Annotated in this window: 64 protein-coding genes, 1 tRNA gene, 1 pseudogene and 1 CRISPR repeat array (2 of these 67 cut by a window edge); of the genes and pseudogenes, 21 read left to right on the top strand and 45 right to left on the bottom strand. The window is 31.5% G+C overall.

From position 1 onward, the window contains the following. Both SULAZ_RS01825 and SULAZ_RS01820 read right to left on the bottom strand, forming a co-directional pair. Positions 1–807, bottom strand: partial view of a Fic family protein gene (locus tag SULAZ_RS01825; RefSeq protein ID WP_012673948.1) — the 5' portion only. Its footprint begins 84 nt before the window's first position; only the first 807 of its 891 coding nucleotides appear in the window; it begins with the start codon at positions 805–807; its stop codon lies beyond the left edge, outside the window. Between the two features lie 119 nt (positions 808–926). Beyond that, positions 927–2075 carry a TolC family protein gene (locus SULAZ_RS01820; RefSeq protein WP_012675062.1) on the bottom strand — a complete coding sequence of 383 codons (1149 nt, stop codon included), beginning with the start codon at positions 2073–2075 and terminating at the stop codon, positions 927–929. Positions 2076–2149: 74 nt separating this feature from the next. Between SULAZ_RS01820 and kdsA the strand changes: the two genes are divergently transcribed. The 5 genes from kdsA (at position 2150) to SULAZ_RS01795 (ending at position 6753) form a co-directional block, all read left to right on the top strand. Then, on the top strand, positions 2150–2968 hold the full coding sequence (gene kdsA / locus SULAZ_RS01815; protein ID WP_277654706.1) for a 3-deoxy-8-phosphooctulonate synthase: 819 nt from the start codon (positions 2150–2152) through the stop codon (positions 2966–2968). Continuing rightward, positions 2958–3854, top strand: coding sequence for a fibronectin type III domain-containing protein (locus tag SULAZ_RS01810; protein WP_012673728.1), 897 nt, complete (start codon positions 2958–2960; stop codon positions 3852–3854). Before kdsA ends, SULAZ_RS01810 begins: the two co-directional genes overlap by 11 nt. Beyond that, on the top strand, positions 3847–5109 hold the full coding sequence (locus tag SULAZ_RS01805; RefSeq protein ID WP_012673444.1) for a class I SAM-dependent RNA methyltransferase: 1263 nt from the start codon (positions 3847–3849) through the stop codon (positions 5107–5109). Before SULAZ_RS01810 ends, SULAZ_RS01805 begins: the two co-directional genes overlap by 8 nt. A 94-nt stretch (positions 5110–5203) precedes the next feature. Then, entirely contained in the window at positions 5204–6409 is a 1206-nt protein-coding gene (locus SULAZ_RS01800; protein WP_012673491.1) for a molybdopterin-dependent oxidoreductase, read from the top strand. Positions 6410–6420: 11 nt separating this feature from the next. Next, entirely contained in the window at positions 6421–6753 is a 333-nt protein-coding gene (locus tag SULAZ_RS01795) for a c-type cytochrome (RefSeq protein ID WP_012674683.1), read from the top strand. Between the two features lie 31 nt (positions 6754–6784). Here the strand turns inward: SULAZ_RS01795 and SULAZ_RS01790 are convergent, their stop codons facing one another. Then, a complete protein-coding gene (locus tag SULAZ_RS01790) occupies positions 6785–8383 on the bottom strand; it encodes a PEGA domain-containing protein (protein WP_012673719.1) in 1599 nt (532 codons plus the stop codon). A 100-nt stretch (positions 8384–8483) separates the two neighbouring features. Between SULAZ_RS01790 and SULAZ_RS01785 the strand changes: the two genes are divergently transcribed. Beyond that, positions 8484–9827 (top strand): glucose-6-phosphate isomerase, encoded by a 1344-nt coding sequence (locus SULAZ_RS01785; protein ID WP_012674892.1) that lies wholly within the window; start codon positions 8484–8486, stop codon positions 9825–9827. Positions 9828–9866: 39 nt separating this feature from the next. On the opposite strand, the gene SULAZ_RS01780 is transcribed toward SULAZ_RS01785, so the two are convergent. From SULAZ_RS01780 to SULAZ_RS01625, 35 genes are all read right to left on the bottom strand, one after another. After that, positions 9867–10853 carry a DUF8196 domain-containing protein gene (locus tag SULAZ_RS01780; RefSeq protein WP_012674515.1) on the bottom strand — a complete coding sequence of 329 codons (987 nt, stop codon included), beginning with the start codon at positions 10851–10853 and terminating at the stop codon, positions 9867–9869. A 69-nt stretch (positions 10854–10922) separates the two neighbouring features. Beyond that, positions 10923–11768, bottom strand: coding sequence for a dTDP-4-dehydrorhamnose reductase (rfbD, locus tag SULAZ_RS01775; RefSeq protein ID WP_012673792.1), 846 nt, complete (start codon positions 11766–11768; stop codon positions 10923–10925). Further along, complete coding sequence (gene rfbB / locus SULAZ_RS01770) at positions 11765–12754, bottom strand: dTDP-glucose 4,6-dehydratase (protein ID WP_012674763.1); 990 nt, start codon at positions 12752–12754, stop codon at positions 11765–11767. Before rfbB ends, rfbD begins: the two co-directional genes overlap by 4 nt. Beyond that, positions 12754–13323, bottom strand: coding sequence for a dTDP-4-dehydrorhamnose 3,5-epimerase (gene rfbC, locus SULAZ_RS01765; protein ID WP_012674978.1), 570 nt, complete (start codon positions 13321–13323; stop codon positions 12754–12756). Before rfbC ends, rfbB begins: the two co-directional genes overlap by 1 nt. 3 nt (positions 13324–13326) lie before the next feature. Beyond that, on the bottom strand, positions 13327–13734 hold the full coding sequence (locus tag SULAZ_RS01760) for a type II toxin-antitoxin system VapC family toxin (protein WP_012674930.1): 408 nt from the start codon (positions 13732–13734) through the stop codon (positions 13327–13329). Next, a complete protein-coding gene (locus tag SULAZ_RS01755) occupies positions 13734–13952 on the bottom strand; it encodes a DUF2281 domain-containing protein (protein ID WP_012674271.1) in 219 nt (72 codons plus the stop codon). Before SULAZ_RS01755 ends, SULAZ_RS01760 begins: the two co-directional genes overlap by 1 nt. A 19-nt stretch (positions 13953–13971) precedes the next feature. Further along, entirely contained in the window at positions 13972–14847 is an 876-nt protein-coding gene (gene rfbA, locus SULAZ_RS01750) for a glucose-1-phosphate thymidylyltransferase RfbA (protein WP_012673617.1), read from the bottom strand. A 10-nt stretch (positions 14848–14857) separates the two neighbouring features. Next, positions 14858–15442: a hypothetical protein gene (locus SULAZ_RS01745; protein WP_012674977.1), complete on the bottom strand. Its 585-nt coding sequence runs from the start codon at positions 15440–15442 to the stop codon at positions 14858–14860. A gap of 33 nt (positions 15443–15475) precedes the next feature. Next, positions 15476–16879 (bottom strand): mannose-1-phosphate guanylyltransferase/mannose-6-phosphate isomerase, encoded by a 1404-nt coding sequence (locus tag SULAZ_RS01740; protein ID WP_012673846.1) that lies wholly within the window; start codon positions 16877–16879, stop codon positions 15476–15478. Positions 16880–16915: 36 nt separating this feature from the next. Next, positions 16916–17230, bottom strand: coding sequence for an SGNH hydrolase domain-containing protein (locus SULAZ_RS01735; RefSeq protein ID WP_041675768.1), 315 nt, complete (start codon positions 17228–17230; stop codon positions 16916–16918). A 9-nt stretch (positions 17231–17239) separates the two neighbouring features. After that, complete coding sequence (locus tag SULAZ_RS01730; RefSeq protein ID WP_012674334.1) at positions 17240–19120, bottom strand: polysaccharide biosynthesis protein; 1881 nt, start codon at positions 19118–19120, stop codon at positions 17240–17242. Next, on the bottom strand, positions 19117–19722 hold the full coding sequence (locus tag SULAZ_RS01725; RefSeq protein WP_012674717.1) for a sugar transferase: 606 nt from the start codon (positions 19720–19722) through the stop codon (positions 19117–19119). Before SULAZ_RS01725 ends, SULAZ_RS01730 begins: the two co-directional genes overlap by 4 nt. 4 nt (positions 19723–19726) lie before the next feature. Then, positions 19727–20872: a DegT/DnrJ/EryC1/StrS family aminotransferase gene (locus tag SULAZ_RS01720; protein WP_012673735.1), complete on the bottom strand. Its 1146-nt coding sequence runs from the start codon at positions 20870–20872 to the stop codon at positions 19727–19729. Between the two features lie 13 nt (positions 20873–20885). Continuing rightward, a complete protein-coding gene (locus SULAZ_RS01715; protein WP_012674074.1) occupies positions 20886–22106 on the bottom strand; it encodes a glycosyltransferase family 4 protein in 1221 nt (406 codons plus the stop codon). Continuing rightward, positions 22100–23191, bottom strand: coding sequence for a non-hydrolyzing UDP-N-acetylglucosamine 2-epimerase (gene wecB, locus SULAZ_RS01710; protein WP_012673527.1), 1092 nt, complete (start codon positions 23189–23191; stop codon positions 22100–22102). Before wecB ends, SULAZ_RS01715 begins: the two co-directional genes overlap by 7 nt. Before the next feature lie 26 nt (positions 23192–23217). After that, positions 23218–24321 carry a glycosyltransferase family 4 protein gene (locus SULAZ_RS01705; protein ID WP_012674821.1) on the bottom strand — a complete coding sequence of 368 codons (1104 nt, stop codon included), beginning with the start codon at positions 24319–24321 and terminating at the stop codon, positions 23218–23220. Next, a complete protein-coding gene (locus SULAZ_RS01700) occupies positions 24311–24802 on the bottom strand; it encodes a hypothetical protein (protein ID WP_012674834.1) in 492 nt (163 codons plus the stop codon). The genes SULAZ_RS01705 and SULAZ_RS01700 overlap by 11 nt, the downstream gene beginning before the upstream one ends. A gap of 27 nt (positions 24803–24829) precedes the next feature. After that, complete coding sequence (locus SULAZ_RS01695; protein ID WP_012673450.1) at positions 24830–25813, bottom strand: IS481 family transposase; 984 nt, start codon at positions 25811–25813, stop codon at positions 24830–24832. Between the two features lie 48 nt (positions 25814–25861). After that, complete coding sequence (asnB, locus tag SULAZ_RS01690) at positions 25862–27796, bottom strand: asparagine synthase (glutamine-hydrolyzing) (RefSeq protein WP_012673467.1); 1935 nt, start codon at positions 27794–27796, stop codon at positions 25862–25864. A gap of 5 nt (positions 27797–27801) precedes the next feature. Next, entirely contained in the window at positions 27802–29088 is a 1287-nt protein-coding gene (locus SULAZ_RS01685; protein WP_012674631.1) for an oligosaccharide flippase family protein, read from the bottom strand. Further along, complete coding sequence (locus SULAZ_RS01680) at positions 29076–30662, bottom strand: DegT/DnrJ/EryC1/StrS family aminotransferase (protein WP_012673693.1); 1587 nt, start codon at positions 30660–30662, stop codon at positions 29076–29078. The genes SULAZ_RS01685 and SULAZ_RS01680 overlap by 13 nt, the downstream gene beginning before the upstream one ends. Then, complete coding sequence (locus SULAZ_RS01675) at positions 30643–30888, bottom strand: hypothetical protein (RefSeq protein WP_012674793.1); 246 nt, start codon at positions 30886–30888, stop codon at positions 30643–30645. Before SULAZ_RS01675 ends, SULAZ_RS01680 begins: the two co-directional genes overlap by 20 nt. Next, positions 30885–31508, bottom strand: coding sequence for an acyltransferase (locus tag SULAZ_RS01670; RefSeq protein WP_012673710.1), 624 nt, complete (start codon positions 31506–31508; stop codon positions 30885–30887). Before SULAZ_RS01670 ends, SULAZ_RS01675 begins: the two co-directional genes overlap by 4 nt. Continuing rightward, positions 31495–32460: a Gfo/Idh/MocA family oxidoreductase gene (locus SULAZ_RS01665; RefSeq protein ID WP_012675027.1), complete on the bottom strand. Its 966-nt coding sequence runs from the start codon at positions 32458–32460 to the stop codon at positions 31495–31497. The genes SULAZ_RS01670 and SULAZ_RS01665 overlap by 14 nt, the downstream gene beginning before the upstream one ends. A gap of 26 nt (positions 32461–32486) precedes the next feature. Beyond that, on the bottom strand, positions 32487–33212 hold the full coding sequence (locus SULAZ_RS01660) for a hypothetical protein (RefSeq protein ID WP_012673881.1): 726 nt from the start codon (positions 33210–33212) through the stop codon (positions 32487–32489). A gap of 93 nt (positions 33213–33305) precedes the next feature. Next, the gene (locus SULAZ_RS09245) at positions 33306–33461 is read right to left on the bottom strand and encodes a hypothetical protein (protein ID WP_266105196.1); all 156 of its coding nucleotides are present in this window, start codon (positions 33459–33461) and stop codon (positions 33306–33308) included. A gap of 11 nt (positions 33462–33472) precedes the next feature. Continuing rightward, on the bottom strand, positions 33473–33595 hold the full coding sequence (locus tag SULAZ_RS09165) for a hypothetical protein (RefSeq protein ID WP_012673529.1): 123 nt from the start codon (positions 33593–33595) through the stop codon (positions 33473–33475). After that, positions 33573–33740 carry a hypothetical protein gene (locus SULAZ_RS08990; protein ID WP_012674678.1) on the bottom strand — a complete coding sequence of 56 codons (168 nt, stop codon included), beginning with the start codon at positions 33738–33740 and terminating at the stop codon, positions 33573–33575. The genes SULAZ_RS09165 and SULAZ_RS08990 overlap by 23 nt, the downstream gene beginning before the upstream one ends. Before the next feature lie 3 nt (positions 33741–33743). Continuing rightward, positions 33744–33953 carry a DUF2281 domain-containing protein gene (locus SULAZ_RS01655; RefSeq protein ID WP_012674621.1) on the bottom strand — a complete coding sequence of 70 codons (210 nt, stop codon included), beginning with the start codon at positions 33951–33953 and terminating at the stop codon, positions 33744–33746. A 1-nt stretch (position 33954) separates the two neighbouring features. Beyond that, on the bottom strand, positions 33955–35274 hold the full coding sequence (locus SULAZ_RS01650) for a nucleotide sugar dehydrogenase (RefSeq protein WP_012674083.1): 1320 nt from the start codon (positions 35272–35274) through the stop codon (positions 33955–33957). Between the two features lie 15 nt (positions 35275–35289). Next, positions 35290–35895: a PDDEXK family nuclease gene (locus SULAZ_RS01645; protein WP_012674790.1), complete on the bottom strand. Its 606-nt coding sequence runs from the start codon at positions 35893–35895 to the stop codon at positions 35290–35292. Positions 35896–35911: 16 nt separating this feature from the next. Continuing rightward, positions 35912–36532 carry a Uma2 family endonuclease gene (locus SULAZ_RS01640; protein ID WP_012674035.1) on the bottom strand — a complete coding sequence of 207 codons (621 nt, stop codon included), beginning with the start codon at positions 36530–36532 and terminating at the stop codon, positions 35912–35914. A 30-nt stretch (positions 36533–36562) separates the two neighbouring features. Then, positions 36563–36946 (bottom strand): HI0074 family nucleotidyltransferase substrate-binding subunit, encoded by a 384-nt coding sequence (locus SULAZ_RS01635; protein WP_012674603.1) that lies wholly within the window; start codon positions 36944–36946, stop codon positions 36563–36565. After that, the gene (gene mntA / locus SULAZ_RS01630; protein WP_041675943.1) at positions 36933–37223 is read right to left on the bottom strand and encodes a type VII toxin-antitoxin system MntA family adenylyltransferase antitoxin; all 291 of its coding nucleotides are present in this window, start codon (positions 37221–37223) and stop codon (positions 36933–36935) included. The genes SULAZ_RS01635 and mntA overlap by 14 nt, the downstream gene beginning before the upstream one ends. Before the next feature lie 14 nt (positions 37224–37237). Next, positions 37238–37537 carry a nucleotidyltransferase domain-containing protein gene (locus SULAZ_RS01625; RefSeq protein WP_012674407.1) on the bottom strand — a complete coding sequence of 100 codons (300 nt, stop codon included), beginning with the start codon at positions 37535–37537 and terminating at the stop codon, positions 37238–37240. A 62-nt stretch (positions 37538–37599) separates the two neighbouring features. Here SULAZ_RS01625 and SULAZ_RS01620 point away from each other — a divergent pair, with 62 nt between their 5' ends. Genes SULAZ_RS01620 through SULAZ_RS01610 form a run of 3 tightly spaced genes read left to right on the top strand, consistent with a single transcriptional unit; the run spans position 37600 to position 39891 of the window. After that, complete coding sequence (locus SULAZ_RS01620; protein ID WP_012673441.1) at positions 37600–38433, top strand: Wzz/FepE/Etk N-terminal domain-containing protein; 834 nt, start codon at positions 37600–37602, stop codon at positions 38431–38433. Between the two features lie 23 nt (positions 38434–38456). Further along, a complete protein-coding gene (locus tag SULAZ_RS01615; protein WP_012674163.1) occupies positions 38457–38864 on the top strand; it encodes a hypothetical protein in 408 nt (135 codons plus the stop codon). A 4-nt stretch (positions 38865–38868) separates the two neighbouring features. Then, positions 38869–39891, top strand: coding sequence for an agmatine deiminase family protein (locus SULAZ_RS01610; protein WP_012674385.1), 1023 nt, complete (start codon positions 38869–38871; stop codon positions 39889–39891). Here SULAZ_RS01610 and SULAZ_RS01605 read toward each other — a convergent pair. Genes SULAZ_RS01605 through rph form a run of 3 tightly spaced genes read right to left on the bottom strand, consistent with a single transcriptional unit; the run spans position 39880 to position 42239 of the window. Then, complete coding sequence (locus tag SULAZ_RS01605; RefSeq protein WP_012673631.1) at positions 39880–40149, bottom strand: hypothetical protein; 270 nt, start codon at positions 40147–40149, stop codon at positions 39880–39882. The genes SULAZ_RS01610 and SULAZ_RS01605 overlap by 12 nt on opposite strands. 11 nt (positions 40150–40160) lie before the next feature. Beyond that, the gene (locus SULAZ_RS01600) at positions 40161–41450 is read right to left on the bottom strand and encodes an adenylosuccinate synthase (RefSeq protein ID WP_012674228.1); all 1290 of its coding nucleotides are present in this window, start codon (positions 41448–41450) and stop codon (positions 40161–40163) included. Between the two features lie 15 nt (positions 41451–41465). After that, positions 41466–42239 (bottom strand): ribonuclease PH, encoded by a 774-nt coding sequence (rph, locus tag SULAZ_RS01595; protein WP_012675011.1) that lies wholly within the window; start codon positions 42237–42239, stop codon positions 41466–41468. Positions 42240–42300: 61 nt separating this feature from the next. On the opposite strand from rph, the gene SULAZ_RS01590 reads away from it, so the two are divergent. From SULAZ_RS01590 to trpE, 12 genes and pseudogenes are all read left to right on the top strand, one after another. Next, positions 42301–43470, top strand: coding sequence for a nucleotide sugar dehydrogenase (locus tag SULAZ_RS01590; RefSeq protein WP_012674043.1), 1170 nt, complete (start codon positions 42301–42303; stop codon positions 43468–43470). Positions 43471–43572: 102 nt separating this feature from the next. Further along, positions 43573–44199: a bifunctional phosphoribosyl-AMP cyclohydrolase/phosphoribosyl-ATP diphosphatase HisIE gene (gene hisIE, locus SULAZ_RS01585; RefSeq protein ID WP_012674844.1), complete on the top strand. Its 627-nt coding sequence runs from the start codon at positions 43573–43575 to the stop codon at positions 44197–44199. Positions 44200–44211: 12 nt separating this feature from the next. Beyond that, positions 44212–44679: a peroxiredoxin gene (locus tag SULAZ_RS01580; protein ID WP_012674051.1), complete on the top strand. Its 468-nt coding sequence runs from the start codon at positions 44212–44214 to the stop codon at positions 44677–44679. After that, positions 44676–45455 (top strand): dihydroorotate dehydrogenase electron transfer subunit, encoded by a 780-nt coding sequence (locus SULAZ_RS01575; protein WP_012674991.1) that lies wholly within the window; start codon positions 44676–44678, stop codon positions 45453–45455. Before SULAZ_RS01580 ends, SULAZ_RS01575 begins: the two co-directional genes overlap by 4 nt. Continuing rightward, positions 45442–46023, top strand: a complete 582-nt coding sequence (locus SULAZ_RS01570) for a coiled-coil domain-containing protein (protein ID WP_012674191.1) — start codon at positions 45442–45444, stop codon at positions 46021–46023. Before SULAZ_RS01575 ends, SULAZ_RS01570 begins: the two co-directional genes overlap by 14 nt. After that, positions 46013–46498, top strand: a complete 486-nt coding sequence (locus SULAZ_RS01565) for a 6-pyruvoyl trahydropterin synthase family protein (RefSeq protein ID WP_012674479.1) — start codon at positions 46013–46015, stop codon at positions 46496–46498. Before SULAZ_RS01570 ends, SULAZ_RS01565 begins: the two co-directional genes overlap by 11 nt. A 102-nt stretch (positions 46499–46600) precedes the next feature. Further along, a complete protein-coding gene (locus SULAZ_RS01560; protein ID WP_012674376.1) occupies positions 46601–47122 on the top strand; it encodes a gamma carbonic anhydrase family protein in 522 nt (173 codons plus the stop codon). After that, positions 47119–47277, top strand: a complete 159-nt coding sequence (locus SULAZ_RS08985; protein ID WP_012673453.1) for an EGFR-like transmembrane domain-containing protein — start codon at positions 47119–47121, stop codon at positions 47275–47277. Before SULAZ_RS01560 ends, SULAZ_RS08985 begins: the two co-directional genes overlap by 4 nt. Next, entirely contained in the window at positions 47264–47566 is a 303-nt protein-coding gene (locus tag SULAZ_RS01555) for an HU family DNA-binding protein (protein ID WP_012674168.1), read from the top strand. Before SULAZ_RS08985 ends, SULAZ_RS01555 begins: the two co-directional genes overlap by 14 nt. A 4-nt stretch (positions 47567–47570) precedes the next feature. Further along, positions 47571–47643 (top strand) — tRNA-Pro (locus tag SULAZ_RS01550). A 16-nt stretch (positions 47644–47659) separates the two neighbouring features. Further along, positions 47660–48439, top strand: coding sequence for a 5'/3'-nucleotidase SurE (gene surE / locus SULAZ_RS01545; protein ID WP_012673647.1), 780 nt, complete (start codon positions 47660–47662; stop codon positions 48437–48439). After that, a pseudogene (gene trpE, locus SULAZ_RS01540) lies at positions 48440–49912 on the top strand (anthranilate synthase component I); the annotation flags it as partial. It abuts the gene before it with no gap. Between the two features lie 2 nt (positions 49913–49914). After that, a CRISPR array of direct repeats spans positions 49915–50466; the repeat unit is 30 nt; unit sequence ACTTTCTATCCCACATAGTTCAGACAAAAC. Positions 50467–50884: 418 nt separating this feature from the next. On the opposite strand, the gene SULAZ_RS01535 reads toward trpE, so the two are convergent. The 4 genes from SULAZ_RS01535 to SULAZ_RS01520 form a co-directional block, all read right to left on the bottom strand. Continuing rightward, complete coding sequence (locus SULAZ_RS01535; protein ID WP_012675125.1) at positions 50885–52516, bottom strand: RNA-guided endonuclease InsQ/TnpB family protein; 1632 nt, start codon at positions 52514–52516, stop codon at positions 50885–50887. Positions 52517–52661: 145 nt separating this feature from the next. Continuing rightward, positions 52662–54956, bottom strand: a complete 2295-nt coding sequence (locus SULAZ_RS01530; RefSeq protein ID WP_012674156.1) for an endonuclease MutS2 — start codon at positions 54954–54956, stop codon at positions 52662–52664. Then, the gene (gene lpxD / locus SULAZ_RS01525) at positions 54953–55936 is read right to left on the bottom strand and encodes a UDP-3-O-(3-hydroxymyristoyl)glucosamine N-acyltransferase (protein WP_012674469.1); all 984 of its coding nucleotides are present in this window, start codon (positions 55934–55936) and stop codon (positions 54953–54955) included. Before lpxD ends, SULAZ_RS01530 begins: the two co-directional genes overlap by 4 nt. Further along, positions 55933–56096: the 3' portion of an OmpH/Skp family outer membrane protein gene (locus SULAZ_RS01520; protein WP_012673548.1), read on the bottom strand. 337 nt of this gene lie beyond the right edge of the window; 164 of the gene's 501 nt are visible here — the last part of the coding sequence; its start codon lies beyond the right edge, outside the window — the gene reads right to left on this strand; the stop codon is at positions 55933–55935. The genes lpxD and SULAZ_RS01520 overlap by 4 nt, the downstream gene beginning before the upstream one ends.

The following is a 56096-nucleotide window of genomic DNA, read 5'->3' as shown; positions in this document are numbered from 1 at the left end:
CCCCTGTTTTTCATAAATTCCTACTATAATTGTGTCTAAGCTGCTTCTTAAACTTTTTGATATAATGTCCCTTAGGATTGTTGACTTTGTGGTTTTTAGTTTGTTAATTACTTCTTCTTTTTTTGGTGGTTTGTTCTCATACTTTTTAAAGATTTCTGAGAGCTGTATATCAATCTCTTCAAGTCCTTTGTAGTAAAGCTTTTTATTATCTTCATCACCTTTTATTATTGCAGGAGGGTAACCCTTACTTATCAAGAAATAATTTAAAAGTATCCTTCCTGTTCTTCCATTTCCATCGGAAAAAGGATGAATTTCTTCAAAGAATCCATGAAGTAATGATAAGTATTCTAAATTAAAATTTTTCTCAACAAAGATAGCAAAGTCTACAAAAATCTTAACCCATTCCTCTATATAACTTTCCGGAGGATTGAACTTTGCACCAGCAATCTTGATTTTCCCTTTTCTAAACTCACCACTTTTCCCTAAACTTTTATTAATCTGTCTGATTAAAGAAGCTCCAAATAAAAACTCTTTCTGTTTGTAGTTTTCATAGGCAAGCTCGTAAATAAACGTTGCAGTTCTAAAGTAGTTAAAAGCCTCTTCTTCTGTTCTTGTTATAGGTTGATTTTTAGATAAAACTTCCTTTAACTCCTTTCCAGAAATAAAAAACCCCTCTATCATTATAGAGTTTCTTGTTTCTTCTTCCAGTAGATAAAGCCATTCTTTATTTTTAACCTTTGGCTCTGGGAGTCCTCCCAGATTTTCTAATATCTCTTTTCTCTTTTTTATCAACTTTTCATCAATCATCTGTCACCATTAAATTTTAGTCTTCTTATAAAATTAAATTATAACAAAAACTTAAATCCGTCACGTAAGTATTCAACTTTTAAAATCGTGACATTAGTTTTTTGTTATAAGTTTACACCTTAAAAACTTGTATAAATCAGCTCTTCTATCTTCATAGATGATATGGAAGCGTTTAACTTAGAATCTAAAATATCATAATCAAACCTTCTCTTACTGTTAAAAGAAGTTAAAAATGTTTGGAAATCTACTTCACCGGAATAAAATTTTGCATAAGTAACTTTATAATCTTGCTGGTAAGCTTCTTTTGTACTTAAAAGTAAGTTTAACTTTTGTAAGTTATATTTATACTCATTGTAAAAAGTTGTTAGCTGCGTTTTTAAATTGTTTAAAGTTTGTATTTTTTGTTCTTCTTGAGCTATAACAAAAAGCTTTCTTTCTAATACAATCTGTTCTTGATGTAAAGTTCTCCAAAAGGGAAAGTTTAAATTTAAGTTAACACTAACAGAAAAAGCGTCTTGAAATCTTTCTTTTGATTTATAAGTTGTTCCTATAGAAACATCTGGATAGTAGATTTCTTTTGCAAGTTTGTAAGCGAATCTATCTCTTTTTAATGTTTCTTCCAAACTTTTTAATACAGGGCTTTGTTTTTCTGCTTCTTTTAAGATAATTTCTATATTTAGATCTTCTCTAAAATTTATCTCTTCTACTTCAACGCCCTTTATATCGTAGTTAACAACCTCTTTCAAGTGTGAAATTAAGGATTCTATTTCTTTTAGATAACTTAACTTTTCTAACTCTATCTCTGTGTATAAAATTTTAAGTTTATTTAATTCATAATCTTCTTTTTTTGTGTTGATAAGGTTTTTAACATCGTTTTGATACTTTTCTAAAAGTTCTACTTTATCTTTGTAAACCTTTATTCTGTAAGCGTCTTCTTTTATCTGGCGAATGAGTTTATTTTTTTCTAACTCGTAAATATAGATTTGGGATTTGTAGTTTTGTTTTTCTATCTCTTTAGATAACTCTAATTTTTCATACCATGGTATATACTGTCTCATTGAAACATTAACACTATCACTGTAAGATAGAGAAAAAGAAGGGTTAGGCAACTTTTTTACAGTTTCTGATTTCTCTTTTAGAACTGAAAGTTCTTTTTCTAACTTTTTCAACTGGGGATTATTCTTTAATGCAAGATTGATCAAATCATCTAAAGTCTGAGGATATACATTGCTAAATATAATAAGAATTAAAAGTACAATCCACCTCATCTCTCCTCCTCTTATAAAGATAATGTAGGATTTTAAACGTTGCAACTTTGTTATGATAAACTATTATCTAATATATATTTAAAAGTAAAAAAGAGGTTCTTAATTTGAATAGATTTACGATTATAGCAGGACCGTGTGTTATTGAAAGTAGGGAAATATGTTTTGAAGTAGCTGAAGTTTTAAGACAGCTACAAGAGAAATATTCTGACATTAGATTTGTTTTTAAATCTTCTTTTGATAAAGCTAACAGAAGTAGTTTAGAGTCTTTTAGGGGAAGAGGTTTAGAGTGGGGACTGTCTGTATTAAAAGATGTTAAAGATAAGTTTGGTTTAGAAGTTTTAACAGATATTCACGAAAGTTATCAAGCTAAGCCTGTTTCTGAGGTTGTAGATATAATTCAGATTCCAGCCTTTCTATGTAGACAAACAGACTTACTTTTGGCAGCTGCTGAGACTGGAAAAGAAGTAAACGTTAAAAAGGGTCAGTTTTTGGCTCCATGGGATACAAAAAACATAGTAGATAAACTAAAGTTTGGTGGCGCTGATAAGATTTACCTTACAGAAAGAGGAACAACCTTTGGTTATAACAACCTTGTAGTTGATTTTAGAGGACTTAAGATAATGAGACAGTATGCTCCTGTTATATTTGATGCAACTCACAGCGTCCAGATTCCGGGTGGTTTAGGTAAAGCATCAGGAGGACAAAGGGAGTTTGCCTACCCTTTAGCAAAAGCAGCTGTTGTAGTAGGTGTTGACGGTCTATTTTTTGAAACTCACCCAGACCCAGACAAAGCTCTATCTGACGGACCAAACCAGATTCCTTTAAAAGACTTTCCTACTATTGTAGAAAACCTTTTAAGATTAAGAGAGTTTGTAGAGATAAATGGTATTTAGACTTTTACTAACATTAACTTTAATAATATCTGCCTGTGGGGTAAAAGGAAACCCAAAGCCACCTCCATCTTTTACCCCATCACCTGTCGAAAACGTTTACGTAAAACAGTATGGCAATAATCCTTTAGTATACTTTTACTACGATAAAAAATACACAGACTCAAATCCTATAAAAGAAGATATTTACTTTGTAATCTATAAAAACGAAAAAAGAATAAACCCTCAAATCCTATCAAAAGAAAATCTTTACTGGTTTATAGATACCTTTGAAAAAAAAGAGAGCTGCTATAAAGTAGTTGTAAAAACTAAAAGAAGGGAAAGTCTTCCTTCTAAAGTTGTATGTATATCAAAAAAAGAAATTTCCAGTCTACAACTAAACCCTCCAAAATTAGAGTTAGTTGAAGATGCAGTAGAAATCTATCTTCCTGCTGTTAACTACCCAAAAAATATTTATAAAGTCAACAGCAAAGAAGAGTTTATTCCTACAGCTTCTTATACAGCAGATTCAGAAAAATTTGTAGACCAAAATGTAGAGTTAGATAAAGAGTACTGCTACTACTACACTTTATCTTTAGCTAACTCTGTTGAAACAGAAAAATCACCGACTGTTTGTACTGTTTTTAAAGATATTTTCCCACCAAATCCACCAAAAAGAGGAAAAATTATAGTAAAAGAAAATCAAGCAACACTTATTTGGGAAGAAAGTGATTCTAAAGATGTGGTAGGATATTTAATATATAAAAATGGAAATCTTTTAAACCAAATTCCACTGAAAACATATTACTTTACAGACAAATCTTATAAAAAAGGAGATACTTACAAAGTGATTGCAGTTGATAAAGCAAACAATAAAAGCCTACCTCTAGAGATAAAAGAAGATGAGTAAAGTAGTTAAAATAGATAAGATAGTCTATGGAGGATACGGTTTAGCTAAAGATGATAAAGTTTACTTTGTCCCCTACACTTTGGAAGGAGAAGAAGTTGAAATTGAAGTTGTCCAAGAAAAAAAAGATTACTCCCTATCAAATCCTATAAATATAATAAAACCATCTCCAGAAAGAGTTGAGCCGGTATGTAAGTACTTTACTTTATGTGGAGGATGTGATTTTCAACATATACCCTATGAAAAACAGATAGAGATAAAAAAAGAAATCTTAAAAGACCAGCTACTTAGAATAGGTAAAGTAGACCTACCTATAGAGAAAGTTTATCCATCACAGCCTTTTAACTACAGAATTAAAGTCCAGTTTAAATTTGACGGCAAAAACTTTGGATTTTACAGACAAAACTCTAATCAAGTAATTGATATAGATTACTGCTACCTTTTAAAAGAAGATTTTAACCAGATAATACACCCTTTAAAAAAGTTTTTATTTAAATACGCTTTAAGTCCATCACAAGTTATAGTTTTTTCAAACAGTAAAAATCAAAAACTTATTAAATTTGTCTTCCCAGACAACTCCCAAATTGCAAATATAATCCCGAAAATAGAAATATATAAAGATGAGATAGATGAAAACATAAAAGGTATTGGTTTTTACGACAAAAAAAAAAGGCAGCTACTACTTGGAGAATATGTTATTTTTGAGACTGTAGATAACTACAAGTACAGAGTAAGCATGGATAGTTTCTTCCAAGTGAATATATACCAAATAAAAAATCTTATCGATTTAGTGGTGCAAGAAGTAAAAGATAAAGGCTATAAAAGAGCTGTAGATTTTTACTGTGGAGTTGGAACGTTTTCTGTTCCACTGGCTAACTATGTAAGAGAAGTCTTAGGTATAGAGTCAAACGAAGAAGCTGTAAAAGATGCAAAAACAAACGTAAGACATAACAACCTAAAAAATCTAAAATTTTTAAAAGCAAAAACAGAGAAAGGTTTAAAGTATGCAAAAGACTTTAAACCAGAAGTTGTAGTATTTGACCCTCCAAGAAGTGGGCTGAATAAAACAATAATCAGAGAAATCTCAAAGATAGAGTCTATCCAAAAGATTATCTATATATCCTGTAATCCATCAACTTTAGCCAGAGATTTAAAAGATTTTAAAGAATATGGATTTAATCCGTTAAAAGTGTCAATGGTTGATATGTTCCCTCAAACTCATCACATAGAAAGCGTAGTAGTTTTAGAAAAGTTTTAAAATTTCAATACAGATATTTAAAGTTTCTATTGGATTTTCAATAAAATCAAATCTATACTTATCACCTGTAAAAACTAATCTGGAGGTTTGATTTATGAGTTCAAGAAGAGAGTTTTTAAAGAGCTCTTTGTTGTTAGCTGTAGCTGGTTTAACGATGAAGAAATCTTTTGCAGAAGATATTCCGTCTATAGACTTACAAGATTATCCGAGAACTGTGAAGTACCCTGGTAAAGCAGATTTGATAATGTACTCAGATAGGCCTCCATTACTTGAGACACCAAGAAGCTATTTTTCAAAAGCAGTAACTCCTAACGAAGCCTTCTTTGTTAGATGGCACCTATCAAACATTCCTACAGAAGTTGACCTAAAAGAATGGAGGTTAACGATAACAGGAAACGTAAATAAAACTGTAAGCTTAACGTTAGATGAAATCAAGTCTTTATTTGAACCGGTTTCTTACTATGCTGTTTTACAGTGTTCTGGAAACGGCAGATCTTTCTTTGAGAAACAACAAACAGCTCTGGGAATACAGTGGAAACATGGAGCCATGGGAAATGCTCTATGGATGGGAGTAAGACTTGCTGATGTCTTAAATTACGCAGGTGTAAAGTGGGACACTTTAGAAGTTGCATTTAAGGGACTTGATAAAGCGCCTTATCCTCAAACACCTGATGTCGAAAGGTCTTTACCTATAGATAAATGTCTTTACGAAGACTTGATCCTTGCATACGAGATGAATGGAGAACCTTTACACATTCTTAATGGATTTCCACTTAGACTTATAGTTCCTGGATGGTATGCTACTCACTGGATAAAGTCTGTTACGACAATAACGGTCTTAAATCAAGAGTTGAAAAACTTCTGGATGGAAGAAGCTTACCACATTCCGGATAATGCTTGCCACTGTGTACCTATTGGTCAAAAACCATCTAAAACAAGGATAATTACCCAGATGAACGTTAAATCTGTTATAGGAACTCCTGAAGACAACACAGTAGTAAAGTTGGGACAGACTATTAAAATTGCTGGTGTGGCCTTTGATCAAGGTTATGGTATTCAGGACGTTTTAATATCTTTTGACGGTGGTAAAAGCTGGAAACCAACTTGTCTTGGACCAGATTTAGGTAGATACTCTTTCAGAGAATGGTACTACTACTTTAGGCCTACTACAAAAGGAGAAGTAAAGGTAATGGTAAGAGCAATAAATAAAAATGGAGAAACTCAGCCTATAGAAGCAGGATGGAACCCCGGTGGCTACATGTGGAACGGCATTGATACTATAAAAATAAATGTTGTTTAAGGAGGTTGTAGATGAGATTCTTTAAAAAGATTTTAATCTCTACTTTAATGTTAAATGCTATTTTAATTAGCAGCTCAAAAGCCCAAGATAGTCAAGTTTACTCTATAAATCTTCCATATTATGATTGGAAACTGAAAGAAGGTAAGTATAAACTTGTATTTGAACAAAACTGTTTAATGTGTCATTCTCCGGGTTATGTATTTGGTCAATCAAAAGGCAAAACAGGAAAGGATATGTGGAGAACCGTTGTCTACCAAATGATAAACGATTTTAAAGCTCCTATATCAAAGGAAGATGCAGAGAAAATTATCCAGTATTTAAATGAAAATTACTCAAATCAATAGTAAAAAAGCTCCCTTACGGGAGCTTCATATATTACTCAATTGTTTGAACCCATTTTCTAAGCAGTTTACCAGAGTACCAGAGATTTATAACTGGATTATCTACAGAAGAAGCCGTTAGGACTATATCTTCTGATGTAAACGCTACAGAGATGGCCTGAGCTGGTAAGTTAGATATTGTGTATAGCTTATTTCCATCAAAAGATAGTACATCTACAGTTTTATCAGCTTTAGCAATAGCAACCTTTGAGTTTGATGGTGAAAGATTTGCAGAAGCTACAGCTGCACTTGAAGAAAAAGTTTTTACTGTAGATAGATCACTAATATTGAGTATTTTTACAGTTTTGTCATTAGATGCGGTAATTAAGTATTTTCCATCTTTTGATATTTGAATATCGTTTATTCTACCACTATGAACAGGGTTTGTGGAGACGATAGAATCAGAAGAAGTATCGTAAAGGATTAGTTTTCCACTCTCTGTTCCTATGTATATCTTGTTTGAGTAAGATTTCACAGAAGATATACTATCTCCAATTGATACGTCTTTAACTTTATTGCCTGTTTTAGAGTCTATTACAAAACCTTTACCATCTTTGCCTAGTAGATAGACGTTAGAACCATTTTTACCAAACGCAACAAAAGAGATGTTAGCATCAAACAGTTTGTTAGCAATTACCATAGCAGTAGAGTTATCCCAAACTAACACTTTAACAGGATTTTTCATATCTTTGTATTTGTAAGAGAGGGCTTTTATAGGTTTTATTCCTGATGTTAGTTTACCGTCATCAGAAACTGCGAAGTTTGTAAATTTATCAAAGTTTCTTACATCTTCAGGATCCCATAAAGAGATGTGAGGTTTTAAGTCTGATAAATCCCAGAAGTATATACCTGCTTTTCCTAAAGAGACAAAGCGTTTATAATCTTTTGTAATGGTTATAGGACCGTAAGCCTGAACAGGTGGAAGCTGAACATCTTTAAGTGTGTACTTTACTGTGTACTCATCTCCCTTCTTCCATTTTAACGTAAATGTATCTTTATAAACGTCTTTTTCTACTGTTATCTTATGTACACCTTCATCTAACTCAACTGTTTTTGGAAGTGAGTCTAACTTTTTATTATCTACGTAGATAGTAGTATCACTTGGGTTTGCGTCAAAGTGAATTACAGCTTTTTCTAAATTAACTGTTAAAGAAGTTGTTTTTCCATACTCTATAACAACCTTCCTTGAAGCTCCAACGTTCCCAAGTTTAAAAACTATAAGATGTTTTCCAACGTCAAGGTAATCTTTGAAAGGTGTTTTACCAAGGTAGTTTCTACCTTCCATTACAACAGCACCTTGAGGAATAGTGTTTGCTTCAAGGATTCCTTTAGGTCTTGGTTTAAAGGAAAGTTCTGTAGTTTTATCGTAGTATACCCAAACTCCTGTTTGTCTATCTCTATCAAACTCGCTGGTAGCAACTTCTACTGTATAACTACCTTCTTTCAACTCTATCTCTAAAGGTGTTTTTCCTACTGGTTTTCCATTGACATAAACCTCTGCACCCTGAGGTTCTTTAACTGATAGCTTACCCTTTCCTTCACAGGAAAATAGAAAGAAAGATAAGAGAATCACAAGGAAAGAAAACTTTTTCATACCACACCTCTCTTATAGTTAGTATTTACTAACATTATTATAAAACAAAAATTTGATTTTTATCATAAAATATTATAAATGTTGTTTTTTGGGGGATATGATGATAAAGATAGATTACACAAATGTGATGGCAAAAATAATCGGTGAAAAAGATGGTATAATCCCACAAGAGTTTGATGAGTATAACCATATAGTCCACGAGATACACGAAAAGATACTAAAAGAAAAAGACACTCACTTTTACTTTACAAAGCTTCCTTATCAAGACACTCAAGAGATTAAAACCCTTGCCAAAGAGATAAGAGAAAATTTTGATTACTTTGTTGTAATTGGGATAGGGGGTTCAGCTCTTGGCAACCAGATGATCCAAGAGGCTATCAACGGCTTTAACTACAATAACTTTGAATTTCCAAAGTTATACATACTTGATAACGTTGACCCTGAGAAGTTTGGAAACATTTTAGATTTAATAGATATAAGAAAAACTATCTTTAATGTAATAACAAAATCCGGCTCAACTGTAGAAACGATGGCTAACTTTGCTATAATCTATACAACCTTAAAAGAATTACTTCCAGAGACTTACAAAAACCATCTAATATTTACAACTGACCCAGAAAAAGGATTTTTGAGAAAGTTTGGTCAGTTAGAAGGAATAAAAACTCTTGATATTCCACCTGCTGTTGGAGGAAGATTTTCAGTTTTAACGTCTGTGGGACTACTTTCTGCAGCTGTTTGTGGAATTGATATAGATGCTCTTCTTGAAGGGGCAAAGAAAGCCGATAAAATTTGTAGTAAAACATCTATTGTAATAGAAAACCCAGCTTACCTAATAGGTTTAATCCATTATATAGCTGCCGAGAAAAAAGGAAAGTCTATCTCTGTTATGATGCCTTACTTTGAAAGACTTTCTTCGTTTGTAGACTGGTACAGACAGCTCTGGGCAGAAAGTCTGGGAAAACAAGGATACGGTCAAACACCTGTAAAAGCTATAGGAACAATAGATCAACACTCCCAGATCCAGCTCTTTAGAGAGGGTCCTAAGGATAAAATAGTTACATTTATCCAAGTTGAAAAATCTTTGAGAGATTTTAAGATTCCTTCTGACCTACCACCTGAAATATCCTACTTATCTGGATATACTTTAAAAGAGATTTTAGATATGGAGCTTTTAGGAACAAGAGCAGCACTAACAAAAAGTAAAGTACCTAACCTAACTATAACAATAGATGAACTAAATCCTTACAACTTAGGAATGTTAATTTATATATACGAACTTGCAACAGGATTTACAGGATACTTGTACAAAATAAATCCATTTGACCAGCCAGCAGTAGAAGAAGGTAAAAACTTTGCATACGGTTTAATGGGAAGAAAAGGTTATGAAGAAAAGTTAAGAGAGTTTAAAGAGTTAAACAGACAAGAGTTTATACTGGAGCTGTAAGGATTGATATAAAGTTTACAAAGAAAAACAGCAGTTGCTTTAATACACTATTTTGTCAAAGTTGAGTATATCCATATACTCCCACTCTCTGTAAGCCATTGCGTAGATTTTGTTTTTTGTTAGTATATTTACAGTGTTTTCGTCCATAGATAAAGAGGCTAAGATTGGTACTATTTTATAATCTTTATACTCTGGGAAAGCCTTTTTAAACTTTTCGATCTTTTCAAAAAGATCTTCTACAAACTTTCCTCTGAAAGTGGTCTTTACCTCTATTAAAAATACTGTTTTACATGACTCACTAACTGCAATAACATCAAACTCTGTATGAATATTTTCTTCGTTGACTTCAACGTTTACCAATTTTTTCTCAATATTACACTTAAAGTACTTTTCTAAAACAGGTCTTGTAGCTGGGGATATTATATCCTCAACTATAGTTCCCATTTTGTTAGATATTTCTCCCCATCTTTTGTTCATATCTCTTATTTGTTCATTTACTTGTTTCTTATACTTTTCAAACTCTTCATCCATTTTGGCAAATCTTCTATCGTTTTCTTGCTTGTATTCGTTTATCTGTTTGTCCACCTGTTGTTTATACTTTTCAAACTCTTCGTCCATTTTGGCAAATCTTCTATCATTTTCCTGTTTGTACTCTCTTATTTGTTTGTCTACTTGTTGTTTATATTCATTTATCTGTTTGTCCACCTGTTGTTTATACTTTTCAAACTCTTCGTCCATTTTGGCGAATCTTCTATCATTTTCCTGTTTGTACTCTCTTATTTGTTTGTCTACTTGTTGTTTATATTCATTTATCTGTTTGTCCACCTGTTGTTTATACTTTTCAAACTCTTCGTCCATTTTGGCGAATCTTCTATCGTTTTCCTCTTTGTACTTTTCAATACTTTCTTTAAATTCCTTTATCTCTCTACTTAAACTCTGGAGCTCCATTTCTGTTTTTTGTTGGATGTAGAGAAGTCTCATCATCATCTCTTCAAGTTTGGATACTTTTTCTTCAAGCACTTCCATCTCACAGCTCCCGGTTATAAAAATTTTGCTATAGTTAAATATAAACTTTTTTGTTTTTTATTCAAAATCTTAAATGTCCATTTCTCTCACCATGAGTTTTAACTCTTCATTCCATAAAGGTATATCAGTATTTAGGATTTTACTGATTTTTTGATTACTCATAACTGACCATTTTGGCCTTTTTGCTGGAAGATTAAAATCTGATTGGTAAGCTGGATATATAAGTTTATCTACTTGTTTTAATTTTAAATACTCTTTAGACCATTCGTATCTTGAAGCGTATCCTGAGTTTGTAAGGTGATATAATCCTGTTAAACCTTGTTTTAATGCTTTTAGAGTAATCTCCACAATAGTTCTTGTTGAGGTAGGGACTGAAAACTCATCTACTGCTATTTTTAGCATACTATGGGTAGCTGCCCATTGGTTGAGTTTATATAGAAAGTTTTGTTTTCCTTTTCCGTACACCCAGCTGACTCTGAAAATAAGATAGTGTTCTAAAGTTTCTTTTATAAATTTTTCTCCTGCGTACTTACTTTTTGCATAAATACTTAAAGGGTTTGGTAAATCTTCTTCTGTGTAAAAATCTTGTTTTGTTCCATCAAAAACGTAATCTGTTGAGTAATGAATCAAAAAACATTTATATTCTTGACAGAGAAGCCCTAAATTTTTTATTGCAAAGGCGTTTACCTCAAATGCCTCTTTAAACTCTTCTTCAGCTTTATCTACAAGGTTATACGCACTACAGTTTATAACTACATTAGGTTTATAATCTTTTATTATTTTTTCTACAAGTTTAAAGTTTGTTATATCACATTCAGTTTTTGATAAGGATAAATAGGTATAGTTATTAATTTCAAAATATTGTGAAAACTCTGTACCTAATTGACCGTTTTTACCAAAAACTAAAAATTTCATTGGTAAACCTTTTTCCAGTATTCTTCTAACTGTTTTATTTTCTTATTCACCCATTCTAAATTGTTTAAGTACCACTTTACAGTTTTTTCAATTCCTTCTTCAAAAGTTATTTTTGCTTTCCATCCTATTTCTCTTTGTATTTTTTCTGTATTTAAACTATATCTGTAATCATGTCCGGGTCTATCCTTTACAAATGTAATTAAATCGTATGGTTTATTTAAAATATCTAATATAGATTTTACAACCTCTATATTTCTTCTTTCTTGTCCACTTCCTACATTATAAATCTCTCCTACTTTACCTTTTTGTATAATTTCAAATACTGCCTGTGCACAATCTGATACGAAGAGCCATTCTCTTATATTTTCTCCTTTACCATATACAGGTATAGGTTGATTGTTTAAAGCTTTTATTATAACTACTGGAATTAGTTTTTCTGGATATTGCCAATAACCATAATTGTTAGATGGCCTTACGGTTATAACAGGTAATCCATAGGTTCTATAGTAGGCTCTTCCTAACATATCAGCCGAAGCTTTACTAACAGAGTAAGGTGAATTTGGTATAAGTGGTGTATCTTCGTAAAATTGTCCATTTTCTCCAAGTTCTCCGTATACTTCGTCTGTGGCTATGTTTATAAAAAGTTTGATATTGTACTTTTTAGAAATATCTAATAAGATTTGAGTGCCTTTTACGTTTGTCTCTATAAATATAGAAGGGTCTAATATACTTCTGTCTACATGACTTTCTGCAGCAAAATGTACTACTACATCTGGTTTCTCTTTTTGAAATATGTAGTCTAAAAACTCTTGATTGTTTATATCTGTTTTGTAAAATTTTATTTTGTCTTCTACTTCTTTTAATCTTTCTAAATCTCCTGCATAGGTTAGTTTATCTACTACTACTGTTTCAAATAAATTTTTTACTGCTTGCCTTGTAAATTCGCTTCCAATAAAACCTGCTCCACCTGTAATTAAAAGTTTCATCAATCCTCTCCATATATAAAATTTATTTCTGCATCTTTTAAAAATGGTGCTTTTTCATCTTTTTGTGATAATATAGGATAAGTATCTATAGGCCATTTTATATTTATATCAGGGTCATTCCATCTTATAGCTCTGTCGTGTTCAGGTGAGTATTCTGATCCTGATACTTTGTATATAATCTCAGCTTCTTCAGATAAAACTAAAAATCCGTGAGCAAATCCTTTTGGTATCCAAAGCATTAATTTATTTTCTTCGGATAATTCTACAGCAACATATTTTCCAAAGGTAGGACTTTTTTTCCTTATATCTACAGCCACATCAAAAATTTTACCTTTTATACATCTTACTAACTTACCTTGAGCTTTTGGATTTAACTGGTAATGTAATCCTCTTAAAACTCCTTTTACTGATTTTGAGTGGTTATCTTGTACAAAATTTGTATCTATTCCTGCTGCTTTAAACTCTGATTCTTTGTAAAATTCTAGAAAAAATCCTCTATCGTCTGAAAAAACTTTTGGTTTAACAATTAAAACTTCTGGAATCTCTGTTTTTATAAACTCAAAGGGCATACTTTATTCTCCCTCTTTAGTGATATCTTCAGGTGTTTTTCTATAAATGTTTGTTTTATCAAAATCTTTATCAAAGCTTACTAAAATTAAGTTATAATTTTTAGCAAGGAAATACTGATAAGCATCATCAAAGTCTAGATTATATTCTTTTATAACTTCTATTACTTTTTTCATATCTTTAGGATAAACGGACAAAATATTAACCTCAGAATTAATTAAATCTTCTAAAAATAAAATTGCCTGATCGAATTTTTTAAATTTTGCGAGTATTAGTAAAATAGAATGTAAAGAAAAATCCGAAATCGCAAGTAAGTCTGAATTTATATTCTCTAAGAAATTGGAAGCTACTTCACTTTTTTCTTGATCAAGTAAAACTTCAAGCCAAATATTAGTATCAACTAAGTATTTCATTAAGGATGTATTCTCCATTCTAAAGCTTTCTTTTCAAGTTCTAATGATGTAAATCTATCTTTATATTCAGATAGTCCTCCTTTCCAACTAAGTTTTAAATTCTGCTTTTTTCTGGATTTATATAATAAATACTCTACAAAGTCTTTCACTTCTTTCTTCATACTATCCGGTAAGCTTTCTATTAAGCTTATTAACTCTTGATCTTTTATAGTTTTCATTGTTTAACCTCTATATAATTTATTCTCCTGCTATTTCTAACAAATATTTTCCATAATCTGTCTTTTTTAGTGGTTTGGCAAGTTCTAAAAGTTGGTCTTTGGTTATCCAGCCGTTTTTATATGCTATCTCTTCTATACATCCTATCATAAGTCCGGTCCTTTTTTCTATAGTTGCCACAAACTCTCCAGCTTCTAAGAAGCTATCGTGAGTTCCTGCATCAAACCAAGCAAAACCTCTGCCAAGAAGTTTAACCTTTAACTTTCCCTTTTTAAGATACTCTTCGTTAACAGATGTAATTTCTAACTCTCCTCTATTAGATGGTTTTACATTTTTAGCAATTTCTACAGCTTCTTTATCATAAAAGTAAAGTCCTACTATTGCATAGTTGGATTTTGGTTTCTTTGGTTTTTCTTCTATTGATATTACATTTCCTTCTTCATCAAATTCTACAACTCCAAATCTTTCCGGGTCTTTTACATAGTATCCAAAAACGTAAGCACCACCGTTTTTTTCTACTTCTTCTTTTGCCTGTTTCATAATCTTTACAATATCGTGTCCAAAAAAGATATTATCTCCAAGTATATAACACACAGTATCATCTTTAATAAAATCTTCAGCTAATATAAGTCCTTCGGCAAGTCCATTTGGCTTATTTTGGATAACATACTGTATATTCATACCTAACTTACTACCATCTCCAAACATACTTTTAAAAGTATTTAAATCAGAAGGATTTACCACAAAGATAACATCTTTGATTCCAAGTAACATAACTAATGATAAAGGATAATATATCATTGGTTTGTTGTATATAGGTAGAAAATGTTTATTTATGACCAGTGTAACCGGATAAAGTCTAGTTCCACTACCTCCAGCAAGTATAATAGCCTTCACAAAAACCTCCTTATTTTATCTCATCAAAGTTGAGGATATCCATATATTCCCATTCTCTATATGCCATTGCGTATATTTTGTTTTTTGTTAGGTAGTTTACTATATCATCTTCTAACCTTAAAGATGCAAATATGGGGATGAGTTTATAATCTTCATACTCTGGGAATAATGCTTTAAATCTTTCTAATTTCTCATCTTTAAACTCATTTATATAATCTATCTTTGGAGTTGCTTTTACTTCTATTAGATAAACAGTTTTACAAGGGTCGCTAACAGCAATTACATCAAACTCATCTTTTAGATTATCTTTCTTTCTTTTCCTATTCATGTGTATATCTGTTATTTCACAGTTAAAGTACTTTTCTAAAACTGATTTTGCAGCTGGGAAGATTATATACTCAACTATAGTTCCCAATTTGTTAGATATTTCTCCCCATTTTTTGTTCATATCTCTTATTTGTTTGTCAACTTCCTGTTTGTACTCTTTTATCTCTCTACTTAAACTTTGGATCTCCATTTCTGTTTTTTGTTGGATGTAGAGAAGTCTCATCATCATTTCTTCAAGTTTGGACACTTTCTCTTCTAACACTTCCATATCTAACTCCTCTTAAGGGTTTTGTAATTAAATTTATGTCCTGCCGTAGTTGTCTTCAAATCTTATTATATCATCTTCTTTTACGTACTCTCCTACTTGAATTTCAATGATTTCAAGGGGAATTTTACCGGGGTTTGAGAGTCTGTGTTTTGTGCTTTTTGGGACGTATATACTTTCATTTTCGTGAATGTAGTACTCTTTTCTTTCTTTTCCATAAATATCTTCTAATATGACCTTAGCCGTTCCTCTTACTACTACCCAGTGTTCACTTCTGTGATGATGCATCTGCATACTTAAAGATTCTCCGGGGTTTACTACTATTCTTTTTATTCTGTATCTTTCTCCTTCTTCAAGCTCTGTATAGCTTCCCCAAGGCCTGTAGACTGTTTTATGTATCTCTGTTGTTTCTTTATACTGTGGGTTTTCTTTTAAGGTGTTTACTAAATCTTTTACTTTTTGAGTTTCTCCTTTTTTGGCTATAAGGATAACATCGTCTGTTTCTACTATTATTAAATCTTCTACTGATATTGTGGTTATTAATCTTTTGTTTGAAATTATTACAGAGTTTTTTGTATCTATGTCTACTACTTTTCCTTCTTTTACGTTTTGGTTTTGGTCTTTGTCTAAGGTTTGATAAACGCTATCCCATGACCCAAGGTCAGACCATTTTAGGTCAAGAGGTATGACAGCTGCTTTGCCTGTTTTTTCCATTATGGCATAATCTATGGATATATCTGGCATATTTTGAAAGTTTTCAAGTAAGGATTGGTAAGAGTTTTCTTGGAAAAGTTGATATATGTCTAGGCTGTGTTTTTTTAGTTCTTGAAGGATATTTGAGATAGTAAAGGCAAACATCCCACTGTTCCAGTAGTAGTTTCCTTTTTGTATGTAGGATTGGGCTTTTTCTAATGAAGGTTTTTCGTGGAATTTTACTACTTTGTATGTGTAATCGTTAATTTTTTCTCCTGACTCTATGTAGCCGTATCCTGTTTCTGGTTTTGTTGGTTTTATTCCAAAGGTTATAAGGTAATCTTTTGCTACTTTTTCTGCTTTTTTTACATAATCTACAAAAAGGTCAGTTGGTTCTATAAGGTGGTCTGAAGGGAATATACCTAAAACCTCGTCTTCTGGGAGGTCTAACTGCTCTATTGCAAACTTTAGGGCTAAAGCAATAGCAGGAGCTGTGTTTCTACCAACAGGTTCTTCTATTAGATGGTAGTTGGTTATTCCTATTTCTTTAAGTTGATTTATAACGTGGAATTTATACTCTTTATTTGTAATTATGATTGGATCTTTTGAGATTGGAGATAATCTTAAAACTGTATTTTGAAATAAGGATTTACTACTTCCTATTTTTAAAAACTGTTTTGGGTAATTTTTTCTTGATAACGGAAACAACCTCGTCCCACTTCCACCTGCAAGTATAACAGCTTTCATAAAATTCCTCCTGTAGAAAAATTATTTTATACTTTTTTATTCTCTAATGTTAAGTAAACTTCTTATCTTTTTTGCAATAAGAAAAGAACCATATTTACTTACATGATCATCATCAGAATATAAGATCTTACCGTCTTTATATAAATAGCAGTAGCTATCATCACAAAAAATATCTTCAGGATCAAGGATTTTTACATTTTTGTAATTCTTTGCTAAATTTTCTATGATTTTGCGATATCTTTGTTGTCTTTTTATGTAATTTCCTCTATTAAGTTTGCAATTATATCCAGATGGTATAAACAATCTATTTAAACAAGTTTTTGGATTAAAGCCAATTAATAACCTCACCATAAATAGGAATCAATCTTTGTTATCAGTATAAAATGGAACTATCTTTTTTAAAAAGTCTTTTATATTCTCAGGACATAATTCTATTATTTTTTCTAATTCTTTTAAGTAGTAATCTAAATCTTGTAAAGTCATAAACTTTGGATTTTTCGCTATATATATTTTTTCATGGTAGGTTTTATCTGTACCTTCTTCTGCTGTTAATAACTCTTCGAACAGCTTTTCTCCCGGTCTTAAACCTGAAAAAACAATTTCTATATCTTTGTAAGGCTCTAAGTTTTGTAATCTAATTAGTTCTTCTGCAAGTTTAACTATTTTTATAGGTTCTCCCATATCAAGAACAAAAATTTCTCCTCCTTCTCCCATCGCTGCAGCTTGTAATACAAGTAATACTGCTTCTGGAATAGTCATAAAATATCTTTGCATTTCTGGATGTGTTACAGTTACTGGACCACCTTTTTTAATTTGTTCTAAAAAAATTGGTATTACACTTCCACGACTTCCCAGTACGTTTCCAAATCTCACAGATATAAATTTAGTTATGTTTACCTGATTAAAACTATTACATATTATCTCTGCAAGTCTTTTAGTAGCTCCCATTATACTTGTTGGATTTACCGCTTTGTCAGTAGAAATATTAACAAACTTTTCAACTTTATATTTTACAGATACATCGGCAAGGTTATAAGTACCAAATACATTTGTTTTTACAGCTTCTTCAGGAAAATACTCCATTAGAGGAACGTGTTTATAGGCTGCAGCATGAAAAACTATTTTAGGAGCATACTTTTTGAAAATATTATCTAATTTGTCCTTATTTCTTATATCTCCTACTATTGGAATAAACTCTATTCCATATCCTTTGCATTTATCTAAAACTTCTAAAGTTAGATTATAAAGTTCCGTTTCATCTATCTCAAAGGCTATTATCATACATGGATTGAAATCTATAACTTGTCTTACTATTTCACTGCCTATTGATCCACCAGCTCCTGAGATAAATATTTTCTTTCCTTTTAAAAATTTTGTGACTTTATCTTTATCTATATTAATTTCCTCTCTAAATAGTAAGTCTTCTATAGAGATGTCCTTTAAAGTTTTTACTGATAGTTCTATGTTGTTAGGGAGGTTTTTTAAACTTGGTACTATTTTTATATCATTTATTCCTTGCTCTTTAATAAAATTGTATAATCTTTTTATCTCTCTATGATTAAGACTTGGAATAGCTAAAATAACAGACTCTATTCTATTCTCCTTAATAACATCTTGAATATTATCTAGGCTGTTTAAAACAGGTACACCGTGAATAGTAGTACCTAATTTGTTAGGATCGTCATCTACAAATCCTACAGGATTATAATTTGGATCTTTTATTAAACCTCTTACAATCCTTTCTCCTGTTGACCCTGCACCTACTATAAGTGTTCTTTTACCACTTTTATTTATAGAAAAAATTTCTAAATAAATCCTTTTTGAGATTCTAAGCGATCCAATTAAAATTAGAGATATGAAAAAATCTATAACTAAAACAGATTGAGGAATAGACAAAGAGTTAAAATTTTTCTGTAGGAGATAATTCAAAAAGAAAATAACTACAAAAAAGGAAAGTAAACCTAAGAAAATTTTTGAGAGTTCACGAAGTCCAACGAATCTCCAGTTTAATTTATAAATATCTAAAAAATAGAAAATTAACACTTTACCTAAAGTTAAAGGTATTACCCAGTAAATTATTGAACTTTTATAATTTTCTGGTATGTTAAACTCAAATCTTAAGTAAAAAGAGAAAATAAAGCTAAACATGAAAATTAGTAAATCATTAAATAAAAAAAACAAAAATCTTTTTGCTTTTGTAGGTTCAAATATTTTTTTTAAAAAATCTTTTATTTTTCTCATCTTATTATCTTTTTAAGAGTTTTTAAAATAAGTTTTAAATCTGTCAAAAAGCTAATATCGTTAATATATTTTTTATAATATTTTATTTTTTCAGGTAACACCTTTTCAAGATAGACTTTTTCTACATCATTAGCACCTTTTAGTATCTCTTCTTCGTCTACATATTCTAAAGTAGCATAATCAGTGATACCAGGTTTAACTTTCAATATCTCGTTATAGTCTTCTTTATAAACTTCAACATACTTTGGAACTTCTGGTCTTGGACCTACTAAACTCATATCACCCTTTAATACATTTATAAGTTGAGGAAGTTCATCTAATTTGTATTTTCTTAAAAACTTTCCTATCTTTGTAATTCTTGGGTCATCTCCTTTTGTCACCTGAGAGCCCATCTTTCCAGCATTTTCTACCATAGTTCTAAACTTGTAAATTCTGAAAGGTTTTCCATATTGTCCTACTCGAACTTGTTTAAAGAATATACTACCACCATCTTCTTTTTTTATGAGAATAGCTATTATAATAAAAAAAGGTATTAGAAGGATAATTCCTATTAAAGCTAATAAAAAGTCTATAATTCTTTTTATATATTTCCTATAAATCATTTCATTACCTTTTGTTCTTATTTACAATATCTATAACATTTTCAATTATATAGTTTACCTCTTGTTGAGTCATTCCAGGGAAAATAGGTAAAGATAAAACTTTCTCAAAAATCCATTCACTATTAGGATAGTTTTTATCGTATCCTTGATCTTTATAGTAAGAAAACCTATATAAAGGTATAAAATGAATACTAGTTCCTATTCCCCTACTTTTAAGTTCTTCTATAAATTGATTTCTACTTATTTTTAGAGCTTCTAAGTTTAGTTTTAATGGATAAAGATGCCAAGATGAAACTCTATCACTTTTTACAATATAAGGTATTAATTCTTCATATTCTTTAAAGGCATGATTATAAGCATCGGCTATTCTTACTCTTTCTTCCCACATCCAATGAAGTTTTTTAAGCTGTGCAAGACCTAAAGCTGCGTTAATATCTGTCATATTATACTTATACCCATTGTCTAAAACATCATACTCCCAGCTTCCTTCTTTTGAATACCTTTTCCAAGCATCTTTGCTTATGCCGTGTAGTCTCAATATTCTGATTTTTTCAGCCCATTCGTCGTTATCTGTTGTTATCATTCCGCCTTCGCCAGTAGCAAGTGTTTTTGTTGCATAGAAGCTAAAAGCTGTTATATCTCCTATTATCCCTACTATTCTACCTTTATACCAAGCAGGTAAAGAGTGAGCAGCATCTTCTATAACAAAAAGGTTGTATTTTTTTGCTATTTCAAGAATTTCATCCATATCGGCTGGTTGTCCTGAGTAATGAACAGGTATTATGGCCTTTGTTTTAGGTGTGATTTTTTCTTCTATTTTTGAAGCATCAATAAGGTGCGTATCTTTTTCAACATCAACCAAAACAGGCTTTGCCTTAAAATAGTTAACTACCTCTGCTGTAGCAACAAAAGTGATAGTGGGAACTATAACTTCATCTCCTTCTTTTAATCCTATAGCTCTGAGTGCTAAATGAAGTCCAGCGGTACAGGAATTAACAGCAACAGCATTTTTAGAACCTATATACTCTTTAAATCTATTTTCAAATTCAACAGTTTTATAACCCATCGTAATCCAGCCTTTTTTAAGGCTATCTACTACTTCGTTTATCTCATCCTCTGTTATATAAGGTCTATGAAAGGGAATTTGCATAACTTTTACCTCTCTAATAGTTTTTTAGAACCTCATCTAACCTTTTTGCTAACTTTTCATAAGAATGATTTTCGATAACATATTTTTTTCCATTTTCGCCAAGCTTTTTTCTTTCTCCTTGACTCATATTGTATAATTTCAAGATTGCTTCAGCAATAGCGTTTGGATTTTCTGCTTTGGTAGAAATACCACAGTTAGCCATTGTTACAATGTCAATTTTTGTATTAATGGAGTGTATTATAGGTTTTCCTGCATACATATAATCAAAAATTTTATTCGGTGATACACCGTATTTAAATAAATGCTTATTTTTTAATCCTATATAACAGGCATCTACCAAACTTAACAGACTTTGAACCTGCCTTTTTGGAATAGCTGGTAAAAATTTAATATTATCATAACCTTCAGCCATTTTTTGTAATTTTTCTTTTTCTCCCCCTTCTCCAACTATAAGAATTAAAATATCTTTATAATCTTTCAAAATTTTACCAGCTTCGACTAAATACTCTAATGCGTTAGCTATCCCTACTGTACCAGTGTAAGCAACTTTGAATTTATTCATAGGAATTTGCTTTTTGATGTCTTCGTTTAAAGGTTCAGTTCTTTCCATATCCTCTAAGTCTACTCCGTTTGGGATATATATAAAATTTTTATCTTTATAACCGTTATCTTTGAGATACTCTCCATAATTTGGTAAAACTGATACAATTAAATCACTTTTTTTAATAGCCATATCTTCAAAATATTTAAGTAGCTTAATAAATGGATGCTTGGGAGAGTAATTACCGAGTTCAATTATTGAAAGAGGCCAAATATCTTTAACTTCAAAGATTAATTTTGAATCATATTTTTTAGCTAATTTATAAGAAGGTAATACAGGTAGAGTTTCCATAGGTGAAATAATAATATAGTCTGGTTTAGGTAGTTTATTCAAAGGTAATTTAAATAAGGAATAGGTGAAAAGGAGCCATTTTATTACTCTTTTTTTGTCCCAAGATTTGCTGTAATGAGGAACTTTTATCCAAAGATAATTAATTCCATCAATTTTTTCTAACTCAAATCTATCTTTTACTTTAGGAGGATTTTTGAATAGATGTGAATATGAAGCTGTTATTATTGTAACATTGTAGCCAAGCTTTAAAAGTTCCTTACCTAAGTAGTAATGTCGAAATTCCATTCCATGATAAGGAGAACCCGCATATTCGTTTATAATCCAGATATTCTTCTTTACCATCCTTGAGTTAAAACCTCAATAATTTTATCAGAAGCATCACCTTTTCCATATAAGTGCTCGATTATATTATATTGCTTTTCACCGTTTAAAACCTCTAATGAGTATTTTACAATAGCTTCTGCCTTATTTCCAGCAAGTTTATTAAATTCTATTTTTACCAATTCAATCCACTCTGTCTCATTTCTTGGAATTACACAAGGAGTTTCCCAGAAATATCCTTCTTTTTGAACTCCACCTGAATCTGTTATTATAAGTTTGGCATTCTTTTCAAGGGCTAACATCTCAAAATAAGAAACAGGTTCTATTAATAATAGATTCTCATTTTTAAAGTTGATATTAATTCCAGCTTCGTTTAAAGCTTTTTTTGTTCTTGGATGAGTCGGGAATATAATTCTATATCCATAAGATGCAATCTCGTTTAAAGCTTCCCATATATTTATAAGATTCTCTCTAAAGTCTGTATTTTCTGCCCTGTGTATTGTAGCTAAAATAAACTCTTTTGGCTTTAATCCATATTTACTTAAAACTTTTTCCTCATCAACCCTATTAATACTCTCCAAGGCAATATCAAACATTACATCTCCCACTTGGTAAACACCTTTAGAAATACCTTCTTTGTGTAAATTTTCAACGGCTGTCTTAGTAGGTGTAAATAGCCATGTAGATATATGGTCTGTCAGAACTCTATTTATCTCTTCTGGCATTTTCTTATTATAACTTCTCAAGCCTGCTTCTACATGGGCAACAGGTATATGAAGTTTTGCAGCTGCTAATGCTCCTGCCAGCGTAGAGTTTGTATCTCCATAAACTATTACAATATCCGGCTTTTCTTTAAGTAAGACTTTCTCTATTTCTATAAGCATTTTTCCAGTTTGCTCTCCATGATTTCCAGACCCAATGCCAAGGTAGTAATCCGGCTCCGGAAGCCCAAGCTCTTTGAAAAAAACATCTGACATATTAAAGTCATAGTGCTGTCCGGTATGTACTAAAATTTCTTTAACCCCTTTTTCTCTCAACTTTTTAGAAACCAAAGCAGCTTTTATAAATTGTGGCCTTGTCCCTACAATGGATATTATTTTCGTCAAATCATTTCCTCCTTATATCATTTATATTATTTTAGAATTTTAAAATATATATCTAATAATTTCTTTTCTTCATTTTCCCAATTATATTTCGTCATAACAAGCTTTCTTCCATTTTCTCCCATAGTTTTAGCTATGTGATCATTTTCTAAAAGATAGTTTATTCCGTTAGCTATCTCTTTTGGGTTCAAAGGATCAACACATATACCACAATTATTTCTTTCTATTATCTCTTTCCAAAGTGGAAAGTTAGATGCTATAACAGGAATACCTGCTGACATATACTCAAACATTTTTACAGGTAGACTATCTAGGTAATTTATTGTTGGATATAATGTTACCAGTCCTATCTTAACATTTTTTAGAATTTCTTTTACTTTATCTCTTCCAATGAAACCATAGTATCTAACCTTACTCCAACCTTTTAATGACTTAATATACTCTTCTAACTCTTTACTTTCAAAATTACCAGCAAGATGAAGTACAGTATTTGTATATTCAAGTGCTTTTATAACTTCTTCAATCCCCCTTATTTTTGTTATTCCACCAATATAGCAAATTTCATTTTTTCTTATATCCCAATTTACTGGTTCATATAGTTCATCAATTTTTGGATAATTATTGATATCTACTGTATTTTTATTTATCTGTTTAAATCTATCTCTAATATAAGGAGTTGCTGCTATTATAGCATCAAATTTTTTTGCTGCATAATTTTCATAAATTTCGAAAATTTTAGAAATTATTGGTTTTATAAATCTCTTAAGATAAGGTTTTGATAAAATTTGCCTTGGAACATCTTCGTGGACATCATAAATTACTTTTTTACCTAATTTTTTAAGCTTTAATCCAACAGGAATTAGTTCTGGATCGTGAAAATGATAAACATCGGCTTTTTGATTAACTGCCAATATAAAGGCTTGTTTCGAAGTTTTAAACATCCTTTGAATACGATCTTTATGTTTTTTTAAAGCTATGATATTTATATCATTCACTGTTTCGTTGATATCATGGGGAGCAATAATAGTTAAATTATATCCAGCTTTTTTTAATGAGATTGCCTCTTTGTGAAATATACGAACATCAAAAGGTGAATGCACAGTAGTAACAATACATATGTTTTTATTTATCATATAATTCACCTCCAAAATTAGATTTAGATTTATCTATTCTAAAATTAAAGGTAGAAAGTATAAATAAATAAAGTGCTAATCCATGAGATAAAAGTACCGTTTTCAGATCCGATGAAAGCATAAGTGAAATTATAAAAGGAGAGAACGAAATAAATACAAACTCTTTACCTAATTTTTTTGCTTTTCGGTCAAGAAACTTTAAAATTAATCCAATAAATATTGCATATACAATGAGTCCTAAAAAACCTGCGTGAGCATATCCTGAACCCAACCATCCTGTATTAGCACTTGTTAATGCGTTGTTAAAGAAAAATTCTCCTATAACATTTGGAACTGGTAAATCATAAGGATATCCTATAATTTTGTCTAATAGAAACCATTTACTATCTGTCCAAAAAACTTTTGGATTTGAAGAAAAAAACTCGTAATATACAAAGTTTAGTTGTGCAGGAAGAAAAAAAACTGTATGAGTTCTATACATCGTGAACACCTTCACCTAAAAATTTTATCATACTCCATAAACAATGTCTGCTGGTCTTTTGTATCCTAAAGAATGATGTGGCCTTATAAAATTGTACTTCCTTACATACTTCCTTAACTTCTTATTCATCTCCTCTAATGTGTAATCTAATCCCTCTATCAACCATAACTCCTCTTCTATTGTCCTTATCAATCTTTCTACAACACCATTAGTCTTTGGACTCCTTGGATAGCTAAAGTAATGCTCCACTCCTATATCCGTTAAATACTTGTTAAACTCCCCTAAAAACTCACTCCCGTTATCTGTTTGTACCCTCTTTATCTCAAATTCAAAATACTCATTTAACTCAATATAAAATTCTTTTGTTTTCTTTGAATTTTTACTTTCATATACCCGTGCAAAACAAAATCTGCTATACTTATCTATAGCTGTGAATTGGTAATATGTTGCACCTGCGATGTTCAGGTGTTTTACGTCTATTTGTACTACATCCCCTGGGGCTTGTGCTTGCAAGCCTCTTTTTGTCCTTTTCTTCTTTATACTCTTTTTTCTTTTGTTTTGTATTTTAATTGATTTTGTTCTCTCTATTAATCCTTCTTCTTTTAATACTTTATACACTGTAGATGGTGATACTTTTATGTTTTTTTCTTCTTGTAGATATGCCGATATTTTTTCTTTGCTCCAAGTTGGGTTTTGTTTCCTGACTTTTATTATTTGTTCTCTGTACTGATTTCTTATAGTTGGTTTTCTTGTGTTTTTTGGTGTTTTAGGTCTATCAAGAAGTCCTTCAAGTCCGTCTTTTTTGTATCTTTCAAACCATTTATAGAAGGTAGTTCTTGATATTCCGAAGTATCTGCAGGTTTTGGATATATTTTTTGTATCTTGGTAGTGCTGTATCCATTTTAGTCTTTTTTTGGCTTCTTTTGTTAAAGGAATGTCTTTAATCTTGTTTGATAGTTTTTTAGGAAAGAGTGTTGTCATATACATAGGGGTTCCTATAATACCTTTCATATAACCTACCTCCTGTTTTTGTTGAAATTATTTTAAAGGGGTAGGTGTTCACTGTGTATTGAAACTTATACAATCATTTTTTAGTTTTTGTATATTTGCAATATCTTTCAATATATGAGATTCAAACATGATATCTTCTACAAAACCTTTATTAATCCTTAGCCATTTTTCTTCTGGTGTTGCAAAACCTACCTTATCTACTCTCTTCCTAATTTGTTCCGGTAAAACTCCGTCCATGGCTTGCCTTAAAACATACTTTGAAAATCCGTTATGAATTTTATAAACCGAAGGTATTTCAAAACAGTATTCTATCAAGTTTATATCGTCAGCAAAAGGTGTTCTTGATTCTATACTGAATCGCATTGAATTTCTATCTTCATACCTTAGTAATCTTTTTAAGCTAAAGCCAGTTATCAACTGATGAAGTTGTTGATTAAGACTATTGGGAATTTTCTCTTGTCTATCTTTAATCCTGTATGAAAATTCTTTATAAAATTCTGGATTAAGTAAAGATATTGGATAAGATATTCTTTTAATTAAAAAGTCTCTTATCTTAGGAAAAGTTAAGAACTTTCCTAACTCTGATTTTATAGCCATTTTTATTATTGATTTAATATCTATAGGAGAGTTATTTACATTTTTTATTTCATTTATTAAATCAGTAAAATCAAAATTCTTTATAAGTTCTCTGTAGTAGGTAGGAAAATATCCTGTATAACCTGTAAATAACTCATCTCCTCCTTGACCATCCAATAGAACTTTTACACCACTTTCATATGCAGCTTTCATTACCCTATACTGTGCATATATACTTGTAGATCCGAAAGGAATGTCTTGAGTGTATATAAGGTCTTCTAAATCTTCTATTAGTTCCTTTTCTGTAGGAAAAGTTCTTATCCATTGAGATTTAGTACTTTCTACAACTATCTTTGCCCAATTACTTTCGTCTACCTTGTCATCTTTATAAGAAGCTGTAAAACATTTTATATAGTCTCCTACTTGAGATAAATGTTGATTTTTAATTATTTCATTCATCACGCAAACAATGGTTGAGCTGTCAAGCCCACCACTTAAACATGATCCAACACTTGCATCAGACCTAAGTCTTAATCTAATCGCCTCAAATATAAGTTCTCTAATCTCGGATATATACTTTTTCTCTTTCTCCGGATTATATTTTTCAAATTTATCATAGTATAAAAGCTCATAATACTTATGGAGTTTAAATTCAAAGTTATTCAAATTTAAAACTATATTGTAAGAAGGTTTTAATTCTCTTATTCCTTTGAAAAAACTCTCTTCTCCCTGTTCTTCCAGACCCAAGGCAATGTAGTCAAAAACAGCTTCGTAATTAACTTCTTTTTTTATAAAAGGAAGTCTAAGTAAAGCTTTTATCTCAGAAGCAAAAGCAAAGTAATTATCATCTTTGTAGTAGTATAACGGCTTTACTCCAAATCTATCTCTTGATAAAAATAAGATATTTTTTCTTAAATCAAGTATTGCAAAAGCCCACATACCGTTGAACTTGCTTACACAATCAAACCCCCATTCTATATAAGACTTTAATAGAACTTCAGTATCTGTATTTGTAATAAAAGTATAACCTTTTTGTTTTAACTCTTCTCTCAACTCTAAATAGTTATATATCTCTCCATTAAAAACAATCCAAACTTTTTGAGCTTCATCACACATAGGTTGATGTCCGGCCGGAGAAAGATCTAATATAGATAATCTTCTATGTCCTAAAGCAACCTTAAATTTTTTACCTTCAAGGGAATTAATATGACTTTTCGGTGAATACAGGAAGTTAGAATTCCATACTTTATCGGATGTGTCATCCCCTCCTGCCAAAACAATGCTCTCCTCCGATAGAAAAATAAATCCTTCATCATCAGGTCCACGATGTTTTATAGTATTTGCCATATCTCTTATTAAAGTTGAGTTTATATTTTCATTACAAACCAAACCAACGATACCGCACATATTATTTACCTCTTTTTTATTTCAACAGATTTAAATATAAATATTAGATATACGGAATATATGAACCATTCTACAAATATTAAATATAACAAAAAATCTTGAAAACTAATATGAAAAATATATATAACTGCAAAAAATATAACTTCGACTGCAAAATATAAAATTTGCCATTGAAGTAGATAATTTAATTTATTTGAAGAAACAAGAGCGACGCTAATAGGAGAAACAATAAATCTTATTAAATAAGAGATTAATAATATTATAGCTATAGATTTAGAATCTTCCCATTTCAACCCAAAAATGAAACTCCAGAAAACATATATCAGCACAATTAAAGCAAAATTTACTGATATGGATAAAATTAATAAATTCAATGCCGTTTTTTTTAAAAAATTTCTTGCTGATACTAAATCTTTCTGGAATAGGAAAGAAAATTCTCTAAAAAAGACCTGGGAAATAGCTGAAGCTATTAAACTAAAAGGAGCACTTACTATTTTATATGCAAAAAAATATAATCCTGTTACTTTTATTCCAAAATAGAAAGAAATAAAGAAAAAATGTATATTTGAAGATATAGTGTCTATTAAAGCACCCGGAACATAATATATAGGAAAGTTTTTATACTTATGAAACATGGTTTTTATATATAGATAATTTATAGAACTGAAATACTTAGAAATATTCTTAAATAACTTAAAATTAGAAAATAATTGAGAAGCTATATACCCAAATACTAATCCTGTTGTTTTATATTTTAAAAATCCCATACCTATCTGAACAACAGCACCGGCTAAAGATTTATATATATTTGCTTTAGATATATCTTTATAAAGTTTAAACCTGTTATTTGTGTAATTCAATATACTAAATGTCCCCAACAAAAATACAGATAAAGGAGCAAGATAAATTAGCCATCCAAGATTTTTAGCATTTAAAACATCTAAAAGCCAATCTCCAAAAAATAAAATAAAAAGAAAAAACAAACCACTTACAAAAACATTGAATAAAAAAGCAACTGCCGCAACATTTATAGCATCTTCATCTTTCTCTGGAAGCATTATAGCAAGTTCATATTTACCACAAGCAATTACTGAAATAATTGACGTTATAGACATAAATATAGCAAAAGCTCCAAAATCCTCAGGAGTATATAATCTTGTTAAAATAGGGGAGATTAAAATTGGAACAGCTTGAGCTACGGCTGTCCCACCAGCTAATACTAAAACACTCTTATTAAACTCACTTTTAAGTACTCTATCTTTTAAAGAATTTACTATATTCATAAATCCCATTCAAAAATTTTCTCTATAACTTTTTTTATTTTATCTTCCTCCATCAATGGCTCAATAGGTAGGCTTAAAACACTTTTAGATGCAAGCTCACTATTTTTTAAACTTTCAAAAATCTCCATACCATTGTTTACAAAAACTTTCATCTTATGAAGAGGCACCGGATAGTATACCATAGAGTCTATTCCGTTTTCTTTTAAATACTTTTGCAGTTGATTTCTATCTTTTTCTATCAATCTTACTGTGTACTGATGATACACATGGTAAGCTCTTGGATGTTCAGATGGTGTTTTTAGCCAGTTTAAACCTTTAAGATGGTTATTATAGATGTTTGCTATTTTTCTTCTTCTTTCTGTAAACTCATCTATATACTCCATTTTAGCCAGTAAAACTGCAGCCTGAATAGTATCAAGTCTTGCATTATAACCAATATGGTCTACATTGTACTTATCCTTTCCACCGTGTTTTAGTAGCATACGAATAACTTCAGCAATTTCTTCATCCTTTGTCGTTATCATTCCACCGTCGCCAAATCCACCTAAATTCTTAGATGGAAAAAAGCTAAAACATCCCACATCACCAAAAGACCCTGTCATCTTGCCATCCCATTTTGCACCAAAACTCTGAGCACAATCTTCTACTACAAAAAGATTGTACTCTCTGGCAATATCCATAATTTCATCCATATTACAAGGATGACCGTATAAATGAACAGGAACTATTCCTTTTACCCTTGAACAATACTTGTCAAGAGCTTTTTTTATCAGTTGTGTATCAATGGTATAATTTTCTAAGTCTATATCAACAAACAAAGGTGTGGCTCCACTCCTGAGTATTGAGTCTCCAGTTGCAGTAAATGTAAAAGGAGTCGTTATTATAAGGTCGTCCTTGTTCCAGTACTCCTGTTTCTTTCTTATTATAGCTAAAGCCCTTAAAGCCAAGACAAGAGCATCTGTTCCAGAAGATACTCCAACAGCGTATTTTGTCCCTATATAGTTTGCTACTTTTTCTTCAAGTTTTTTTACTTCATCTCCAAGTATAAAATTGGATTTATTGATAACTTTATCTATATTTTCTTCTATTTTTGGGTACATATAGTAAGTTTCTCTCGTTAGGTCTAACATAGGAATATTTGTTTTTTTATTTTCCTTTACATACTTTTCAACAAACTCTTTTGGAGATATAGTGATATCAGGATATTCATTTAGTAAATTTTCATCTCTTGTTAAAATTAAACCATTAATCGCTTTTGCACTTGATCTTAATAAAGAATCTTCTATATCATCCCAATCTTTTTCTATATAGGTAGGAGTTTTAGCTAACTTGAAAAAAGATAAAATCTCCTTTAAAAAATTATTAACTATTTTTATTTTATGCTGTCTTTTCATATCTGGGTAAGCATCTGAAATATACTTATACTTTAAAAACACAAAATTATCAAGAGATGAAGAAGATACAAATGCAAAATCTTTGTATTTCAAGTAATCAAAAGCTTCTACTGAATAAGGAAACTTTTTTCTTCTTTTTTCTTCATAGTAATCTAAAAGAATGTTTAAATCAATCAGAATATTTCTCATTATAAAACTCTCCTACAGCTTCGTAAAGTTTCTCATCATCATCAAAATCTACTGAGTTTGTTTTCATACCTATTTCTTTCCAATTTTTTTCAATATACTCATCACTCCACTCTTCTTTATCTTCTTCACTTTTAATAATTTCTACACCATCTTTTTCAAAATGTTTTAACAACCATAGTAAATTATCTAAAATTTCCTCGTTTAAAACATTAATTATAATTTTCATACTTTTTCCTCTAAAGGATAGAATTTATTACCTTCTAAAAGATATCTACTTTTACAACTTTTACAAATAATTTCTATCTTTCCATCTTTTTTTACTACATCACCTTTTATCCTGTCTTTATGGACTAAAACTACTCCACATTTACAAACCCAACCAACCCTTTTAGCAGGAACTCCAGTGTAAAGAGCGTAATCCTCAACATCACAAACTACTACAGCTCCTGCCCCTACCATTGCGTATCTCCCTATGGTGTTTCCACAAACTACAGTTGCGTTAGCTCCTATTGTAGCACCGGTTTTAACAATGATTTTTTTAAATTCGTGTTTCCTTTCTATAAATGCTCTGGGTGTTAGAACATTTGTAAAAACACAGGAAGGTCCACAAAAAACGTAGTCTTCAAGCTCTACACCTTTGTATATAGAGACGTTATTCTGTATTTTACATCCGTCTCCTATTTTTACATCCGGACCTATCATACAGTTCTGTCCAATAATACAGTTTTTACCGATTTTTGTATTTGGTAAAATATGGGAAAAATGCCATATTTTTGTTCCTTCTCCTATATCTACAGGTTCATCTATGTACGCAGATTCATGGACAAAGTAATTACTCTTTTCCATACAACTTCTCCACAGCTAGAGGATGAGCTCTCTCATTAAATCCAACGGGATTTAAATTCCTGATTTGATAAACTAATTCAATAGAAGGTCTTGCATCTTCAAGACCAAAACCACCACCGTTTAGAATGTCTTTATACACTACTGTATGTAAATCTGTAAACCCTTCTGAAAATTCTATCTCTTCCCCATCAAAAGTTATAGACCTGTAAGTTCTTTGGCCTTTTTGTTTTATTTCTTCTGGAAGGTCGTTGTAATCTACAGATAGAAACCATCTTACATTTGCTTTTTCAAGTTCTATATACCCAGACATCTTCTTTAAAGGTTCTGAGTAATGTACTTCTGTATGCTTAACATCTCCAAAAATCCAGATAAGCATATCAAAAAAGTGAATTCCAATATTTGTTGCTACTCCTCCAGATTTTGATAAATCTCCTTTCCAAGAAACAAAATACCAGTTACCTCTTGAAGTAATGTAAGTCAAATCTATATTATATTTTTTATTTTTTGCTTTGTATTCGTTTTGAATTCTATCTCTTAAAGAAATTATAGAATCGTGAACTCTAAGTTGTAAAACATTGTAAACCTTTCTTCCAGTTTCTTTTTCTAGCTCACTAAGAGCATCTATATTCCAAGGATTCAGGACAAGGGGTTTTTCACATATTGCATCTGCATCATTTCTCAATGCAAACCTTATATGAGCGTCGTGTAAATAGTTGGGTGAGCAGATAGAGACATAATCTACCTTTTCTCCTTTTCTTCTGAGTTTATCTACAAATCTGTCAAATCTTTCAAACTCTGTAAAAAAATGAGCATTCGGGAAGTAACTATCTATTATCCCTACACTATCACACTTATCTAAAGCTGCAACTAAGATATTGCCTGTATCTTTTATAGCCTTCATGTGTCTTGGTGCTATGTACCCAGCTGCTCCTATCAATGCAAATTTTTTCATAAAAAACCTCCCCAGTAATTTACAAACTATTTTACCTCATCAAAGTTAAGAATGTCCATATACTCCCATTCTCTGTATGCCATTGCGTATATTTTATTTTTTGTTAAGTAGTTTACTATATCATCTTCTAACCTTAAAGATGCAAATATAGGGACGAGTTTATAATCTTCATACTCCGGGAATAAAGCTTTAAATCTTTCTATTTTCTCATCTTTAAACTCATTTATATACTCTATCTTTGGAGTTGCTTTTACTTCTATTAGATACACAGTTTTACAAGGGTCACTGACAGCAATTACATCAAACTCATCTTTTAGATTATCTTTTTTTCTTTTCCTGTTCATGTGTATATCTGTTATTTCACAGTTAAAGTACTTTTCTAAAACCGGCTTTGAAGCCGGGAAGATTATGTCTTCAACTATAGTTCCCAATTTGTTAGATATCTCACCCCATTTTTTGTTCATTTCTCTTATTTGTTCATTTACTTGTTTCTTATACTTTTCAAACTCTTCGTCCATCTTAGCGAATCTTCTATCATTCTCCTGTTTGTACTTTTCAAACTCTTCATCCATTTTGGCAAATCTTCTATCGTTCTCTTGCTTGTATTCATTTATCTGTTTATCAACTTGTTGCTTGTACTCTTTCATCTCTCTACTTAAACTTTGGATCTCCATCTCTGTTTTTTGCTGGATGTAGAGAAGTCTCATCATCATTTCTTCAAGTTGGGACACTTTTTCTTCTAATACTTCCATATCTCATGCCTCCACAGTAGTTAATAGATAAAATTTACTCTACAGTTGCTTTGTAAATAATTAAAGCTGTATTTTTAAACATTTCAAGTGTTTTTATTCTGTTATTTTTACTCCTTTTAAAGCTTCCTTTTCAATTTCTCTATTTTTATCTCTACTTACTATAACATCAACAGGTTTTTCTAATAATCTTTCTAATTTTGAAGATAGTTTTAATTTTTTTTCAAATAAATTACTTTTTTCTTCCGGAATTATAAAAATATCTATATCTCCTCTTTTTTATCTTTTAATCTACTTCCAAATATGTATATATCACATTTACCAAAAATATCTGTAGCAACTTTTTTAATAAGTTCTATCTCTTTATCTTTTAATCTTATTTTCAATTTTTTTCACCACATCTATTAGTAATGGTGTTTTTTCTATTAAATAATTTATAGCTTCAATTTTTTCTTCTATCTCATCAGGATAATCGTGGGCTAACAAGTTTCTAACTTTTCTAAATTCACTCCAAGAATTATTATAGTTCATAAACTATTCCCACTCTTTACGCATTTCTTCTTGATATCTCAACGGTTCTTTAGATAATTTTATGATGCCTATAAATTCCTTTATATTCTTTTTACTTTCCCTCCTTACTGATATTCCATATTTTTGCAGTAAAAATTCATAAAAATCAAGAAGTTCCTTTTTTCCTTCTTCTGGTAAAACATCAAGTCTTAACTCTTTACTATCAATGCTCATCTTATAACCTCCAGTATAAAAAGCCTTCTTTTAGTGCTTTTTCTTTGTTGTACATTCCTTTTACATCTATTAAGATTGGAGCTCCGCCGTTATTCATTAGTTTTTTGTACTGTTTAAAGTCTAATTCTTCAATAAATGGTTTGTGTTTTACTGCTACTATTACAGCGTCGTATGGTGTGTGTTTTTCTATGTTGTCTAACAGTTCTATACCGTACTCGTGTTTTACTTCATCCGGGTATGCGTAGGGGTCGTAGATATAGACATCTACACCGTACTCTTTTAGTTCGTTGTAAACATCTATAACTTTCGTGTTTCTTATGTCTGATATGTTTTCTTTAAAGGTCAGTCCTAGTATTAGTACTTTATTTCCTTTTACCGGTTTTCCGGCTTTTATTAATTTCTTAACTGTATTTTCTGCTACGTACTTACCCATGTAGTCGTTTATTCTTCTTCCGGCTAGTATTACTTCCGGATGGTAGCCTATTGCTTGGGCTTTGAAGGTTAGGTAGTACGGGTCAATGCCAATACAATGGCCGCCAACCAACCCCGGTTCAAACCTTAAAAAGTTCCACTTGGTTGATGCAGCTTCTAAAACCTCTTTTGTATCTATTCCCATTTTGTTAAATATTATTGATAGTTCGTTCATTAGTGCTATGTTTAAATCTCTTTGAGTGTTTTCTATTACTTTTGCAGCTTCTGCTGTTTTTATGTCTGGTGCTTTGTGTATTCCTGCTGTTATTACTTCTCCATAGAGCTTAGCTAAAAATTCTGTTATTTCAGGTGTGTCTCCGGCTACTACTTTTTTTATTTTATCTATTGTGTGCTGTTTATCTCCGGGGTTCACTCTTTCAGGAGAGTATCCTACATTAAAGTCTTCTTTCCACTTTAAGCCACTTTCTTTTTCTAATATCGGTACACACTCTTCTTCCGTTAGTCCGGGATACACAGTTGATTCGTATACAACTATACTACCTTTTTTCATATATCTTCCAACTGTCTTAGAAGCTGAGAGTATTGGTCTTAAGTCTGGAATGTTGTACTCGTCTATAGGGGTTGGGACTGTAACGATTATTACTTTTGCTTGGGATATTTTTTCTGGGTTGTCTGTAAAATCTATTTGACAATTTTTTAGTTTTTCAGGTTCTACTTCTTTTGTTCTATCGTATCCCTCTTTCAGCTCTTTTATTCTTTGTGGGTTTATATCGTACCCGATTACATTATACTTTGTGTCGAATAAGACTGCTAGTGGTAATCCTACGTATCCAAGACCTATAATGGCTATTTTTTCTGGATTCCCTTTTTTAAATTGGTTTACATCCATCTAAAATTCCTCCTTTTATGTTTTTAAATCTTCTTCTAATTTCTTTTCAAGATTAAATATTATACCGTCAATTATTTCTATGTCGTAATTCCAGTCTACAATTTTCCACTCTTTATCTTCTTGCGCTACCATAATTTTCTTTGCTTGAGTGTATATCCATATAACTTTTTTAACTCCACTTTCTAAAAGTTTTTTTGTTTTTAAGAAAAAGTACTCATCTCCTATCTCTGATAAATCAGCTTTTGTATCTACTTCAATAACAACCTCAGGTGGGACTTTTAAGTATGTGCCTTGTGGTTTTTTTAATTTTTCTCTGCTTACTATTGCAATGTCAAGGTTTAGCCACTTTCCTTTTCTGGTTTTTGTGTAGTAGTATCCTACTTCGTTAGGAAAAACTTTATATTTTTTGTAATCTAAGTTTAAGTGTAAAAATTTTGTGATCAGATCCACTATCCATGCTTGTAAATCACTGCTTCCCATTACAGCCTCCTTTGGCAGCTGTCCAGAAAGAACCTTTTCGTAGTTTTTGTAGTAAATTTTTTTATTATCTAATATTTCGTAAACAAGGTAATCCGGAATTTTTACTTTACTTTTTTTCTTTTTTATTGAAGCTGTAGCCATAATTTCCTCCGGATTATTATTTGTTTTCAACTTCTTTAATTAAGATCTCTCCAAGGTTGAGTTTTAGGTTGTCAACTATCTCAACTTCATAATTCCAGTCTGTAATTATCCAAGGTTTGTCTTTTTCTGCTACCATAACTTTTTTGTCAAAGGTTGTGTACCATATTACTTTTTTAACACCTGCGTCTAACAAGTCTTGAGTTTTTTCCCTTTGATAGTTCATAAAGTCTCCGTACTTTCTTAGATCTGCTTTTGTATCTATCTCAATAACAATTTCTGGAGGAGTTTTGGCATATTTGTTGTTTATTCCTTCTTCTAAGAGTTTTTTCCTGTCAAATATGGCTATATCAAGGTTTCTCCAAGTTCTTGGTGCCCATTGAAAGCCTGCTTCGTTGGTTGCAATTATATAATTTTTACTGTTTAGAGTTTTAAATAGGAAATCAAGTATAACTGAAATAATAAATACTTGTAATTTACTGCTTCCCATAACTTCTTCTAGTGTTTTCTCTCCCTCTAAAACTTTGTCGTAATCTCTGTAGTATATGGGTTTTCCGTATCTCATCTCGTATATTAACTCTTTTGGTACTTTCCTTTTCTTTATTTTTTTATTTTTATCAATAATCTGAGATGTTCCCATGTTAAACCTCCCAAAAAAATTACTTACATACTAAAGTTTACGCCTTAAATCTAAATTTTCCAAGTATTCTATATACACGTTTTTTATCCTTTCAAAGATTTTCCTACTAACCTCATCGTCGTAAACATGAGAACTTAAGTTCCTATCTTCTAACATATCTAAAATAATCTCATCATCATCTATGATTTTTGACTTAAAAGCTTCCTTTATACAGCTCCTTGGTGAATAACACTCTAAACCTTGATACTCTAATATAGCTTTTAAAGTTTTCCAAAGAAGTTCTACTGTAAACTCAAACCTCTGGATAACTCCGTCTTTGTCTAAATCGTCTTTTGCACTACTTACAGCTTCTTTTAGCCTATCTAACGCTTTTTCAAAATTTTGAATCTTTAGTAAAACATCACTTTTTTTCATATAAGATAACTCCTTCTCTAAGTATAATATCTTTAAAATCTTCTTTTATTTCATCTAAAAAGATTAGATCTATACTGTATAAACCACTTATCTCATCAATTTTCTCTTTCAACTTTCTCTTTTCTCTAAAAGAAAGGTTTAAATCTACTGCTATATCTATGTCTGACTGCTTTTTATAACAACCTTTAGCCCTTGAGCCAAACAGGATTATCTTTTTAGGGTTATAGGTTTTCAGCTCCTTAACTATAAGTTGTATGTACTTTTCTGCTTTATCCATTTTGTTGGATAAGCTCAAATCTCTACTCCGTACTTATAAGCTAATTTTGTAAACTCTGTTTTTTCAGGGTTATCAGTTATTATAAGATCTATTTTTCTATCTCCTAAAGCAAGTAGTAAATCTACCTTTATTTTTCTTCTTTTCTTGTAATCTATGTTGTTAGATACTACCAGTATATCTATGTCTCCACCTTTTTTATTTAAATCTGTTCTGCTTCCGAATATAAACACTCTTGCATTTGGGTCGTAGTTTTTTATAACCATCTTTATAACATTAATTTCTTCATCAGAAAGCCGAAGGTTATTTTTCGTCATTATCTCAAAATATGGTAAAATTTTATCATCCTAATTATAACAAAAAAGGAGATACGATATAAATGAGCTTGGAAAATCAAAAATATTGTGAAGATGAAATAGATTTGTTTGAACTTTTTGAAAAACTGTGGAAAAGAAAAAAAATAATATTCTCAATAACGCTTTTAGGAACTTTAATAGCTACATTGGTAGCTTTTACAATTCCAAAGCAGTACACTTCTGAGTCTTCAATAGTAGTAGTAAATATTAATACTTCTCCAAGTTTGAGTTTAGACAGGGAATCTTTATACATTCTATCTCAACTTAACTTTCCTATACTACCTATTTTAAACAGTAAGGACCTTGCAGAAAAAGTCTTAAAAAATAATAACCTAAATATAGAACCCGAAAAATTTATTAAAAATAATCTAAAAGTAGACCAAGATAAAAAATCAGGGCAAAATAAAAAGAACGAAGTTTTTAGAATATCTATATCTTGGTATGACCCTAACACAGCAAAAAAATTAAATGAAGATTATTTAATTGAACTAAAAAAAGTAGTAAACCAAAACTTAAACCAATTTTTAACTCAGTTAGAAAATCAATATCAAAAAAGGTTAGAGTTACTGAATATTGAGTATAAAAAGGCTATGGTAGAAAAAGATGAATTAAAGATGGAATTAGTAAAAAACCAAGTTGAAAAAATATCTTCAGGATATTACTTATTAGAACTTTTCAAAAATAATAAAGAAGGTTTTATTAAAGTAGTAAATTCTCCTTCATATCCTACAGCTCCTTCTAAACCTAAAAAAGGTTTAATATTAGCAATAGGATTCGTATCTTCTTTATTTTTATCCTTATTTGTTGCTTTAGTGGTTGAAGCATGGGAAAATAGGAGAAAAAATAAGGTATATTAAAAATCAAATTTGAGGTTTGTGAGATGAAAAGGATTCTTATTTTAATAAGTTTTATTGCGTTTTTAACCTCTTGTGCTTCTAATGAGATAGTTATCCAGCCAAATGCTCCTATTAACTTCATAGCCAAAACTGAGAGAAAAGGTGATTACACTTTTATCATTCCTTCAAACTTTCAGTTTTTAGAAAGTGAGTCTTTGATTTTTGAAGGTAATGGAGTTTACAGAGCTTATCTTATCTACAAAGGAGAGGGTTATATACAGGATTTAGTTAACTTTTTTGATAGAGAGATGCCTAAGAATGGTTGGACTAAATTTTCAGCTCTCATTGGGAGAGATGCCCTTTTATCTTATAAGAAGGATAATCAGCTTATTGTGATAAAGATACAGTATGGACTTACAAATACTTATATAAAGATGATTTTAACGAGGTAGTAAGTTGAGAAGACTCTATATGCCTGCAGAGTGGGAAAAACATTATGGAACTTGGCTTTCTTACCCTTACAATCCAGACACGTTTTTTGAAAAGATAGATGATGTTAGAGATAAGTATGTTGAGATGATTAAATGGATTAGTCTGGGGGAAAAGGTACATGTTAACATTAACGATGAAGAGATGGAAGAGGACCTAAAAAAGAGATTGAAGGAAAAAGATGTTGACCCTAATCAGGTTGTAATTCATAGATTTCCTACAAATGATGCTTGGTGTAGAGACCACGGAGCTATTTTTGTAAAAGATTTAGATAAAAATACTTTGGTAGCTTTGAACTTTAAATTTAACGCTTGGGGTGGAAAGTATCCCCATGATTTAGATGACCAGATTCCAACTAAGATGGCTCAGTATTTAGGTGTAGAAAGAATAGATATAGACATGGTTTTAGAAGGTGGGTCTATTGATGTAAACGGTGAGGGTTTACTTTTGACTACCGAGTCCTGCTTGCTAAATTCAAACAGAAATCCCCATATGTCTAAACAAGAGATAGAAGAAAATTTAAAAAAATACTTTGGCGTAAGTAAGATACTCTGGCTTAAAGAAGGTATAGTGGGAGACGATACAGATGGCCATATAGACGATATTACAAGATTTGTTGATAAAGATACAGTAATAACAGTGATTGAAGACAATAAAAATGATGATAATTATGATATACTGCAAGAAAATTATCATATTCTTAAAACATTTACAGATATCCATGGAAAACCGTTAAATATAATAACCCTTCCTATGCCTGACCCAGTTTACTACAAAGGAGATAGATTACCTGCAAGTTATGCAAACTTTTACATATCAAACTACGCAGTTATCGTCCCAACCTTTAGATGTGATAAAGATAGATTGGCATTAGAGATTTTACAGTCAGTTTTCAAAGATAGAAAAGTGGTAGGAATAGATGCTACCGATATTGTAGTAGGACTTGGGACGTTCCACTGCTTAACTCAACAGATTCCTTTACTGTTTTAAGTGGCTAATTCCTATCATTACCATTCTGTAAACAAAAATAATGGTTGTGATAGCCCAACCTGTAAAAACGGAGATTAAAAAGATAGCCAGCTGGGATTTTCTTTCCTCAGCTGGTTTTTTGTTATTTTTAATCGTAAGAATTATAAAAGCTATAATCGTTAGGATAATGATTGACATTACAAAAAATATAACTGATACAGTTAAATCAGTCCCAACTTGAACTAACTTTTCTTCTGCTTGTTTCATTACGTCGTACATAGTACTACCCCTCAATCAGTCCATACGTACTGGTGTCTTTCTGGACCTGTAGACAGCATTACAACTTTTGTTTGAGTTTCCTCTTCTATTATTTTTATAAACTCTCTGGCTTGTGGTGGTAGTTTTGATAGGTCTGTAAGTCCTTGGGTAGTTGTTTTCCATCCTTTGATGGTTTTATAGATAGGTTTACATTCTGATAGGACTTTTAAGGAAGCTGGAAACTCTGTTATAGTTTTTCCTTCGTACTCATAGGCAACACAGACTTTTATCTCATCAAAAACATCTAAAACGTCAAGTTTTGTTATAATCAAGCCATCTAAACCGTTAATTCTACATGCAAACCTTAAAGCTACCAAATCAAGCCATCCACATCTTCTTGGTCTTCCGGTTGTAGAACCATACTCATGTCCTTCTTCCCTTAACCTTTCTCCAAGACCATCGTTTAACTCCGTTGGAAATGGTCCTTCTCCAACTCTGGTGGTGTAAGCTTTACTTACTCCGTAGACTTTTGCTTGTCCTATTAACTTAGGTGATACACCAGTTCCATTACAAATACCTAAAGCTGATGCATTTGATGAAGTGACGTAAGGATAAGTTCCCATATCAACATCAAGCATAGTTCCTTGTGCACCTTCGTATAAAACTTTTTTACCTTCTCTCATAACTTTGTCTAAAAGGTAAGAAGTGTCGGCTACTAAGTCTTTGATTTTTTCAAAATCTTTAAGGGTTGTCTCGTAGATTTGATTTAAGTCTAAGTTAAACTCTTCTTGGTAAACTTTCTCTACTATCTCTTTTGCTTCGTTAAAAGCTTTTTCTAATCTAACTCTAAAGTACTTTGGGTCAAATAGGTCTACTATTCTTATCCCTGTTCTTCCATACTTAGACATATAGGTTGGTCCTATTCCTTTTAGTGTTGTTCCTACTTTATCTTTTCCTTTTGATTTTTCAGAAACAGCATCTAACAGTTTATGGTAAGGAAATACTACGTGGCATCTTTCACTTATGTAAAGTTTGTTTTTAAAATCTTTTACAACATCTCTTACTTGGTCCATCTCTTTAAGAAGTTCTTGTATATCAACAACTACACCGTTAGATATTATGTTTTTTACACCCTCGTGTAGTATTCCTGATGGTATTAGATGAAGTGTGTACTTTTTACCGTTTGCAATAACTGTGTGTCCTGCATTACTGCCACCTTGGTATCTTACAACATAATCAAAATCCTTTGCAAGTAAATCAACTATCTTTCCTTTTCCTTCGTCACCCCATTGAGACCCTAAAATAATCAAGCTTTCTTTCAAACTTCTTCCTCCAGCTTATTCTTTGTAAACAAACTCTTTTATATTCTTCCTTTCCCAGTGTCCTAAAGATGGAACTCCTTCAATAAACTCTTTTTGGATTTTTATAAGTCTTTCTATCCCAGACTTACCGTACTCAATCATCTTTTGAAGTTCTTGATATGTAAAAGTATTTTCCTCTCCAGTAGCTCCTAACTCTACAAACTCTCCTTTGCCAGTCATTACAATATTCATATCAACTTGGGCTTTTGAGTCTTCTTGATAGTTTAAATCTAAAACTATCTCGTTGTTAACCTTTCCCACACTTATGGCAGCTACGTAATCTTTTAGTGGGTTTGATTTTACTAAGTTGTTTTTTTCAAGTTTTATAAGGGCATCTGCTACTGCTATAAAGGCTCCTGTTATAGAAGCTACTCTTGTTCCTCCATCTGCTTGAATAACATCACAGTCAATCCATATAGTCCTTTCTCCCAACTTTTTTAAATCAACGGCAGCCCTTAACGACCTTCCTATTAATCTCTGTATCTCGTGAGTCCTTCCAGATGGAGAACCTCTTACAACCTCTCTTAAAGACCTTGTTTCTGATGCTCTTGGAATCATAGAGTACTCAGCTGTTATCCATCCCTGTCCTGAACCTTTTAAAAAAGGTGGAACTTTGTCTTCTATGGAAGCTGTAACTATGACTTTTGTATTACCAAACTCTATTAAAACTGAACCTTCGGCGTAGATGTTGAAATCTCTGGTTATTTTGATTGGGCGAAGTTGAGCTGGTTTTCTGTTATCCGGTCTCAAAAAGTCCTCCTTAAGTGTGTGATAGAATATATTTTATCACAATTTAAAAGAGAGGGATTTTATGAAAATAGCTGTAGCAGGAGCCGGATACGTAGGTCTGTCGAATGCAATACTGTTAGCACAAAACCACGAAGTGGTTTTAAAAGATATAGACCCAACAAAAGTTAAACTGATAAATAACAAAGTATCTCCAATTATAGATAAAGATGTTGAGTACTACTTAAAGTCAAAACCTCTAAATCTAAAAGCTACTTTGGATAAAAATGAAGCGTATAAAAATGCTAAGTACGTAATCATTGCAACACCTACAGACTACGACCCTATAACGAACTACTTTAACACAAAATCTGTAGAAGCTGTGATAAAAGAAGTGTTAGAAGTAAATCCTGAAGCTGTTATGGTGATAAAATCTACTATCCCTGTTGGATATACAGAAAAAGTAAAAAAACAGTTTAAAACCAATAACATAATCTTTTCTCCAGAGTTTTTAAGAGAAGGAAAGGCCCTATTTGATAACCTGTACCCTTCAAGGATAGTAGTTGGTGAAAAAAGTGAGAGAGCAAGAGAGTTTGCCAACTTACTTTTAGAAGGAGCTATAAAAAAAGATGTACCAGTCCTTTTTACCGGTTCAACGGAAGCGGAAAGTATAAAGCTTTTTGCTAACACTTACTTAGCCATGAGAGTAGCATTTTTTAACGAACTTGATACGTTTGCAGAAAGTCATGGATTAAACTCAAGGGAAATAATAGAAGGTGTCTGCTTAGACCCAAGGATAGGAATGCACTACAATAATCCATCTTTTGGATACGGTGGTTATTGCCTGCCAAAAGATACAAAACAGCTTCTTGCAAACTACATGGAAAAAAACATTCCTCACTATCTAATAAAAGGCACTATAGAGTCGAATATAGCAAGAAAGTATTACATAGCTGAACAAGTTGTAAAAAAGAATCCAAAAGTGGTAGGAGTGTATAGACTTACGATGAAGTCTGAGTCTGATAACTTTAGAGAAGCTGCGATTATAGATATTATTGAGTACCTAAAAGCTAAAGATTTTGAAGTTATCATATATGAGCCTTTGATAAAAGAAAGTACATTTATGGACTTTAAGATTGTAGATTTAGATACTTTAAAAAAAGAATCAGATATTATCTTGACTAATAGATACAGTAGTGAACTTGAAGACGTGAAAGAAAAAGTTTATACGAGAGACATTTTTGGTAGAGATTAAAATCTCTGTATAAGTTTCCGATGTATGGAGCTTAATATAATAGATTAATTTAAACGATGCTATAATATGATAGATTAAAAAGTAAGACTTTGAGGTTTTTGGTTGTTTAATTTAGAGGATGTTATTAAATTCAACGAAAATGGCTTGGTTCCAGTTATAGCTCAAAATTATTATTCTGGAAAAATTTTGATGCAAGCTTACGCAAATAAAGAAGCAATACAGGAGACTATAAAGTCCGGATATGCAACCTACTACTCAAGGTCAAGAAAATCTTTGTGGAAAAAAGGGGAAACTTCTGGAAATCTGCAAAGAGTTATAGACATAAAAGTAGATTGTGATGAGGACAGTGTTATTTACCTTGTAGTTGAAGAAGGTCCAGCTTGTCATACTGGTGAAGAAAGCTGCTTTTATAGAAATCTAAATTTAGAAAAAGATACAAAACCTTTACCTTTCGAGATTTTACATAAACTATACGAAAAAGTTGAAGAGAGAAAAAGATTAAAACCAGAAAATTCTTACGTCGTAAAACTGTTTGAAAAAGGTTCAGATAAGATTATCCAGAAAGTAGGGGAAGAAGCAATAGAAACGGTAATAGCACTTAAAAATAAAAATAAAGAAGAAATTGTGTACGAAGTATCTGACTTACTTTTTCATTTAATCGTTGCATTAGTTGATTCAGGAGTAGAGTTAAAAGATATTCAAGAAGAGTTATTAAAAAGGTATAAGTAGGAGGTATAAAAAATGGAAAAAGCAAAAGATTTTTGTCTACCAGGAATAGATGAAAATGGAAGGGAAATAAATTTTTGTTTAAAAGATTATCTTGGAAAAGGTAAAGACATAATCCTTTACTTTTATCCAAAAGATGATACTCCTGGATGTACTACAGAAGCCTGCGACTTTAGAGATAACTTTAACTTATTGAAGGACTATGCAATTGTAGTAGGTGTAAGTCCAGACTCTATTGAAAATCATAAAAAATTTAAAGAAAAGTACGGTTTGAACTTTATACTTTTATCAGACACTGAGAAAAAAGTTATGCAGGAGTATGGTGCATACGGAGAAAAAACGATGTACGGTAAAAAAACAATGGGTGTAATAAGGTCTACTTTTATAATAGACACAGATGGTAATATAAAAAAAGCTTGGAAAAATGTAAAAGCAAAAGGACACGTTGACCAAATTCTTAAATTTTACGGGGTTAAAAAGTGATTTACGATTTAGACTGTAAAATTTTAGAAAACAGGTATATAAGTGGAAAAACTTACATTCTTAAACTACAAGCTCCAGAAATAGCAAAAAACACAAAATCAGGACAGTTTGTAATGGTAAAACCAACATTAGAAGATTACTATGATCCTTTACTTAGGAGAGCATTTGCAATTGCCGATATAGAGGACGATACAATCACTTTGTTTTATGATGTTTATGGAAAAGGTACTTCTTACTTAACAACAAGGAATAAAGGAGAGTATTTAAAAGTTCTTGGACCACTGGGAAATAACCTTTTTCCAGAAGAATACGATAACTACATTATAGTAGGTGGTGGTATAGGTTTTGCAGGATTAAGTCTTTTTATAAAAGAGATTAAGAGAAAAGGTAAAAAATACACTGCTCTGTATGGAGCGAGAAAGAAAGAAGATTTATCTATGATAGAGTGGATAGAAGAAAATCAAGTAGAAGTTATCTACTATACCGATGATGGAAGTTTTGGTAAAAAAGGGTTAGTTACTCAGGATTTAGAGAAAATAATAGAAGATAACCCTGAAGCACCTCTTTTGGTTTGTGGTCCTAAGGGAATGATGAAAGCTGTAAGTAAGATAGCTGTAAGTAAAAACAGACCTTGTTATCTATCGTTAGAAAGCAGAATGGCTTGTGGTATTGGAATATGTGTAGGATGTGTTGTAAAAGATAAAAGCAAAGATAATTATGTAAGAGTTTGTTATGAAGGACCCGTTTTTGAGGCAAAAGAGATTGAAATACTTTAAGTTTTTGATTGTTTTATTAATCTTTACTACTCAAGGATTTTCAGAACAGATGATAGTTGAACCTAAAGTGATAGAGTATAAAGGTGTAAAAGAGGAGCAACTGAAAAAAGTTGAAGATCAAGTACAACGTTTATATCAAAAACAGAAAAGTCTTGAAGAAAAATTATCCCAGATAGAAAATATAAAAGGTCTTTCCCAAAAGGATAAAGAAATTTTACAACTACTAATGTCAGATATAGAAGAGATTAAACAAAATCAACGAACTCTTGATAATAAATTAGAAAAGCTCTACAACTATACAAACAAAGCATTACTACTTCAAAATATAATACAGTTTGTAATATTCAGCATTTTTATAGTGTTTATGTATATACTTTATATACTTTATAAGTATAAAAAAGACACAAACCAAGAGATAAAAGAATTTAACGAAGAGATTGAAAAATTAGCTGAAAAAGATGAATCAGAAATTATAATGAATCTTACAGAAAAAGCCAAAGAAGATCCAAAAGCAGCAGCTATACTGAAAGCGTATTTAGATAGTAGGAGGAAAGCAGATGAAGTATGAGATAACTAAAATATTTAGGTTTGAAGCAGGACATAGAGTATGGAAGCAAGATTTAAGGTCAGGAAAAACTGCAAAGTTATCTGAAGGTGTTGTAATTGAAAACAAGTGCGTAAACCTTCACGGACACAGCTATGTTCTGGAAGTAACTGTAGGGTCTGACACTTTAAACGAGCAAGATGTAGTAGTAGATTTTTACCATATAAAATCTGCGTTAAAGGATTTAGTAGATAACGTTTTTGACCACTCATTTATAATAGACGTAAACGATCCTATATATCCAAAATTTAAAGAGCTTTTTGGTTGTTATAAGATTACAGAAGTTGATTTTTGTCCAACGGCGGAAGCTCTGGCTAAGTACTTTTACGACTTTTTAGTTCAAAAGTTAAAAGAAGCTGGCTTAGAAGAAGATATAAAGGTTGTAAGTGTAACTCTTTGGGAAACAGCAACAGGAAAGGCAACCTATAGAGGAGAGTAGTGGAGTTTTGGAAGATTATACCTGCTATGATCATAATGGTTTTTTTTACAGGCTTATACTTTATAGTAGGTGTAAAGTTTATAAAAAAGTGGAGAAAGAAAGATGGCAGTAATTAAACCTTACAAAGGAGTTTATCCTAAAATAGACCCAACTGTTTTTGTTGCGGAAAACGCTGTAATAATAGGAGACGTAGAAATAGGTAAAGACAGCAGTGTTTGGTACAACGTCGTTATCCGAGGAGATGTTAACTATATAAGAATCGGAGAAAGGACAAATATTCAAGATGGTACAATAATACACGTTGACCACAAAAAGTACCCAACTGTAATAGGCAATAACGTCACAATAGGACACAAAGTAATGATCCATGCCTGCACTATTGAAGATTTTTGTCTTATAGGTATGTCTGCTACAATTATGGACGGTGTAGTGGTAGGAAAGCAATCAATCGTAGCTGCAGGAGCATTAGTAACACCGGGAAAAATTATAGAGCCTCAATCTCTATGGGCAGGAGTTCCAGCAAAATTTGTAAGAAAACTTACAGAAGAGGAGTTAAATTGGCTGGAAAAATCTGCTGAAAATTATGTAAAATATAAGAATAGTTATCTTGAGGAACTAAAATGAACGAAACAGTAGAGCTTATAATTGCTATTGTAGTGTTTGTAATAGCTGCTTTAGTTATCGTAGGGCTTATGGTTTACTGGAGTAAAAACGAAACCGTTGTAGATGAAAGAGATAAAAAATACTATAAAAAAGAGGTGAAAGATGAAGAGAGCTGATATAGTTAATATGATTCATAAAGACAAAGACTTAAACTTAAGTTTAGATAAAAGAGAAATTCACAAAATAGTTAACGATACTTTTGATATGATTTCAGAATACCTTACAACAGATATAAAAGAAGGTAAAAAAGTAATGATATCTGGTTTTGGTACCTTTATAATCAAAAGAAGAAAAGGCAAAGTAGGAAGAAACCCTAAAACTGGTGAAGAAAAGTTGATTCCAGACAGACTTGGAATATCTTTTAAAGCCGGAAAAGAGTTAAAGAAAAAAATAAATCAAAAATAAAAATCGGAGCGTGGCGCAGGTGGTAGCGCACTGGCATGGGGGGCCAGAGGTCGCCCGTTCGAATCGGGTCGCTCCGACTCTAATGAGGTTAAAATGAAAAAATTAGTATTTTTAACAAACGACGATGGTTATCAATCAAAAGGTCTTTTAGCTATAAGGCAAGAGCTCCTGAAGGCAGGGTACGAAGTAATAACGGTAACGCCAGACAGAAATATGTCTGGAGCAAGCCATTCTTTAACCTTTACAAGACCACTTAAGATAGTAGAGCTGGAAAAAAACTTTTACTACATTGCTGATGGAACACCTGCTGACTGTGTGCACTTAGGTTTAAATATAATATTAAATGGTAGAAAGCCTGATTTGTTAGTGTCTGGTATAAACACAGGTCCAAACATAGGAAACGATGTTTTTTACTCAGGAACGGTAGGAGCTGCAAGGGAAGGAACATTATTTGATATTCCATCAGTGGCCTTCTCTGTAGGTTCATCGAAAAATCCAAACTATCAAGAAATCGCTCAAGTTGCAATGAAAATTATTAACGTGGTGATTTTACAAGGTCTTCCAAAGGGAGTATTTTTAAACGTTAACATTCCTACAATTCCAAAAAATCAGATAAAAGGCTTCTTACTTACAAAACAGGGAAGAAGTGCTTACAAAGAAGAGATAGTTAAGTATCTATCTCCTTCAAAAGAAGAGTACTATTGGATAGGTGGAGAGGAAGCTCTCCTTGAAGAGTGCCAACCGGGAACGGATTACACGGCGATAAAAGAAGGGTTTGTATCTATCACACCTATAAAGTTAGACCTTACAGATTACCAAGCCATTGATGAACTTGATAAAAAAGATTTTCTGTCTGAAATAATGAGGATTTAAATGGTAAGTTTGAGTTTTGAAGAATTTAAATCTTTATCTGAGAATTACAACGTTGTTCCTATTTATAAAGAGATACTCCTTGATGTTGATACTCCATTATCAGTATACTTTAAAATAGCAACACCAGGAAAATTTAACTACATACTAGAAAGTGTAGAGAGAGGGGAAAACGTTGGAAGGTACTCTTTTATTGGGTCTTCTGAAAATTTTTACATAAGGTCAAAAAAAGACACTGTTGAGATATACAACAAAGGAAAAATTTACTACAAACAAACAAAAGACCCTATAGATGAGGTAAAAAAGTTAACAGAAAACTTTAAACCTTACAAAGACAATACTCTCCCTCCATTCTGGGGTGGATACGTAGGTTATATAGGCTATGATGTTGTAAAGTTTTATGAACCTGTAGGAGATTATAAACCTGATGTTTTAAATGTTCCTGATATATACCTATTTTTAAGTGATGAAGTTATAGCTTTTGATAACCTAACAAACAAGATTAAAATAATCGTTTCAGCCGTTTTATCAGAAGATACAAACGTAGAAGAAGCTTACAATACAGCATTAAGAAAAATAGAAAACATAGAACAAAAGTTAAACAGAGAATTACAGATAAAAAGACTTTCCCTATCTAAAAAAGAAGTAGATTTAAATAGCTGGCAGTCTAACTTTACAAAAGAGGAGTTTGAAAAAGCAGTAGTAAAAGCGAAAGAGTATATAAAAGAAGGAGATATAATTCAGGTAGTTTTATCTCAGCGATTTTTTAAAAAACTGAAAGTTGACCCATCTGATATATACAGGTCAATTAGAGTTATAAACCCATCTCCATACCTATTTTATTTAGACTTTAACGATATAAAAGTGGTAGGGTCTTCTCCTGAGATTTTAGTTAGTGTTGTAGATGGAAAAATACTGACAAAACCAATAGCAGGCACAAGACCACGGGGAAAAACATTAGAAGAAGATTTAAAACTCAGAGAAGAACTTATAAACGATGAAAAAGAAAGAGCTGAACATCTTATGCTTGTAGACCTTGCAAGAAATGACGTTGGTAAGGTAGCAAAAAGAGGTAGTGTAAAAGTTGATAGATTTATGTATATAGAAAACTACTCTCATGTGATGCACATAGTTTCAGATGTATCCGGAGTTTTAAAAGAAGGATTACATCCTTTAGATGTGTTTAAGTCTGTTTTTCCAGTTGGAACTGTAAGCGGAGCTCCAAAAGTAAGAGCTATGCAGATAATAGAAGAGTTAGAACCGGATAAAAGAGGCATTTATGCAGGAGGAGTTGGATATATATCTTTTGATGGCAATCTTGATACTGCTATAGCTATAAGAACAGCTGTAATAGTAAACGATACAGTATACATCCAAGCAGGAGCTGGTATAGTAGCAGACTCTATCCCGGAGAAAGAATGGCTTGAGACTGTAAATAAAGCCAAAGCTATGATGACCGCAATAGAATTGGTAGAGTAGCTTTCTATCCCACATAGTTCAGACAAAACCCTCTATGCTTTTTACATCATTTTTAGAGTAGAATGAGACTTTCTATCCCACATAGTTCAGACAAAACCAAAAGTGTGATAATATAATTATGAATTTAAAAAAACTTTCTATCCCACATAGTTCAGACAAAACAAAAAAATAGAATTTTTATACCATACGAAAAACCTGCTTTCTATCCCACATAGTTCAGACAAAACGGAGAGATTGTGACTGTTATCTGACCTGAAAAAGTCTTTCTATCCCACATAGTTCAGACAAAACAGGTTTAGAGTGGTTAAAGTATGATTATTTTGAAGACTTTCTATCCCACATAGTTCAGACAAAACCCATAGATGATTTGTAACATTATTTAACTCCAATAAACTTTCTATCCCACATAGTTCAGACAAAACTCGATTTTATCAATGTATTTTAGTCTAAAAGCATACTTTCTATCCCACATAGTTCAGACAAAACAAAGAAAGTGGACCGAGATTATAACAATCGATGGCACTTTCTATCCCACATAGTTCAGACAAAACCCGTTAATTTTTAAAAATAAAAAAATTTAAATAATCAAGTAATGACGCTGATTTGCAGGTAGTTTTTATTTTCGTTAACCGCTCGCAAATTGAGGTTAACTGCATCGTAGCTCACATAATGCAAATATATTTTCTGTTATATTCCCACTTTCACCCGCATCACTACTTGAATATTACAATAATATATTTTCTGTTTTCACGATGCAAAGCTAAATGATACCTAATATCAATTAATTTCTCCTTTCTATCTCACATTAATTTTTTAAAGCTGAACTATGCAGGTAGGGTCTCGGCCTTATGGACTAAACGCCCCCAGCCGTGGCATTAAGCCAGCCCCACGTGGTAGAAAGCCCACGTATCCAGATTGAACAGGTCTATTAACCTGTTAATCTGTCCCGCACCATTAAGGATACGGACTTTATACATTGCTTATTCTTTTGTCAAGGTATTCTACTTTAAATTGCTTTAAATCTCGTATAAGAGTATTATATGCTTCTTTGTTGCTAATTTCAAGTCTTTTTAAAAGTTTTTTTGAGCTACCGTTGTTTGTGTTAAAAAACTCTTTTAGTAAGTCTTTAACTATTCTGTTTCTTATAGCAAAGAGTGTAAACACTTTATTGTTTTTGTCTACTTTCTCAATCTTTTCTATATCACTAATTAATCTTGCTTTTATCTTTTCTTCTATGTTTTCTTCTGCTATGTTTAGACTTGCTACATAGTCTGCATTTGAAGAAAAACCACATACAGGACAAGTAAATTTTTCTCTTTTAGGTCTTACCATTTCTTTGTAGAATGCTATAAAACCACAACTCGGACATCTTTGAGATGTATAGGCAGGATTTATTTTTTTGACTTGAATACCATTTTCTTGTGCTTTGTTTTCTATAAAAGATTGTAGTTGATAGTAGTTCCATTTAGGGAATGCAAGACTATTTTTTTCTTCGTTTGATAGTGATAAATCTTCTAATACTATCGTTTTAACTTTCTCTTTAACGGCTATGTCTATAAGTTTGGTTGCTATTTGTTTGTTTAGAGTTTCCATAAAGTTTTTCTCATACTCCCTAACAGAGTTTAACTCTTTTACAATCTTTTCGTATCGTTTCTCAATGCTTTCATCGTTAATTCCTTGTTTTTTTAAGTTTCTTATTTCCATCAAGGATTTTTGCAGGTGTTTTTTCCTATTCCATATACCTATAATTTTATCCTTCCAAGAGTAAGAAAGTGATATATCGCCTCTTGAGTGGCTATTTGTTATTGAGTAGTAAATTAAATAAACCTGTCCTAAATCAACACCCATAACTTTTTCTTGTTCTTGAGAAGTTTCTGGTTGTTTTTCAAATTTGTAGGATATAAGTAAAAATGCACCTTTCTTTTCTCTATAACCTATTCCTATGTATGCTACTTTATACTCTTGGTTTTTTATTCTATTTAATATTTGGTAATAGGAGTTGTTGACTGCAAAGTTTTTTTTTCTTAAATTCATTTTAAACTTTACTTTTATCGATGCATTTTTAAAGGCAGAAAATGTAATAACGCATTCAACGGTTTTTCCGTTTTCTACTATCTCAAACTCTTTTATTACTTGAGAAAAGGCTTTGTCGTAAGGAGTATTTTTATCTGGTTTTATCCTTGCAAGATATTGTAGGTTCTTAATTACAACCGTTTTCCCTTCCTTTAAATTTCCTGTTATATCCTTTGCAACTGAATAAAGTATGGAAGTAGCTACATAATCTTTCTTGTAATCAAGCTTTACTTTACTTCCATTTATTTCAAGTTCTATGTAATTCTTTGGAATTAACTTTGTTAGAGAGTTAGATAAATTTTCGTTTGTAAGTCTCTTTGAGTTAATGTTTACAGTAAAGTATTTACCTGTTTGAATGAGCTCAATATTAGGTAAAAATTTTATGTAAGCAAGTCTAACATCTTTTAAAAATTCTGTTATTAGGTTTCTAATGTCTTGTTTTTTAAGCGGTATTTCTTCACCATCTACTATTAAGTAAAATTCTACATTGTCCCTTCCACTGGTTATTTTTAAGTTCTTATTTACCATCTAATACTCCAGTAAGAAATTCTAACTCTATAAACTTTTGTAATACATCATAAACACCTTCATCTAAAAATTTTATCATACTCTATAAATAACGCCTAATAATTTTTTATATCCTGAAGAATAGTGAGATCTCATAAAGAGGAAGTTACTCTAAGTAAACAATGGTAGCTCCCATACCACCTTCGTGATAAGGGGCATCTTCGTATCTTACTTTGTATGGAAGTTTGTCAAGGTACTCTCTTACTGCTTTTCTTAGTACTCCGGTTCCGTAGCCGTGTATTATTTTGAAAGTTGTTAGACCTTGTAGTAGTATGCTGTCTATATACTTTTCTAACTCTTTTATTGCCTCTTCCTTTGTTTTTCCTATGAGATTTATAGAAGGCATTACATTTACAGAGGGTTTTGATACTTTCACTGTTTGTTTTTCTTCTTTTTTCTCTTCACTGACTTTTTCAATTTTTGATAAATCTACCCAAACTTTTAATCCACCAAAATCAACGTTTGCTTTACTCTCTCTTATTGCTATAACTGTTCCTTTTTGGGCTTTTCCTTTTAATCTTACTGCATCTCCTTCCTTTATCTCTTGATTTACTTCTTCTTGTCCAATAGTTTGGATTTCTAATTTTTTTGTTTTTATAAACTTTTCTAACTTACTTCCGGATTTTTCTTCTTTTACCTGTCTTAAAATTTCATAGCCTTCTTCTTTTAGATTTTTTATGTAGTCTTGAATATCCTTTAAACTTTCTTTCCACTTTTCTTTTCTGTCTTGTTCCAGCTTTCTAACAAGCTCTTCATACTTTTGCTTTTCCTCTTGGAGCTGCTGCTTTAATATTTCAACCTCTTTTATTTTTTCTTCGTACTGAGCTATCATTTTAGAAAGATTAGAAGCCATATCTTGGAATTTTAAAATATCTTCTTCAACGTATTTTTTAGCTATTTGAAGGATTTTTTCTGGAAGTCCAAGTCTTTGTGCTATGTAGAATGCCATACTCTCGCCAACTGTGTTGTAGTAAATCTTATAGGTTGGCTGTAATGTTTCTTTATCAAATCCTACAGATGCAATACTGTAGTAATCACTACTTAATGCGTACATCTTGACTTTTTTAAGGTGGGTTGATGCAATCACAAAACAACCTTTTTCTCTTACATACTCAAGGATTGCTATTCCTAATGCAGAGGCAAAATCTGGGTCTGTTCCGGGAATAAGTTCGTCAAATAAAAGTAAGCTGTTTTGGGTAGATAGCTCTAAAATTTCTTTTATGTTTTTTACATGGTAAGAAAATGTAGATAGATTTTCTTCTATACTTTGGTAATCTCCAATGTCTATAAATACACCGTCAAAAACTCTTACTGTAGAGTTTTCATCTACTGGAATGGGGATTGCTGTTTTGTAAAGAAGAGATAGCAATCCTGCTGTCTTTAAAGCAACTGTTTTACCACCTGTATTTGAACCTGTTATTATAAGTCCTCTTTTATTTTCTACTATTATGTCAATAGGGTTAAATGGCTTATTTTTAAGTAAAAAAATTGGGTGTTTTGCGTTGTAAAGTCGTAAGTACTCATCTTGTTTGGGGAAGATACAATCAAGCTCCTTTGAATACCTTACCTTTGCTTGAAGTATGTCAAAATCAAGGATAGCTTCAAAAGATTTTTTTATAAAGTGTACCTTTGACCTTACTAAGTCAGTTAGGAATTTTAAAATTTTTCTTATTTCTATCTGTTCTTGAAGTTTTAAATCTGAAAGTTTATTGTTAAGAGGAACAACTTCAAAAGGTTCTATGTAAACTGTGTTTCCAGAAGAAGACCTATCTAAGATTATTCCTTTTATTTTATGGGTGTAGTTGTACTTTATAGGTATAACAAAACGTTCTCTTCTAATGGTTATTATTTTTTCTTGTATGGCTTCTTCGTATGCTGGTTTGTTAAGTATGCTTTCCAAAACTTTGTTTATTTTACTTTCTACTTCTTTTATCTCCTTTCTTATTCTTGATAAGTCTATAGAAGCTGTATCTTTTACAGAAAATGTGTTGTCTATACTGTCTGTTATTGCTTTTTCTAACTCTCTAAGGGGTGTAAGGTCTTGATGGAGACTTTTTAACACTTGGACTTGTGATACATCTATGTATGACTTTACTTCCTTTACAACTTTAAGTAGTGATGCTATATCAAAAAGGTCTTTCGGTGAGAGGATACTGTCCTGTATAACTGCTAAGTTTAAAGCTTGAGATATGTCTGGATACTCTGTAAGGGGTAAATATCCTTTTTTTATAAAAAGGTCATACAGCTCTTTGGTTTTTTGTATTTCTTTTTGGAGTTTTTCTAAATTATTAAAAGGTCGTAGATTTATAATATGTCTTTTTGTTAGGTCATTGTGGGTGTAAGATGACAGTAGTTCTAAAAATTTATTATACTCTATTGATTCTAAATCTTTTTCTCTCATTCTACCTTAAACTTTTTTATTATTTCTGGAAGCTTATAAATAACTGACATCACTCTCTTCCACTTTTTCCACTCTATAGCGTTTATGGAGCTACCGTATATCCCACTTTCGGTGATACTACTTCCAACACCGGATTTTGCTGTAACTATTACGTTGTCTGTTATTGTGATATGGTCTGCTACTCCTACCTGTCCTGCTAAAATAACATTGTTTCCTATGTTGCAGCTTCCAGCAATCCCTACTTGAGAGACTAAAACTGTGTTTTCTCCTATTTTACAGTTGTGTCCTACCATAACAAGGTTATCTATCTTTGTTCCTCTTTTTATAATAGTGTAGTCTACTAAAGCTCTGTCTATTGTTGTGTTTGCACCGATTTCTACATCGTCTTCTATTATTACTTTTCCTACATGTTTTATCTTCTTCCTTTGATTCCCCTCTTGGTAGTATCCAAAACCATCTGAAGCTATAACAGCTCCTGAGTGTATAATTACGTTGTTTCCTATCTTTGTATCTTTGTAGATAACAACTGATGGGTAGATTATACAGTTGTCTCCTATCTCTGTATTTTCTCCTATGTAGGAAAATGGGTAAACAACCGTATTCTTTCCTATCTTTACATTATCCTTTATTACAACATACTCACTTATAACAGCTGAGTTAGCTATACTTACATTCTTACCTATTACAGCTCTTTCTGATATGAACCCTTCTTGCCTTTCTTCAGGGTAAAAAATCTCTATGAGTTTATAAAATGCAATATCAGGCTTTTCTACTATAAGTTGGGGTATGTCTAAATTTTCTATAAAAGATGGAGTTAATATAGCTCCTGCTTTGGTTTTAGTCAATTTTTTTGGATCTTTTATAAATGTCAAGTCTTGTTCTGTTGCACTTTCTATACTTTTTAGAGCTTTAATCTCAATGTCTTGTTTAAGGTTTTCTACTTTTGCGTTTATTAAACTAGCTATCTGGGTTAACTTCATTTTTGTTTGTTGTACTCCTTTAGAACATCGTTTGTAATATCAAGTTTAGGACTTGCATAGAGTACACCACTTACAAGTCCGCCGTAAAACACAGCGTCAAGGTTTCTCTCTTTAGCTATCTTTTCTGCAATTTTCTTTATTTCCATAACCATATTTTTTT

This window comes from Sulfurihydrogenibium azorense Az-Fu1, assembly GCF_000021545.1.
GTDB lineage: Bacteria > Aquificota > Aquificia > Aquificales > Hydrogenothermaceae > Sulfurihydrogenibium > Sulfurihydrogenibium azorense.
Note: the sequence above shows the minus strand (reverse complement) of the source record. Positions and strands in the feature narration are given on the sequence as shown.

Excerpts from the sequence above, each read along its gene's own strand:
- SULAZ_RS01660 (WP_012673881.1), bottom strand. The coding sequence starts at position 33,212 with ATGGAAGTATTAGAAGAAAAAGTGTCCCAACTTGAAGAAATGATGATG.
- SULAZ_RS01785 (WP_012674892.1), top strand. The coding sequence starts at position 8,484 with ATGATAAAGATAGATTACACAAATGTGATGGCAAAAATAATCGGTGAA.
- SULAZ_RS01760 (WP_012674930.1), bottom strand. The coding sequence starts at position 13,734 with ATGAAATACTTAGTTGATACTAATATTTGGCTTGAAGTTTTACTTGAT.
- SULAZ_RS01735 (WP_041675768.1), bottom strand. The coding sequence starts at position 17,230 with ATGGTGAGGTTATTAATTGGCTTTAATCCAAAAACTTGTTTAAATAGA.
- SULAZ_RS01795 (WP_012674683.1), top strand. The coding sequence starts at position 6,421 with ATGAGATTCTTTAAAAAGATTTTAATCTCTACTTTAATGTTAAATGCT.
- SULAZ_RS01655 (WP_012674621.1), bottom strand. The coding sequence starts at position 33,953 with ATGAGCATTGATAGTAAAGAGTTAAGACTTGATGTTTTACCAGAAGAA.
- SULAZ_RS01530 (WP_012674156.1), bottom strand. The coding sequence starts at position 54,956 with ATGAGAGAAAAAGATTTAGAATCAATAGAGTATAATAAATTTTTAGAA.
- asnB (WP_012673467.1), bottom strand. The coding sequence starts at position 27,796 with ATGTGCGGTATCGTTGGTTTGGTTTGTAATGAAAATATAAACTCAACT.
- SULAZ_RS01665 (WP_012675027.1), bottom strand. The coding sequence starts at position 32,460 with ATGAAAAAATTTGCATTGATAGGAGCAGCTGGGTACATAGCACCAAGA.
- SULAZ_RS01780 (WP_012674515.1), bottom strand. The coding sequence starts at position 10,853 with ATGGAAGTGCTTGAAGAAAAAGTATCCAAACTTGAAGAGATGATGATG.
- SULAZ_RS01615 (WP_012674163.1), top strand. The coding sequence starts at position 38,457 with ATGAAAAGGATTCTTATTTTAATAAGTTTTATTGCGTTTTTAACCTCT.
- rfbC (WP_012674978.1), bottom strand. The coding sequence starts at position 13,323 with ATGCCCTTTGAGTTTATAAAAACAGAGATTCCAGAAGTTTTAATTGTT.
- SULAZ_RS01695 (WP_012673450.1), bottom strand. The coding sequence starts at position 25,813 with ATGAAAGGTATTATAGGAACCCCTATGTATATGACAACACTCTTTCCT.
- rfbB (WP_012674763.1), bottom strand. The coding sequence starts at position 12,754 with ATGAAACTTTTAATTACAGGTGGAGCAGGTTTTATTGGAAGCGAATTT.
- SULAZ_RS01565 (WP_012674479.1), top strand. The coding sequence starts at position 46,013 with ATGAAGTATGAGATAACTAAAATATTTAGGTTTGAAGCAGGACATAGA.
- SULAZ_RS01720 (WP_012673735.1), bottom strand. The coding sequence starts at position 20,872 with ATGCAAATTCCCTTTCATAGACCTTATATAACAGAGGATGAGATAAAC.
- SULAZ_RS01555 (WP_012674168.1), top strand. The coding sequence starts at position 47,264 with ATGAAGAGAGCTGATATAGTTAATATGATTCATAAAGACAAAGACTTA.
- SULAZ_RS01820 (WP_012675062.1), bottom strand. The coding sequence starts at position 2,075 with ATGAGGTGGATTGTACTTTTAATTCTTATTATATTTAGCAATGTATAT.
- SULAZ_RS01805 (WP_012673444.1), top strand. The coding sequence starts at position 3,847 with ATGAGTAAAGTAGTTAAAATAGATAAGATAGTCTATGGAGGATACGGT.
- SULAZ_RS01715 (WP_012674074.1), bottom strand. The coding sequence starts at position 22,106 with ATGGTAAAGAAGAATATCTGGATTATAAACGAATATGCGGGTTCTCCT.
- SULAZ_RS01580 (WP_012674051.1), top strand. The coding sequence starts at position 44,212 with ATGGAAAAAGCAAAAGATTTTTGTCTACCAGGAATAGATGAAAATGGA.
- SULAZ_RS01685 (WP_012674631.1), bottom strand. The coding sequence starts at position 29,088 with ATGGGATTTATGAATATAGTAAATTCTTTAAAAGATAGAGTACTTAAA.
- SULAZ_RS01755 (WP_012674271.1), bottom strand. The coding sequence starts at position 13,952 with ATGAAAACTATAAAAGATCAAGAGTTAATAAGCTTAATAGAAAGCTTA.
- SULAZ_RS08985 (WP_012673453.1), top strand. The coding sequence starts at position 47,119 with ATGAACGAAACAGTAGAGCTTATAATTGCTATTGTAGTGTTTGTAATA.
- SULAZ_RS01590 (WP_012674043.1), top strand. The coding sequence starts at position 42,301 with ATGAAAATAGCTGTAGCAGGAGCCGGATACGTAGGTCTGTCGAATGCA.
- SULAZ_RS01730 (WP_012674334.1), bottom strand. The coding sequence starts at position 19,120 with ATGAGAAAAATAAAAGATTTTTTAAAAAAAATATTTGAACCTACAAAA.
- SULAZ_RS01800 (WP_012673491.1), top strand. The coding sequence starts at position 5,204 with ATGAGTTCAAGAAGAGAGTTTTTAAAGAGCTCTTTGTTGTTAGCTGTA.
- SULAZ_RS01625 (WP_012674407.1), bottom strand. The coding sequence starts at position 37,537 with ATGACGAAAAATAACCTTCGGCTTTCTGATGAAGAAATTAATGTTATA.
- SULAZ_RS01680 (WP_012673693.1), bottom strand. The coding sequence starts at position 30,662 with ATGAGAAATATTCTGATTGATTTAAACATTCTTTTAGATTACTATGAA.
- SULAZ_RS01645 (WP_012674790.1), bottom strand. The coding sequence starts at position 35,895 with ATGGCTACAGCTTCAATAAAAAAGAAAAAAAGTAAAGTAAAAATTCCG.
- SULAZ_RS01670 (WP_012673710.1), bottom strand. The coding sequence starts at position 31,508 with ATGGAAAAGAGTAATTACTTTGTCCATGAATCTGCGTACATAGATGAA.
- surE (WP_012673647.1), top strand. The coding sequence starts at position 47,660 with ATGAAAAAATTAGTATTTTTAACAAACGACGATGGTTATCAATCAAAA.
- SULAZ_RS01535 (WP_012675125.1), bottom strand. The coding sequence starts at position 52,516 with ATGGTAAATAAGAACTTAAAAATAACCAGTGGAAGGGACAATGTAGAA.
- SULAZ_RS01740 (WP_012673846.1), bottom strand. The coding sequence starts at position 16,879 with ATGAAAGCTGTTATACTTGCAGGTGGAAGTGGGACGAGGTTGTTTCCG.
- SULAZ_RS01635 (WP_012674603.1), bottom strand. The coding sequence starts at position 36,946 with ATGAAAAAAAGTGATGTTTTACTAAAGATTCAAAATTTTGAAAAAGCG.
- SULAZ_RS01790 (WP_012673719.1), bottom strand. The coding sequence starts at position 8,383 with ATGAAAAAGTTTTCTTTCCTTGTGATTCTCTTATCTTTCTTTCTATTT.
- lpxD (WP_012674469.1), bottom strand. The coding sequence starts at position 55,936 with ATGAAGTTAACCCAGATAGCTAGTTTAATAAACGCAAAAGTAGAAAAC.
- SULAZ_RS01675 (WP_012674793.1), bottom strand. The coding sequence starts at position 30,888 with ATGAAAATTATAATTAATGTTTTAAACGAGGAAATTTTAGATAATTTA.
- SULAZ_RS01705 (WP_012674821.1), bottom strand. The coding sequence starts at position 24,321 with ATGATAAATAAAAACATATGTATTGTTACTACTGTGCATTCACCTTTT.
- SULAZ_RS01560 (WP_012674376.1), top strand. The coding sequence starts at position 46,601 with ATGGCAGTAATTAAACCTTACAAAGGAGTTTATCCTAAAATAGACCCA.
- SULAZ_RS01605 (WP_012673631.1), bottom strand. The coding sequence starts at position 40,149 with ATGTACGACGTAATGAAACAAGCAGAAGAAAAGTTAGTTCAAGTTGGG.
- SULAZ_RS01700 (WP_012674834.1), bottom strand. The coding sequence starts at position 24,802 with ATGTATAGAACTCATACAGTTTTTTTTCTTCCTGCACAACTAAACTTT.
- SULAZ_RS01640 (WP_012674035.1), bottom strand. The coding sequence starts at position 36,532 with ATGGGAACATCTCAGATTATTGATAAAAATAAAAAAATAAAGAAAAGG.
- SULAZ_RS01745 (WP_012674977.1), bottom strand. The coding sequence starts at position 15,442 with ATGGAAGTGTTAGAAGAGAAAGTGTCCAAACTTGAAGAAATGATGATG.
- SULAZ_RS01620 (WP_012673441.1), top strand. The coding sequence starts at position 37,600 with ATGAGCTTGGAAAATCAAAAATATTGTGAAGATGAAATAGATTTGTTT.
- SULAZ_RS01725 (WP_012674717.1), bottom strand. The coding sequence starts at position 19,722 with ATGATTTATAGGAAATATATAAAAAGAATTATAGACTTTTTATTAGCT.
- rfbD (WP_012673792.1), bottom strand. The coding sequence starts at position 11,768 with ATGAAATTTTTAGTTTTTGGTAAAAACGGTCAATTAGGTACAGAGTTT.
- SULAZ_RS08990 (WP_012674678.1), bottom strand. The coding sequence starts at position 33,740 with ATGAACTATAATAATTCTTGGAGTGAATTTAGAAAAGTTAGAAACTTG.
- SULAZ_RS01810 (WP_012673728.1), top strand. The coding sequence starts at position 2,958 with ATGGTATTTAGACTTTTACTAACATTAACTTTAATAATATCTGCCTGT.
- SULAZ_RS01650 (WP_012674083.1), bottom strand. The coding sequence starts at position 35,274 with ATGGATGTAAACCAATTTAAAAAAGGGAATCCAGAAAAAATAGCCATT.
- mntA (WP_041675943.1), bottom strand. The coding sequence starts at position 37,223 with ATGGATAAAGCAGAAAAGTACATACAACTTATAGTTAAGGAGCTGAAA.